Here is a 57,671-nt window from a genome sequence, read left to right on the forward strand (position 1 = left end):
CCGTTTACCACTAAAGATATTAAATATCACAATATCTCGTGTTATGTCGCTAGCATCAATAAAACAGATGAAGTGATTGAGGCAATTTACTCATTACTAGAAAAGCAATACAAACAAAAAGATCGTACATTCTCAGTGATTTATTTTGCTGACCATGGTCTTTCTCATCAAGACACAGAAGAACAAATAAAAATTATGCATGGAAAAACGAAATATGCGTATCGCGTACCTTTAATTCAGCTTTCTTCAGATCAGGTATCGACACAATATATTATCGCGAAAAAGTCAGGCATGATGTTTATTAATGGATTAGCAAGTTGGCTTGGTATTTCTAACCCACATTTAAAGGAAAGCTATCATTTATTTACTCCAGAGAGCGATGAAGAAGATTTTGGCTTAAGTGAAAAACTCGAAGCTAGAATGGATGATGCGATTAATATTCAAGAAAAATAAATAACGTTAACTGTTACTTAGCCTCCATCTATTTAGGTTCAATGGCTAAGTAACCGTTAACGAAAGGTGAATTTTATTTAGCTTAACTCGTGTATTAACCAACCTTCTAGGTCTGAAATTTGTTCAGCCAGTTCAGGCCACATCTGACGCATTTGTACAATCAGTTTACGGACAGTGTCAGTTTGATAAACTTGTTCGCTCAACTGCTGACTAAGCCATTCTAACGGTGATGGTTCAAGACTATCCGTGAAAAATTGGCAACGTTTAATGACCCCTTTCTCGATATCAAAATGAAACTCAATACCTCCCCAAGGGAAACGAGTATCACTGTAGTGAGTAAAAGCGGGGGCTTGCCCAAAATTCCACTCCCAACGACTTTGTTTCGCAAAAGTGTCACTAAAATTGGGTAAATCTGGCAGTTTTTCAGGGGAAATAAATTCAGCGTCAACAGTTTCGCCGTAATAATCGAAGAAACTTTGTATAATGCCTTCACACACCTTTTCATGGCTAATATCCGCGACCAATTCGCACAAATTAGCCACTCGTGAGCGAACCGAGGTGATCCCTTTCGCCTGTAATTTTTTGGGATCGGGATTGAGGTAATCAGCTAAACGGTTTAAATCTGAATTAATTAATAAAGTGCCATGATGAAAGCCTCTATCTTTTGTTTCACGGTACGCTGAGCCGGAGATTTTACGCGGCCCATCAATCGTATTTAAGATTAAATCATTGCGTCCAGAAACTTCAGCGTCGATCCCCACACGCATCAAACCATCAACAATAATTTTTGTCGATATACTTTTATCATATTCAGGTTTGCCCGCCATAAAGGTGAAACAGGTATTGCCTACATCCTGAAAAACAGCCCCTCCTCCACTACTACGGCGAGCTAAGCGGACATTATCTTCTTCCATACGACGCGTGTTACATTCTTTCCATGGGTTCTGCGCACGTCCAATGACGACGGTATCCGCATTGCGCCATAAAAACATGACCCGCTGGTCTGCTGGCATTTGGCGAAAAATAGTCTCTTCTACAGCAAGGTTAAACCAAGGATCGAACGATTCAGATATCAATAAACGTAAGCTAGACATAGTGCTACCTTAAAAGCAAAATTTGCTCTTAAGATAGCATAAATAAAGATAAAAATGAGGCAATGACAGTGAAATCAGATGCGGCGAGCTTGCCAAAACACTTTTCGCCAATAGACGTTATCCATTGAAGAACGGATGACACCTTTACTGGTTGAAGCGTGAATAAAGGTATTATCTGTATCATAAATCCCAACATGTAAGCCATTTTCACCTGAACCGGTTTTGAAAAAAACCAAATCACCTGGCATTAAATCTGATTTATCAATACGGGTACCTAATCGGGTTTGATCTATCGTGGTACGAGGTAATTGAATGGCAAAACGATCATTAAAGGTTCGATAAACAAAACCAGAGCAATCAATACCGCTTTGACTCATCCCACCATAGTTATAAGGCGTGCCATACCACTGTTGTAATTGCTCCTTAAGTTGAGCAATTGTCATAATGGGATCCGATAATTGTGTTTTTAATGGCGGGGGCGGCGTCTTTTTTACCGATGTAGACGAACAGCCGATTAACACCAATGAAAACAATAATGGTAGATACTGCCATTTTATTATCATGCTGCACCCTGTGAATAAATCAGTGACATGTTTAATTTATTATCATAGCCGCTGAAAGATGAAAAATAAATAATCAGAAGTTTAAACTACCTCATTCTATTATTGAGACTTTGCTTTCACAGGTCGACTAATCAACCAGACGCCCAGAATAATAAAAGCAATTCCCCCTGCTTTTAGCCATGTCGCAGGCTCATTATACCAAGGCAAAATAACGGCTAATAGATAAACAAAAACATAGCTTAAGCTAATCAATGGATAGGCTTTATTAAGTGGAATTGATTTTAATGCCAATAGCCAACACAGCATCGATAAGGCATAACAAACTAAACCAACGCATACAATACTCAGATTAACCACATTGGTGATTAACCATTCGAGTTGCAACCAATGCCAGCCTAAAGTAAATGAAGGCAATCCCACAACGCCAGCTTTTAAGCTTAATTGTGCAATCGTGACTAATAGTGCGCTACCTATTACCCAAAAATAGCCTTTATTCATCCACTTATACTCATCAAGAAAATACCAAACATAATTGCCGCTACCCCTAACCAATGATTAAGACCTGTAGGTTCATGGTAAACAAATTGGCCAATTAAGGTAACTAACACAAAATTAATACTGAGCATAGGGTAAGCAATACTGAGTGGCATGCTTTCCAGTAGTTTTAACCAAAACAACATACCTAACCCAAGCATCAATACTGCTAGCAGCAGCCAACGAATGGCCGCTGCTGTTTTATTATGTTTATCACCTTGCCAGCAGACAACGGCTTGTTTTTGTGCAATTTGCCCAAGACACGTTAGTACGCTGACGAAAAGCAATAGGAATAATTGTGCAATCATTGTTTGTGATATACCACTATCGCAATACGCGAATTACTAATGACTTCATCAGGTTTAGGAATGTCAGGTAATCCCTCTTTACGGCCGAGCAAGAAGACGACCGTGACTTGACCTTCTTGACGCGCTTTTGCTAGCCAAGCTGCAAATTGATCCGGTTTCACCAAACGATGTTGACTGTCTGGATACTCTAGGCCGTAAGTCAATTCACCACTGCTATTATACAAGTAAATATTTGAGTTTTTAGTTTCCCAAGCCAGTCCAGCCGCAATACCAACGTTACTTGCCATTAAGTATTTGCTATCCATCAATAAATCATGATGCTTATGAATAAAACTTTGTGGCAATTTTGAATTAATGGTGTTGTTTGGCAGAGCACTACCGATACATAAGCTTACTGCGAGTGAACAAGATGCAGCCCATAACCAATACTTCGCATTTAACACGGTACATAGGTAACCAATGATGCCCCAAATGGAAAAAGCAACGATACCAAGCACCATTTTCGACCACTCATCCGCTTCATACAAAGGACGCTTAATCACCGTTCCCGCCACAATAATTGCGATCACTGCTAGAACACCAATTGCAACATTGATGATCCCATTGGCTTTTAAAGCTTTCATTTTACCGCTACGCACACAATCCACACCATATTTGGCCATAAGTAATGCGAGCGGAGCCATAAATGGCAACATATACGTAGGAAGCTTACCGCGCGAGATACTGAAGAAAATAACTGGCACAATAAACCAACAAAACAAGAAAAACATATCTGGATTGGATTTACGCTCTTTCCAACCTTTAATTAGCGAGCCTGGTAGCAGACCAGCCCAAGGGATACTTCCTAACAGGATAATAGGAATGTAATACCAAAATGGGGCGATATGCTGAGCATCATCAGCGGTAAAACGCTTAATATGTTCTATCCAAAAGAAGTAATTCCAATAATCAGGCTCTTGCTTGGCGATAGATAGTGCCCAAGGTAAGCTAATGATTACTGCGGAAATAATCGCCAATGGCCCATACTTCACCATCTCTAAGAAGCGTTTTTGATAAAGGGTAATCGGTAACATCACAATCACAGGAATCGCTAATGCTAAGAAGCCTTTTGTCATAAAGGCCATCCCACACGCTAAACCAAGGCATATCCAAGCGCCTAGTTTTTCTTTTATCCCTCTCGCCTTCATCGCCCATAGGCAACAGTACATACTTGCCGCAATCCACAATGATAACATCGGGTCGAGTACACTGTATGTTCCTACGGCAAATACGAGAAACATAGACACATAGATGAAGCTGGCAACATAAGCTACATGATTGTTACGCCACATCATTTTTGCCATGCGATAAATCAGTAGCGCACTGAGCAAGATGCAGAATACTGAACCAAAACGAACCGCAAAGTTAGTATCACCAAAGATCATTTGGCTGATATTGTTAATCCAATAGCCCGCAACAGGCTTTTCAAAATAGCGTATATCCAGCATATACGGCACGATCCAATCACCGCGTTGCAGCATTTCACGGCTAATTTCTGCGTATCGTGTTTCGTCTGGTTGCCAAAGTAAACGGCTATTTAACGGTAGCAAATAAGTTAAGATAAAAAAAAGAGCCAGCAGAGAGGCTCCTACTTTGCTCGCTCGGTTATTCAACATGCTTATACTATCCCTCTTCTTGGCAGCCAAGCCAGCCCTCACGCCCTGGGAATGGTGCACGAACCACTTTTCCTTTAGGCAGTGTGTTTATGTCTTCTGGCAGTAAATCACTCAATGTACAGAATTGGATTTCTTCTTGGGCAATTCGTTCCAATAATTGTGAAAATTGTTGTGATTTCGACATCCCTTCAACTTCGGTATGAATGGTGTAAACAGGCACACCTAGATCATCTTTAATGGCCTGTAGGATAAAATCATTAAAATCCTCATCACTCACAACAGTCCCAACAACTTCATCATAAGTGGGTAATGTGACAGGAATTTGTACTGTACCTATTGAACCATCTTGTAAAACAGGTCGAAATGGGTATTTACCACGACAGTCACTGTTATAGTGAAACCCAAATTTTTGTTTAACTTCCAAGACACGCTCATCACCTCGCCACCCTGCAACAGCCGAACAGGTCACTGGTTGCCCAATCGCTTGCTGCAATGCATCGACCCCCAATTTAACTTGCTCAGTCAATTGAGCATCGCTCCATTTGGCGACTTTAGCTTGCCAACCTTGATGATCCCAAGCATGTAATCCAACCTCATGGCCTTCATCTAAGGTTTGTTTCATTAAATAGCCTAAATCTTTAGCTATTTTTTTGCCGGGCCACGCCGTACCCGCAAGTAAAATATCGAGTCCATATAAAGAAGCTGCATTCGACCTTAGCATTTTCCACAGGAATTTAGGACGCAAAAGGCGCCATAAATGGCGCCCCATATTATCGGGTCCTACACTGAAGAAAAAGCTGGCCTGAATATTATGCTGTTTAAGCACTTTGAGTAGCTGTGGTACACCTTCTAATGTGCCTCGATAGGTATCCACATCAATTCTCAAGCCAACTTTTTTCATTAGTTCTTACCTAATTCTTCCACTGCACCTTGCAAGAAGAAATCCAGCGTTTCTTCAATGGTATCTTTCATGTCAATGGTTGGCACCCACTCTAGCAGGCGACGCGCATTTTCAATACTTGGTTTACGATGCTCAACGTCTTGATAACCTTTACCATAGTAGCTGCTACTTTCAATTTCACGGAAGCCCGCAAACGGAGGGAAGTGGCCACGTAATGGGTGATTTTCAAAGCTTTCAAGCAACATTTCCGCTAACTGACGAATGCTCGCTTCGTTCGTTGGGTTACCGATATTGATAATCTGACCGTCACATTTACCATCTTTGTTTTCAATGATACGGAACAGTGCTTCAATACCATCTTTAATATCAGTAAAGCAGCGTTTTTGTTCACCACCATCCACCAACTTGATTGGCGAACCTTCAACTAAGTTCAAAATAAGTTGCGTGATAGCGCGTGAACTACCGATACGAGCCGAATTCAAGCTATCTAAACGTGGTCCCATCCAGTTAAATGGACGGAATAGTGTAAACTTCAAGCCTTCTTTCGCACCGTATGCCCAAATCACTCGGTCTAACAATTGTTTAGACACGGAATAGATCCAACGTTGTTTGTTGATTGGGCCAACAATCAAGCGTGATTCGTCTTCATCAAACTCTTTATCATCACACATACCATAAACTTCAGAGGTCGATGGGAAGATAATACGCTTGTTATATTTCACACAGTAACGCACAACTTTCAGGTTTTCTTCAAAGTCTAATTCAAAGACACGCAGTGGGTTACGCGTGTATTCAATTGGCGTTGCAATGGCAACCAGCGGCAAAATGACATCACATTTTTTGATGTGATATTCGATCCATTCAGTATGAATGCTGACATCGCCTTCAATAAAGTGGAAACGTGGGTTACCAATGAAACGATCAATCGCCGATGAACTGATATCCATACCGTAAATATCATAATTATCATCTTGCAATAGACGCTCAGTTAAATGGTTACCGATAAACCCGTTAACACCAAGAATCAGAACACGCTTACGACGCTTGATTTGAGCGGTTGGCTTTGGTCCTACACGAACATCGGTGACGATGCCCATTTCGTTCGCCAGACGGTTTCCTTGCATATATAAGCCGGAATCGCCTTGTCCGCTAACGACTTCAATCGCACCTTCACCACAAGCGATACGCAGAGGATCGCTTGAGAGTACCGTTCCCGCACGTTTACCTTGATTGTCATCTAATACACGGGCACGCCAAATAACCATTTTACGCTCACCTAAATAGGTGAATGCTCCTGGATATGGTTCAGTCACTGCACGAACTAAGCAATCAATCTCTTTTGCAGAACGATTCCAATCGATCAAACCATCTTGCGCAGTACGACGACCAAAATAGGTTGCTTGGCTCTCATCTTGAGCGATCGCTTTATAGCTGCCCGCTTCAATTAATGGTAATGTTTTGTCTAACAAAACTTCAGCAGCTTCACGAACTTTTGCATGTAAAGTCAATGCGGTATCTGTGTCAGTAATCGCGACTTTTTCTTGCGCAATAATGTCACCAGCATCCGCTTTCGCAACCATTTTATGTAACGTGACGCCAGTTTCTTTCTCACCGTTCAATAGCGCCCAGTTAATAGGTGCACGGCCACGGTATTTAGGTAATAAAGAACCATGTAGGTTAAATGCCCCCTTAGGAGCGAGAGCCAACAGTTCTTCACTCAACATATCACGATAATAGAATGAGAAAATCACATCTGGTTTTAATTCACGAATACGTTCAATCCACAGTGGATGGTTCACGTTTTCTGGCGCGTAAACAGGAAGTTCCATGTCTGCGCTGACACGCGCTACTGAAGAGAAAAAGTGGTTTTCGTTAGGATCATCAGTGTGAGTAAAGACTGCCTGAATGTCGAAACCTGCTTTTTTAAGCGCTTTCAGCCCTACACAGCCAATATCATGATAGGCAAAAACAATAGCTTTCATTAGTTTTCTTCCTGATTTTTGTCAGTCTTATCACTAGCACCGACGACTTTTTGAATAAAATAACGGGGTCTCGCGCGCACATCATTATAAATTCTGCCGATATACTCACCTAGTAAGCCCATCGCGACAAATTGTGCACCGATAAACATAAACAGTATGGCGAACAGTGTGAATACGCCGTCGGCAGCCCAAGTTGCACCGAAGAGTAGACGTAATACAATTAACAACACTGCTAGCAAGAAACCACCGACTGCAATAATACTACCAACGACACTTAACAAACGTAGAGGCGCCGTTGTTAAACAAGTCAGTAGGTCATACATTAAATTAATCAGCTTCATAAAGCTGTATTTTGAATCACCAAACTCACGTTCAGCATGAGCGACATCAATTTCAATGGTTCTACGCGCAAACGTATTTGCTAAAATTGGAATAAATGTGCTTCTTTCATGGCATTGCAACATCGCATCAATAATGTGACGACGATAAGCGCGTAACATACAACCGTAATCGCCCATTGAGCGGCCAGTTGCTTTCGTGATCATCGCATTAATCATTTTAGATGCGGTTTTACGGAACCAAGAATCCTGACGATTTGCTCGGCGCGTACCAACTACATCATAACCTTGAGCCGCAGTTTGGACTAAACGTGGGATCTCTTCTGGAGGGTTTTGCAAATCTGCATCCAGAGTGATAACTAAATCACCATCTGCCTGATTAAAACCAGCCATAATTGCAGAGTGCTGCCCATAATTACGATTCAAAATAATCGCGATAACGTGGTTATCAGGATTTTCTGCCGCCTCAGTTAACATTTTAGCTGAACGGTCGCTACTGCCATCATCAACTAAAATTAACTCATAATCTTGCGTAAGTTGTTTACATGATTTAATTGTACGCTCAAGTAACTGAGGAAGACTTTGCTCTTCATTATAAACAGGGATTACAACAGAGACCTTTTTGATCTCTTCAAATTCATCTACAAATGACACTATTTTGACTCCAAAAGGATTTCATTTATCGCTTTAACAACCCGGTCAACATCTGCATCAGACATATCAGGGAAGAGAGGCAGAGAACAAAGCGTCGCGGTGTTCCATTCTGACTCTACAAGTGAGAGTTGCGGATATTTCTCACGGTAATATTTCTGTGTATGTGCTGCACGGAAATGCAAACCTGTACCGATATCATACGCTTTCAATTTTTCCATAAAGCTATCTCTATCAATACCACAGACATTTTTATCAACACGCACCATAAATAAGTGATTGGCGTGTAAATGCGGGTATTCAGGAACTGAAAGCATTTGCAATGGCGAATTTTTCAGCGCTTCACGGTAACGTGCCACCAATTGTGCGCGTCGTTGATTCATCTCTTCAACACGGGACAACTGAACAACAGCTATCGCAGCATGAATATCAGATAAATTATATTTTAGACCGGGTTCAACCACTTCGGCTTGTGGTTTTCGTCCTTGCATTTGTCTATCAAAAGCGTCAACACCAAGTCCATGGAATTTCAATGTACGAACACGTTGCGCCAGCTCGTCGTCATCAGTAACAACAAGACCACCTTCTGCACAGGTGACATTTTTAATGGCATGGAAAGAAAAAATGGCCGTGCCGTGTTGACCAACCCATTCCTCTTTATAACGGGTGCCGACCGCATGGGCAGCATCTTCAATTAATGGAACCCCCGCTTTTTGCGCAATAGCGCGTAAAGCGTCGAGATCACAAGGAGCACCTGCATAATGCACAGGAATTATCGCTTTCGTTTTCGCAGTGAGCGCTTTTTCTACCGCGTCAGGTTGCACCATTAGCGTATCACGGTCGACATCGATCATAACCGGTGTCGCACCTAGTAACTCAATCATATTGAGGGTGGATACCCACGTTTGTGAAGGCGTGATAACTTCATCGCCGGGACCAATCCCCAATGCCATTAACACAACGTGCATACCCGCAGTGGCTGAAGCTAATGCTATGGCATGCTTGCAACCATAACGCTCACAAAAATCTTGCTCTAACTGGTGGTTCTGAGGACCCGTAGTGATCCACCCCGAACGCAGAACTTTCTCTACTGCCTTAACCTCTTCGTCACCGATTGCCGGTTTTGAAAACGGAAGGAAATTGCTCATATAGTTTGCAGCCTAATTTTTTTATTAAGAAGAGAGTATTCTAGTCAAAGTTACTTTAACCGAACATCAACACCTGAAAACATTTATTATTACATAAAGCATAACCAAACAGACGATTAAAACAATTTTTCTACTCATCGTCAAAACTAATTACTCGCCAACTTTTGGCATCATTATTTGTGATTAAACTTATTTTACTTGCAAATATCTCAGATAAATTAACCTCAGTCATAACTTGCTCAGGTTTACCTGAAAAAATAATTTTACCTTCTTTTAACATCCAAATTCGGTTGGCATGTTGATAAGAGTGGCTAAGGTTATGACCACTCATTATAACCGTTCCTTGGCAATCACAAAAATATTTCGCCCATTTATCGAATCTGGATTGTTGAATAATATCCAAATTGTTCGTTGGCTCATCAAATAGGATAAATTTTCCACTTAAATCTTGACGATCCCAAACTTGCAAAAAAGTTGCAATAATACGTACTCGCTGCCACTCACCACCTGAAAGTTGTGCAATAGGTTTCATGAGCAACGATGTTAACTGAAAATCTCGGCATAGTTCCTCAAACAGTGCAATTTGATAATCCGTTGACGAATGGAAAAGGGTTAAATATTGAAACACCTTTAAAATAGGCTGTGTCGCAACTTGCTGAGGAAAATAGGCTCGCTGTTGACGTAGATCTTGAGTTCGATACTCTTTAAGTGCCCTACCATTGATATTTAACTGACCTGTAAAATTCAAAAAACCGCTCATCCCATTCAACAGTGTACTTTTACCAGCCCCATTTGCGCCGAGTATATGGATTTGCTCCCCCGGAAATACGGATTCATTAATATTGATAAGTCGATGCTCTAATGAAAATTGAATTAGCTCAATGGTGGGTTGTTCATTCATGCTCATATTTATCGCCATTGGTTATTACGCGCTAAAAGCCAAATAAAAATAGGGGCTCCTAAGGTTGCCGTTATCACGCCAATTGGCACTTCGGCATTAGCAATTAATATTCGGGACAAAATATCGGCTAATAATAACCCGCCTGCCCCCGCAATGGCACATCCTGGTAATAATGTGCGATTATCCGTCAAGCCAATTAAACGTAAAACATGTGGGATCACCAAACCGACAAAACTGATAGCCCCTGCAATAGCAACACTCAATCCAATTAAAACCCCTGTGACTATAATTAATACAAGGCGCCAACGATGATGAGAAAAACCAAGTTGATAAGCTTGTAACGAACCGAGGGACAAATAATTAAGTGTATTACCTTGGCAAATAGCCCATAACAAAAAAGGAGCACATGCCACAATTAATCCAAATTGACGCCAATCGATACCGCTAAAACTGCCCATCATCCAATAAAGTAGCTGACGCAAATCCAAGTTACTACTCATGTAAACCATCCATGTCATGATGGCACCGCATATTACGCCAAGGGCAACCCCTACAAGCAACAAGCTACTATTATTAAAATGTTTTACACGTGCGAAAAAAGATAATAGTAAGGTTAATAATAATGCACCAATAATGGCACCAACACTGATTAACCCATACTGAGTGATGCCATGGGATAATAAGACGGTCAATACGACTGCTACCCCCGCCCCATTACTGATACCCAATAGCCCTGGTTCCGCCAATGGGTTTTCAAATAGGGCTTGCATAATAGCCCCCGTCACCGCCAAAGATGCACCAATCGTAATAACAGCCAATAAGCGAGGAAAACGAATTTGCCAAACAAATAATTGCGCTGCCTCTTCACGCCATTGATGAGGCCATAACCACACTTCCCCCGCACAAAGAGAAAATAGTGCGATCACTATCAGCAATAGCCCTAGTACAGCAATACGTCGGCAGTCTGTTTTACGCTGTTTGGCCTGTAAGTATTCAACCGATTGATTCATTTAAAAATTATCTGATTTTTCCAATGGATTAAAGAATTATAGCTTTTTATGAAAGCAAAACCAAAGCAACGATTTTATGCTCCAACTTAGTTTTAGGAACATTATTAAATAAGGTATTATATGGCTATAAAAACTTCAAACACTCCAATAAATAAACTCGTATCATTTATTGAATTAGCCTTCCATCATGAGCAAAAAGGCTTTCTGGCTTCTATTCGCAAGATCATTAATTGTTGTAAAAGTTACTTTGGTATTCCTGCTCAATATCAGCATGAGTCAATAGAACAAAAAAATAAATCTATTGAGCTAATAAGTATCAAAAGATTAGATATACAGGAGCAAGAATCTTTGTTGCCACCTTCGCATTATAAAACATTTGATGAATTACAAGAGATGGAATCAAGAATAACACAGCAACAAACAGCAAAACGGATTGAAAAACAGAATGTATGCGCTATCAATGAGTATATTGGTATCGCTTATGAAGATCGCCTTAAATACCAACAAATTAATGAGATTGGTACGGCTATTTTATCTCATCCAAATTACTTATATGAAACAGGACCCTTTCGAATCTCAGGCAACAAACAGAGAGTTGAAATAATATTGCAGCATCTCGCTAGTAATAAATCTATTGATTCCTTTTTTATTCAACAAAATAATATTGAAGTATCTGATCTAACATCAGCATATAAAAAATTAGTTGGCAACGTGTTAGATGGCTCATCGAGTGAACGAAAAACATTATCGACTCTCTTCACAAAATATCATGATGCCGTCGTAAACAAAGCCGCAGTTAAACGTTTTATTGAAACAAAACCAACATTAGCAACAAGCGAAAATCATATTTTAGCCGTTTCTGATACAAAAATTGCAGCCTCACTGCCACCACTAAAAAAACAGCCATTGATATTACAAATAGCAGTACCTCTGCTGATCGAAATTGGCCGTCATGCAGAAAAACACCAGATGACCCCAGAAAATTTATCGATTGCCTTTGCCCCGACTCTCGATAGAACCGATTATTCTAAAACAACGGGAAATCCGCTTGATCAACTCAAACAAATAGAACTTGCACAATTACCGATTCATTATTTTAGCGCATTGTTGCATAGATAGACGTCTGAATATAAATTTTTACACCTTTAAATCTATAGCTACCGATACCATTGGTAGCTATTTAAAATATCGATAAATACATTCGTGTTATCCATTCTCAATAACCTCTAACGATTTTTTAACTGACCGTCCGAAAGTCCTCTTCTGCCTCAGTATAGATAGATAAAATTTATTGAGATAATGCTTTGCTATTAAAAAAATAAAAGACCGCCTAGGCGGTCTTTTATTAGCACTGCAAGTTTGCAATTACTCTTTCGGTGTTGCTTTTTCCACACGGCTTTTCAATTTTTGGCCAGGGCGGAAAGTAACAACACGGCGTGCAGTAATTGGAATATCTTCCCCAGTTTTTGGGTTACGTCCGGGACGTTGATTTTTATCACGTAAATCAAAGTTACCGAATCCAGATAATTTTACTTGCTCACCATTTTCTAAGGAAAGGCGGACCTCTTCAAAGAAAGTTTCCACAAGGTCTTTAGCATCACGTTTGCTAACACCCAGTTTTTCGAACAAATTTTCTGACATTTCAGCTTTAGTAAGCGCCATAGGTTTAGTCCCTCAAGGAGGCTTGGAATCGCTGTTTTAACGCAGCAACACACATATCAACGGTCGCGGTTATCTCTTCTTCTTCCATGGTACGAGCGGTATCTTGGAAGATGAGACTGATAGCCAGACTCTTGTAACCATCTGCTATCCCTTCACCACAATACACATCAAACAAGTTTATGCCAACTATATGATTTATGCCAACTTTTTTACACTCTGCCAGAACATCTGCGGCGGCAACGTCTTCTGGCACAACAACAGCGATATCACGGCGGTTCGATGGATAGCGTGAAATCGCCTTTGCATCAGGGATTACACGTTCTGTTATCGCATCACAGCGAACCTCAAAAATCACTGTACGACCATTTAAATCAAGTTTACGTTCTAACTCAGGATGAACAACACCAATGATACCAATATGTTCATTTTCCAGATAAATCCCAGCACTTTGTCCAGGATGCAACGCTGGATGTGCCTCAGGTTTAAATGTAATTTGATTCAGTTTGCCAGTCAATTCTAAAACAGCTTCGAGATCACCTTTTAAATCAAAGAAGTCCACAACTTGCTTATCTAATGACCAATGTTCTTCGAATCGATTTCCCGCGATCACGCCCGCCAGCATGGTTTCTTGGCGTATTTGATATTCTGCTTGATTATCAGGGATAAAGCGTAGGCCTGTTTCAAATAATCGAATTCTATTTTGCTGACGATTTTGATTATAGACGACGGTTGTCAAAAGTCCGGTTAACAGCGACAAACGCATCGCTGACATATCCGCTGAAATTGGGTTTGGTAACACTAACGCTTCTTGTTCAGGGTGAAGCAAGGCTTGTACTTTAGGGTCGACAAAACTATAAGTAATCGCCTCTTGGAAGCCACGGTCAACCAACAGCGCTTTGATACGCTTAAGTGGCAATTTAGCCTCTTTGTGTTCGGTCATGACAAGATCGGCACGTAACGGTACATCAGGAATATTGTTATACCCATATACCCGTGCAACTTCTTCGACCAAATCTTCTTCAATCTGCATATCGAAACGCCAGCTAGGTGCAACAACATCCCAACGGCCTTCAGACACCGCAACTTGGCAACCTAATCGCGTCAAAATATCGGTCACGACATCATCGGCAATAACATAACCAATCAATCGATCGAGTTTATTGCGTGTTAACGTAATATTTGCTGCTTTTGGTAAATATTCTGCATGGGTCGCATCGATAATTTCACCGACTTCCCCACCACAGATATCTAAAATTAATTGTGTCGCACGCTCAATTGCTTTGAATTGCAATTCAGGATCAACACCACGCTCAAAACGATGAGACGCATCCGTGTGCAAACCATAATTACGCGCACGACCCGTAATAGATAGTGGATTGAAAAATGCACATTCTAAAAGAATATTTTTCGTTTCACTGTTAACACCAGAATGTTCACCACCAAAAATACCCGCGATACCAAGTGCTTTTTGCTCATCGGCAATGACTAATGTATCCGTTTTCAGTGTCGCTTCACTACCATCTAGCAAGACTAGCTTTTCATCCTGCTTCGCCATACGAACGACGATAGCGCCGTTTAAGCGGTCAAGATCATAAGCATGCTGAGGTTGGCCTAATTCGAGTAGTACATAATTGGTAATATCAACAACCGCATCAATTGAACGGACACCACCACGACGTAATTTTTCTTTCATCCACATCGGAGTTGGTGCGGACACATCAATATTTTTGATGACGCGACCAAGAAAACGAGGACAAGCTTCTGGTGCTTCAACACGGATTGGGAATGTCTCTGAAGTGGTTGCTTTCACTGCGTTAATTTGCGGTTCGATCAGCTCATGCTTATTAATCACCGCAACATCACGAGCAACACCGAGAATACTTAAACAATCCGCTCGGTTCGGTGTAATGCTAATTTCAATAACACGGTCATCAAATTTCAAATAATCACGCAAATCAGTACCAATTGGCGCATCAAGTGGCAATTCAATGATACCACTATGATCATCAGAAATACCGAGCTCAGAGAATGAGCAAAGCATCCCTTCTGAAGGCTCACCACGCAATTTTGCTGCTTTGATTTTGAAATCACCAGGCAACACGGCACCCACCGTTGCAACTGCAACTTTCAAACCTTGACGGCAGTTTGGGGCACCACACACGATATCGAGTAGACGCTCACCACCCACATTGACTTTTGTGACACGTAATTTGTCCGCATTTGGGTGTTGGCCACACTCAACCACTTCACCAACAACCACACCTGTGAATTGCCCTGCCACCGGTTCAACACCATCAACTTCCAAACCGGCCATCGTGATTTGTTCAGATAATGCTTCACTGCTAATGGCTGGGTTTACCCATTCACGTAACCAAAGTTCACTGAATTTCATGAGAAAGTCCCGCCTTATTTAAACTGTTTGAGGAAACGAAGGTCATTTTCGAAGAATGCGCGTAGATCAGAAACACCATAACGCAGCATTGTAAGGCGCTCCATTCCCATTCCGAATGCAAAGCCAGAGTAGACTTCAGGGTCAATCCCCACATTACGCAGAACGTTTGGATGAACCATACCGCAGCCCAACACCTCTAACCATTTGCCATTTTTCCCCATAACATCCACTTCAGCAGAAGGCTCTGTGAATGGGAAATAGGACGGACGGAAACGAACCTGGACTTCTTCTTCAAAGAAGTTATTCAAGAAATCGTGCAATGTGCCTTTAAGGTTAGTAAAGCTGATATCTTTATCCACAATCAGCCCCTCTGTTTGGTGGAACATTGGGGTATGCGTTTGGTCATAGTCGTTTCGATAGACACGGCCTGGGGCAATGATACGAATTGGCGGTTGCTGACCGTTCATAGTACGAATTTGTACACCCGAAGTCTGGGTACGCAATAAGCGTTTAGCATCAAACCAGAAAGTATCATGGTCTGCTCGTGCTGGGTGATGAGCAGGAATATTCAAGGCATCGAAATTGTGGTAATCATCTTCAATTTCTGGCCCCGTTTCCACACTAAAGCCTAACTCACCAAAAAATTCTTCAATTCGCTGAATGGTACGGGTAACTGGATGTAATCCACCATTTTCCATACGACGGCCAGGTAATGAGACATCGATCTTCTCCGATGCCAAGCGTGCATTCAATATATCAGCCTGCATGGCTTCTTTACGCGCATTTAATGCATCTTGTACCTGTACTTTGGCTTCATTAATCACAGCCCCTGCTGCTGGACGTTCATCAGCTGGCAGATCACGCAACGTTTTCATCTGTAGTGTGAAGTGGCCACTTTTGCCTAAATATTCAACACGAACTGACTCTAACGTAGCAACATCTTGGGCCTGTTCAATGGCTGCTTTTGCCTGTGCAACCAACTCAGCGAGATGTGGCATTGTTTCCCCTTTATGACCTTCTGGTCGTTTTGCTAGTTATTCACCGATTTATTAAGTTATCACTTGCCATTCGTTAAATGGATAAGCACTTAACTGATTTTACTGCATTTTTCTTCAATCAAAAACAAAAAAGCCTCCTAGCGGAGGCTTTAGCGTAACTTTTAGTTTCTTTTCTTACGCGCGAAAGCCCCCGACATTCAGGTGCTAAAGTAAAAGAAGAAACGAAAAGCGACGATTAGCATATAATTAACTCGGTAAATAATGTGTACTATTAATGTAGTAACATAAAACAACATAAATGAAAAGAGGAAGTTACCTTCCTCTTTTCAAGCAAACATTAAGCTAAAGCGCCTTTCGCTTTTTCAACTAAAGCAGTAAATGCTGCTTTATCGAATACGGCGATGTCTGCTAGGATCTTACGGTCGATTTCAATAGACGCTTTTTTCAAGCCATTGATGAAACGGCTGTAAGACAGACCGTTCTGACGAGCCGCAGCGTTGATACGCGCGATCCACAGTTGACGGAACTGACGTTTACGTTGACGGCGGTCACGGTAAGCGTATTGACCAGCTTTGATTACCGCTTGAAATGCTACGCGGTAAACACGAGAACGTGCACCATAGTAACCTTTCGCCTGCTTCAGAATTTTTTTGTGACGTGCACGGGCGATTACACCACGTTTTGCGCGAGCCATAGCTATCTCCTATCGTCTTTAATCTTATTAACCAATGTTTACTTATGCGTAAGGCAGGCAGGCAACTACCAGACCCAGATCGCCCTTAGATACCATTCCTTTCGGACGTAAATGGCGTTTACGCTTAGTAGACTTTTTAGTCAGAATGTGACGAAGGTTTGCATGCTTGCGCTTAAAGCCACCGCCTGCAGTTTTTTTAAAGCGCTTTGCTGCGCCACGTACAGTTTTAATCTTTGGCATTTCTTTAATTTCCAACTTCGCATTGTGATAAACTACGAATTAATTAGGCGAATAATCGTGCATTACTGCACAGTTACTACTTGATGGCCTAATTATTTCTTCTTCGGTGCCAGCACCATGATCATCTGACGTCCTTCAATTTTTGAAGGGAATGACTCCACTGACGCCAGCTCATCTAAATCAGCCTTAATACGGTTAAGTACTTCCATGCCGATTTGTTGGTGAGCCATTTCACGACCACGAAAACGTAGTGTAACTTTGGCTTTGTCACCATCTTCGAGAAAGCGAATCAGGTTGCGTAGTTTGACCTGATAATCACCTTCATCTGTACCAGGGCGGAATTTAATTTCCTTCACCTGAACAACTTTTTGCTTCTTCTTCTGTTCTTTTTGAGATTTGCTCTTCTCATAAAGGAATTTGCCGTAATCCATGATACGACAAACTGGCGGTTCGGCATTTGGGCTGATTTCAACAAGGTCTACCCCTGCTTCTTCTGCTTTTTCTAGCGCATCGCGCAAGCTCATAATGCCAAGCTGTTCGCCGTCTAAACCGGTTAAACGGACTTCAGTCACACGAATTTCGTCGTTAATACGATTTGGACGTGCTGTTGGGATTCTTTTTCCGCCTTTAATACTTTATTCCTCCAACTGGATAAAGAGAATTGCTAATCTTCTCTAAAGCATACATTTCAATAATCATTAAAGGTAACATATTCAACATGTTGATTACTAAAATGTCATATTCATTTGCCTATATGGGTTCCAATCTCTACGGACCGATATGGCGATTCGACCGCGGATTTTAATGCTTATTGCCCGATTACTCAAGTAGATAATCAATTTTTTCGCATTAATCGTTGCCTTTTGTTATTACCAACAGGGCCTAACAGAACGAAATATAAACAAATAAACACGTTTTAGGTTATTTGGTCTGCCGTGGTATCGCGTCATTCAATATACCACTAGCGTATAGGCAAAAAGGCTATTAACGCCGGTATACTCAATAACCTTGCTAATGACAATAAGGCAGTATAGCACCCACTTTTACTGTGGGTGCTGGTCATTATGACTTAATTATTTTTTCTTTGGTGCTAATACCATGATCATCTGGCGACCTTCAATTCTTGAAGGGAATGATTCCACTGACGCCAGTTCATCCAGATCAGCTTTAATGCGGTTAAGCACTTCCATACCAATCTGTTGGTGAGCCATTTCACGACCGCGGAAACGCAATGTCACTTTGGCTTTGTCACCATCTTCCAAAAAGCGAATGAGGCTACGCAATTTAACTTGGTAATCACCTTCATCTGTTCCTGGACGGAATTTAATTTCCTTCACTTGAACAACTTTTTGTTTTTTCTTCTGCTCTTTTTGAGATTTACTCTTCTCATAAAGATACTTACCGTAATCCATGATTCGGCAAACAGGTGGCTCAGCATTAGGGCTAATTTCAACTAGGTCAACACCAGCCTCTTCCGCTTTAGCGAGTGCTTCACGAACACTCATTACACCGAGTTGCTCACCGTCTAAACCGGTGACACGGATTTCAGTTGCACGGATTTCTTCGTTAATACGATTTGGACGTGCTGTTGGGAGTTTTTTTCCGCCTTTAATACCTTATTCCTCCATCTGATTGAGCTGACGACTGCGAATTTCTTCCAGCAGTTTGCTTGTAAATTCATTAACATCTAGGCTGCCTAAATCTTTACCACGACGGGTACGAACAGAGACTTTACCTGATTCAACTTCTTTATCACCACAAACTAGCATGTAAGGAACACGACGCAAGGTGTGTTCGCGAATTTTAAAGCCGATTTTCTCATTACGTAAATCCGCTTTCGCACGAATGCCAACACTTTGTAGCTTGCTAACTAATTCTTGAACATAATTTGATTGAGCATCCGTAATATTCATCACAACGACTTGTTGCGGCGCTAACCAAGTTGGGAAGAAACCTGCATATTCTTCTGTCAAAATACCGATAAAACGCTCAAGAGAACCTAATACCGCACGGTGAATCATCACAGGAACGATACGTTCGTTGTTTTCACCGACATAAGATGCATTGAGACGCCCTGGTAAGAAGAAGTCCAACTGGACAGTTCCGCATTGCCAAGCACGGTCTAAGCAGTCATACAGCGTGAATTCAATCTTAGGACCGTAGAATGCCCCTTCCCCTGGTTGGTATTCAAATTCAATACCTTGATCTTTTAATGCCTGAGCCAGATCCGCTTCTGCGGTATCCCACATATCGTCAGTACCGATACGTTTCTCTGGGCGTGTAGACAATTTAACAACTATTTTTTCGAAACCAAAAGTTGCATAAACGTCATAAATCATTTTAATGCAGTTAGTGACTTCACCTAAAATTTGCTCTTCGGTACAGAAAATATGCGCATCGTCTTGTGTGAAACCACGTACGCGCATTAATCCATGCAGTGCACCTGATGGTTCGTTACGATGGCAGCTACCGAATTCCGCCATTCTTAACGGCAAATCACGATAAGATTTCAAACCTTGGTTGAAAATTTGCACATGTCCTGGGCAGTTCATTGGTTTAACACAATATTCACGGTTCTCTGAAGAGGTTGTAAACATCGCGTCTTTATAGTTTTCCCAGTGACCTGTTCTTTCCCAAAGTACACGATCCATCATGAATGGACCTTTCACTTCTTGATAGTTATAAGCTTTTAATTTAGTACGTACAAAGGTTTCCAATTCACGGAAGATAGTCCAACCGTCATTGTGCCAGAATGCCATACCTGGCGCTTCTTCCTGCATATGGTATAAATCTAATTGCTTACCAATTTTACGGTGGTCACGCTTAGCGGCTTCTTCAAGACGAAGCAAATAGGCATTCAATTGTTTTTTATCTGCCCATGCGGTGCCGTAAATGCGTTGCAACATTTTATTATCGCTATTACCACGCCAATATGCGCCTGCCACTTTTTGTAATTTAAAGTGGTGACAAAAACGCATGTTTGGCACGTGTGGACCGCGACACATATCAATATATTCTTGGTGGTGATATAACCCAGGACGATCATCTTGACTAATATTTTGATCAAGAATTTCCACTTTATAATCTTCACCACGCGCAACAAATGTTTCACGAGCTTCAGCCCAAGAAACACGTTTTTTAATTACGTCATAATCTGTTTTGGCAAGCTCCAGCATGCGCTTTTCAAGCTTCTCCAAATCTTCCTGCGTCAGCGCATAGTCCAGATCAATATCATAGTAAAAACCGTTATCAATCACTGGACCGATAGCCATTTTGGTATTTGGCCAAAGTTGCTTAATGGCATGACCTAACAAGTGAGCACAAGAGTGACGAATAATTTCAAGGCCATCGTCATCTTTACTTGTGATGATGGATAGATTGGCATCATTTTCGATGATTTCACAAGCATCAACTAGCTCACCGTTTACACGACCCGCGATACACGCTTTTGCTAGACCTGCGCCAATATCGCGCGCAACATCCATGACAGAAACGGCATGGTCGAACTGACGCTGACTTCCATCAGGAAGAGTAATAACAGGCATTAATAAATCCTTATCAGCAGTGGTGACCCACACGAAAGATCACTTGCTTGATTATTCCAAAGTTTATAAATCAATACGTTACCTTTAATTTCTCGCTGCACAATGCGAGGTATGCACACCAGTCTGTACACAAATGACAAAAATACTATGCACATTAAATGCAACTCAAAGACAATAATAACACAGACATATTTTAAGGCGATAGAGAGATAAGATTATTAATCCATTATATAAAGCCGCTAAAAAAGATATGCCTGTATAAAAAGGACCGAAAATTTAATCAATACTGCACAAAATTATTCAGCAACTCACCCCATTGAAAAGCGTAAATATAAAGTTGCTGATATTCATCATCGCTAGCCTAGCCGTATACTCAGCGACAAGTCAGCAAACAGTAATTATCTAACTGACATTGACTCCAAATAAATTAGGTTGTGCTTAGACAACACATAATCAGATCTGATAATCGTTAATAGTGAATTAACTCAGATAGCGTCGTTGCCAATCTTATTATCTGCACAACTTGACTTATAAGGAGCATAAGTGAGGTGTAATATGAAAAGCTTATGTAACGCTATACTATCGTTCTGTGCTATTGGTGTTATGTTACTCCTGTCGTCATCCCAAGTGAGTGCTCATGGTTACGTGTTAAGCCCTGAAAGCCGTGCTTATCAATGCTATAATGGCTATGGAAATGGCAAAGAACCAACCAACTTTGATTGTGGTATTAGAGGCACATCTGACCCACAAAGTATTGAAGGTTATAAAGGTTTTCCAGAAGCTGGCCCTCCAGATGGTCATATTGCAAGCGGAAATATTTCAACCTATTCTGAGTTGGATGTACAAACCCCAGATCGTTGGACAAAAGTTGATATGAAAACCGGCGAGAATACTTTCGTTTGGTATCTAACAATGAGCCATACATCGGCTTCATGGCGTTTTTTCATCACTAAAGCAGATTGGAATCAATCAGAAGCTTTAACTCGAGCAGCATTTGATTTAGAAAACTCTATTTGTGATCCTGAGCCAATCAGTGTGAGTGGCATTAATCCACCCACAAAAGAAAATATAGAGTTTAAATGTTATATTCCGACGGACCGAGAAGGCTACCATGTTATTCTCGCAATATGGGATGTTGCTGATACGAATAATGCTTTCTACCAAGTTATTGATGTTAATTTAAGCAATTAACGCAATAATGGCTCTCTTTATCCCTTTATTAAGAAGAGAGGCTCTTTAATTTAAGAGCCTCTCTACACTCAAATCATGATGGATTAACCAACAGATTATCTCAGTATCGACTTAGCGTTATTGATATCCTTAAAAACTATCAATAATCAGCAATATACTTTGTCACCGTTAATTTCTTGCCGCCGCGAGATAGATCTCTATCATCGGTTTTTTTATGGGGTGTTTTTATGAAAAAATTATACTGTTACTGACTTTTTTTTGTATCAACAGCCTCTTTAGCTGATTGCCATTTAAAAAAAGCCGCTAGGAATAAAATGTTGGATCAAAAAATTGGAATCTCCGGCCGTTGTGACACACAAAAAGCAATTAAAGATCAAGCAACCAAGCAAATCGATGAACGTTTGGGTATTCATTCTCAAAACATCAAGCAAAATATCAGCGATAAAAAAGAACATATCGAGATTCAAGCCACTCGCGTTAATATCAATAAAGCTACCGACAAAACAACATAGTTTAAATATGAGTACTATTTAACCATCCCATCATGGACAATAGTACTCGTATGATTTGATTATTGAAAAAGAACAGATATTGCACTGGCTGCTAATAATAACCCCATCACTAGGTTAAATTTTTTCAATACCTGTGGATTTTTCAATCGCTCTCTTAATTCACTACCAAACATTGCCCAAATCGTCACACACGGAAAATTAATCAAACTAAAAATAATGGCGACTATCAACATGGAGCTATAAGGATTCATAGATTCTGTATACAAAGCCATCCCTGACACGGCCATCATCCAGGCTTTAGGGTTAACCCATTGAAAGAGTGCGGCTTCTAATAGGGTTAATGGCTTTTCATTACCGTCTTTCGGTGAGCCAACTGAACGGCTAATCGTCGTTTTCCATGCCAGCCACAATAAATAAATAATGCCTATATATTTCAGAATATTGTAAACCACTTCTGAAGATTGAATTAAGGCCCCTACACCTAGGCCAACAGCAACCAACATCACAAAAAAGCCAAGGGATACCCCTAAAGCATGCGGCATAGTCCGTTTCAATCCAAAGTTCATTCCTGACGCAAGCAACATAATATTATTGGGTCCAGGCGTGATGGAGGTTACGAAAGAAAACATCGATAAAGATAAGAAAGTTTCAATATTCATAGTGTGTGCATCTATTGAGCAAATTATTAATAAAAAATAACCACAGAACCTTTACTCAATACAGCAACTTTTACCCCGCTGAATACTGAGTAACTCGCAGTGTAAAGCGGTTTGATTTCAACTTTTTTATCTCTACGTGCGCATGCTTAGCTTAACCCCATTAATTCACAAACAGATATAACTGGTCATTGCTTTTTCTACCTATCTATAAATCAAACTATGTGGTCAATCGCGATATATTTCTCTAGCTGTCATAAAGAGAGATAATATTTAGTCGCTATTTTAGTCACGATTCTATTGTGTATGGTTACAACCAGCGCCGAGTCTGTTGGCGATAACGTTGCCACTCTGCTTTAAAGTGTTCCGCTAAACATTTTTCTTCTTGCGGGATGGTATACAAATCGGTGATTAACCAAAACACTAGGCCAGACACCAAAAAATAGGGGGATTGAGTGAATAGCGCTAAGCTAACGCACATTGAAGTAAAAGCGAGATAGAGAGGGTTGCGAGAAAATCTAAATGGGCCTTCGGTAATTAAAGCTGTCGCAGGGCTGATAGGATTAGGAGACGTTTTGAAACGATAAAAATAATATAAACTGGCGGCTATCCATCCAAAGCTTTCTAAAGCAACTAAGATACCTAGAACCCCCGTCCAACCAGAAAAACTCCACGCCAATATGTTTTTTGCGTAGAGCGCATAGAAGGCAATTGTGTTTAAAATTAACCAATTTAAGAAGGGTAATCTAAATATGCTCATGACAATCTTCCTGAATCAACCTAGCATACGTAGACTAACATAAATCAATTAGCTTGTTTTAAGTCGCCAATCATATTTTTTGATCTTGGGGGGATAAAGCGGCTGTGCGTTTGTACCATCAACGCTGATTATGTCCTAAAAAGAAAACACTTTTTAATCCTTCGAGACGAGCATATTCTTGCTGACAAACTAATTTGCGCACTTGCATTGGCATACTATCAATACGCGAGCGAATTCCATTGAGTTGATCATCTAGCCCATTCATCCCTTTGATACTGACGATATCTTCATTGGTCTTTAAATAGTCTGCGAACGTTTGTAGGTTACTTTCTAAACTATCGCATACATTATTATTGACATCCCGACTTGGTATTAATGAGCTAATGGATTCCGGCAAAAGGTTTGCAACACTAGGATAAATATTTTGTTTCCATTGTTGTGGGAAAACAATAAATAGTGCAGCCATTGAGATACCAATCAGCATCACTAAGGCTGTTAGAGCCGTCATTACATTTTTCATTTACAACCCCAAACTGTCCTGTTTCACTGTCTCTAGGATACTGCATAAGGCGTAAAGCAATTTTTATAATAAAAAATTGTTTGTAAAGAAAACTTTAGCAAGCGTATTTTACTAATAAAAGCAGACAAATTAAGATGATACGTTATTGTCCAATAATTTATAGAAGAGCGTTGTACTTTCAAATTCATGCTGTGCATTTGTCACAAAATGAGGGGTTTCTCCCGCTTTAATATAGCCTTGTTTACAATACAAATGAGACGCGGTATCCCCCGTTCGGGTATCCAGTACCAATAATGTCCGTTTATGATTAAGCGCTAACTGCTCAATATTCATCAACAACTGTTTCGCCATACCATGCCCCCGAAAAGCAGTATGTACCATGAGTTTTTCAACTTCTGCTCGATGACGTCCATTTGCTTTTAAACATAAAGAGAGTTGAATGGCGCCAGCTAACTGTTGATCAATATATTTCACCACTAATAGGCGCTCACCTTTACGTAAATCCTTATCGACCTTTTGCCAATACTGTCGGGCATCCTTCGGCATTAATGGTGCAATAAATCCGATTGACGCTCCACTATTAACACTATCGATTAATAGAGACTCTAACTGCTGTTCTATGCCTTCTATAGATGTCATTTCTTTGATAGACATTGTATTTTTCCTTAATACCTTATTTTGTTATTAGCATCAAAAATAGTTATTCTGCAAAGGCCAGTTAACAAGGACACTAATCGTAAAACACCATATTCTCATAAGGTGCTTTTTGGCAATGTGCTAAACGCTCTATTAATGAACCAACATGAATTTCTAGCTTATGGCCATCCGGATCCAAAAAGTAAAACGAATCCCCTTCGCTACGATTATCTTTCCAAACGGTAACATCTGCACGTTGTAGCTTTTCAACTACCGTAGAAAAGTCTTTTGATGATACGGTGAAAGCATAATGCGTATAGTCTGTCTTCTCTGGTCGTTGGGCCTTTCGGGTGGGATCGACTGAAAGACATACCCATAACTCCCCGCAAGTGAGGTAAGCACCATTTTTCCATCTTGCATGAAGCTTCATTCCTAATATTGAATGATAGAAGAACAGACTGTTCTTAATATCTGTGACCGCCAGAGTCAAATGATTAATCCCCGTAAGCATATAACCTCTATATTAAATTGCCAAAAAAATATGTTTTTTATATATATTCAATTAGTTAAATAATATACGGATGGGTATTTCGATAATAATAAACAATAAATGTTTATTCTTTTAATGAATTTACATAACCAATAGTTAACTAACATAATTAAGCGTATAACTTAAAGCATATCGAAATTTTGACAACCTACTAATAGATGCCCTTTCCCTTTTTATGTCCCCCATAAAAAGGGTTTTTTTTACCCTAAAAATTGAACACTTTTAAAACACAAGCCTATCTAACTGTTATATAAGAAATAAGATAAGTTATTCACAATGGAATGCTAATGTTATCCACAGTTAATGTGAACAACTGCTCTTATTTCATATTATTTGAATACACCTCTTTGTAATTTAGAAATGTCATTATGAGACTCGTCATGGCAATATTTTATCGTTAACTTCACTAGCAAACAGCAGTCGGAGTGCTTTTACGGGGCATACAATAATAATTTTTGTTATAGTGCTCATTCATACTCAAAATTGTTAACATCTATAAGAGCTTAATTTGCCTATTATGAATGATATTTTGGAACTGTTTCAGGCCATCGGTATTGGATTGGTTTTATTACTACCACTTGCCAACCCTCTGACAACAATCGCTGTAATGCTCAGTTTGTCTGGCAATATGACCAAAGAACAACGAAACCATCAATCACTTTTGGCTGCCATCTATGTTTTTGCAATCATGACAATTGCCTTTTATGCTGGACAGTTAGTCATGAATACATTCGGTATATCCATCCCCGGTTTAAGAATTGCAGGTGGGCTCATTGTGGCCTTTATCGGATTTGGAATGCTATTCCCTAGCAGTGAAAATAATGATGACACTAGTGCATTAGCGCCTGATGATTCGACTATTTCTAAAAAACGTCAACGATCTCCAAATATTGCCTTTGTTCCCCTCGCCATGCCAAGTACTGCTGGACCAGGAACTATCGCTATCATCATTAGTTCTACGGCATCTTTGCAAGGTGATGTCGGATTTGCACCTTGGATCTTAAAAGTTGCTCCTGTTTTGACATTTTTTATTGTCAGCCTAATCGTGTGGTTAGCGCTAAGGGGCGCAACTTCAATTATGAAATGGTTAGGTAACGGTGGGATTGATGCTATTTCTCGTATTATGGGATTCTTATTAATTTGTATGGGAGTCCAGTTCGTTATCAACGGTATCGTTGAAATAGTCGCACAACTCCCACATTTAATCGCAACACATCAATAGTTTATGGCTAATGCATTATAGGCATTTTTCACTTTCCACAAATAGCGCGGAGCTTGAGGCGCTGGATGCTTAGATTGAACGTGCTGGTAGAACTCTTCAGGCGTCAAACTATTAATCATCGCAATAGCTCTGCCCTTATCATTATCAAATGTTCGTAATAACGCCCCTGCACCATTAACGTAAGCAACAACAGTCGCATAGTACATGGTTTGTGGATGATTAATCCCCGCTAGGTGCTGCTCTTTAAGTATACGAATATAGGTGGTACCGATATCAATATTGGTTTTTGGGTCTTTTAATTCATGACTTGACGGTTCCCCCGACTTACCCTGATAACGATAAGCATCACGACCCGCTGTCGATGCTTTTATTTGCATTAGGCCAATAGCATTGGATTTACTCACCACTTCAGGTCTAAAGTTGGATTCGACCTCAATTATCGCTCTAATCAACGTTTCATCGACATTATACCGATTTGCTGATTCTCGAATAAATTCATCAAATGGCGTGCGAGGGAATGAAATATTTTGCTGTACGGTTGATAAATTGCTACTTTTATTTAACATCCGTTGTGTTGATACTTGTTTTTCTGGTTCACTGGAGCATCCCGCCAGTAACAGAAATACCAATGCGCCACCGATATTTTTTTTCACCGAGATATCCTCTGCTAACAAAACTGACGGAAGAATAACTAATCGTAAGAAAAATAAAACAATTTTTACTTAACTTTTACTTTAAGACATGTTCTATTCATACCAATATATAATCACAATAATTGATGAATCACACACTTTTTGTCTTGACTTTATCCAATTGATATTGATAATCATTATCAATTGAGTTTTAATCCTGTTATGCTTTTTTGTTAATAACAGTACAATTAAAAAATCCACTAAGCCAATGATGTCAGGGTCTGAACTATGAACAAAAAATTTTCGCTCTTTTCTAAACCACTGCTTTCTGCTCTCTTTGCTTTATCCGCTATTCTACTAGTCAGTCAACCTGCTTTGGCTAAAAAGTTTAAGGTCGTCACAACTTTTACTATTATTCAAGATATCGCACAAAACGTGGCGGGTGATGCCGCAATCGTAGAGTCCATTACTAAACCTGGGGCAGAAATCCATGGTTATCAACCTACCCCGAAAGATATTATGAAAGCTTATGATGCTGACTTAATCTTATGGAATGGTCTAAACCTTGAAGTGTGGTTTCAACGTTTCTTTGAGAATTTCCAAAACGTTCCTGCCGTCGTAGTCACTGAAGGTATAGAACCTATGCCAATTCGAGAAGGTGAATATAAAGGAAACCCAAACCCTCATGCTTGGATGTCTCCTGCCAATGCCAAAATTTACATCGAAAATATTCGCAAAGCCTTGGTAAAGTATGATCCAGAAAATGCAGAAATCTATAACGCAAACGCTAAAAAGTATGCTGAAAAAATCGCACAACTTGATACACCGCTTCGCGAACGTCTTAACCGTATCCCTGAAGATAAGCGTTGGTTAGTATCCAGTGAAGGTGCATTTAGTTATTTAACAAAAGACTACGGTTTAAAAGAAGTGTATCTATGGCCTATCAATGCTGAAGAGCAAGGCTCCCCACAGCAAGTTAAAAAAGTTATCGATACCGTACGCGAATATAATATCCCTGTTGTTTTTAGCGAAAGTACTATTTCAGATAAACCCGCACGCCAAGTTAGCAAAGAAACTGGGGCAAAATATGGTGGGGTACTGTATGTGGACTCATTATCAACTGCTGATGGCCCTGTACCCACCTATATTGATTTGCTAAATACAACAGTAGACACCATAGCGAAAGGATTTGATCAGTAATGATGAGTAGCTCAAACCGCTTTGAACACCCTAAATTGATTGTTGATGATGCCACTGTAACGTATAACAACGGTCATACCGCTATTTATGATGCAAGTTTTAATATTACTGGTGGCTCAATTTGCGCACTCGTTGGCGTCAACGGTAGTGGCAAATCAACCTTGTTTAAAACGATCATGGGGTTAGTCACCCCATCATCTGGTAGCGTCACTTTAAATGGCGAGCCAATTAAAGCTGCGCTAAAAGAAAATATTATCGCCTATGTTCCACAAACAGAGGAAGTTGATTGGAACTTCCCTGTGCTCGTTTCTGATGTAGTGATGATGGGACGTTACGGTAAAATGGGCTTTTTCCGTATCCCCAAAAATGAAGATAAAGAAGCAGTCAAAAAAGCGCTAGAGCGCGTGGACTTAGCAGGGCTTGAGCATCGCCAGATAGGTGAGCTGTCTGGAGGCCAAAAAAAACGGGTCTTTCTCGCTCGTGCTCTTGCTCAACAAGGTAAAGTTCTGTTGCTCGACGAGCCTTTTACTGGGGTTGATGTTAAAACTGAAAATGCCATCATTGATTTACTACGCAGTTTACGCGATGAAGGCCACCTGATTTTAGTATCAACCCATAACTTAGGTAGCGTACCCGAATTTTGTGACCAAGTGATTTTGATTAATCGTACAGTACTGGCCAGTGGCCCAACTGAAACCACCTTTACCCAAAAGAATTTACAAGTTGCTTTTGGTGGCGTACTGCGTCATATCAATCTCTCCGGACAAGAGCTTCATGATGATGATGACCCCCGCTCTATCACGGTCATTACCGATGATGAAAGGGCTGCTGTCTTCTATGGTCACGACCACGATGCACCCGTTAGAACGAACCAACCTAAGGATTCAGAATGATCGAGTTGTTACTTCAGCCTTTCGAGTACAACTATATGGTTAAAGCCATCTGGGTAAGTGCCATTGTAGGTGCCGTCTGTGCATTTCTGTCCGCTTATTTGATGCTCAAAGGCTGGTCATTAATGGGGGATGCCCTTTCCCATTCTGTTGTTCCTGGGGTAGCAGGCGCTTATGCGTTAGGGTTGCCTTACGCCGCTGGTGCTTTTTTTACTGGGATCTTGGCAGCTCTTGCGATGACGTTTATCAAGCATATCACCCGTTTGCGTGAAGATGCCGTAATTGGCTTTATCTTTTCCACCTTCTTTGCTGCGGGCTTATTGATCGTATCGTTAAACCCCACTTCAGTGAATGTGCAGACTATTATATTTGGTAATATTTTAGGTATTGCGGATGCCGATGTGCTGCAAGTTGAAATCATTATTGCCGTCTCTTTCATTGTATTACTCGCGCTTTGGAAAGATCTACTCGCAGTATTTTTTGATGAAAGCCACGCGCGTTCAATTGGGTTAAATCCACTACGTTTAAAAATAATCTTCTTTACCTTGCTGAGCGCCTGTACTGTTGCTGCGTTACAAACAGTTGGGGCAATTTTGGTTATTGCAATGGTCGTGACACCTGGGGCAACCGCCTACTTACTGACTGACCAATTTAAACGATTATTGATCATTGCGGTGGCTATTGGTACAGCAACCAGTGCAATTGGTGCTTATGCGAGTTATTTCCTCAATGGTGCAACTGGTGGATTAATTGTTACTTTACAAACAATTATTTTCTTGTTGGCTTTCTTCTTTGCACCCAAACACGGTATTTTTGCATCACGACGCAAAGCAAAACAAGAAGTGGAGAATTTGCATAAAATAAAGCAACAAGGAGCCTCTAATGAGTGATTTTATTGACTTACTAACGGCACCGTTTCTCTTCCCTTTTATGCAAAAAGCGATCATCACCGCCATCGTGACAGGTGCTGTATGCGCCATTTTATCTTGCTTTTTAGTCCTAAAAGGCTGGTCATTGATGGGGGATGCTATCTCTCATGCCGTATTACCAGGTATCGTCATCGCTTCTGTGGCAGGTATTCCTCTTGCTATAGGCGCCTTTATTTCAGGGCTATTTTGCGCATTCGCGACGGGCTATTTAAAAGAGAACAGTCGAATAAAAGAAGATACCGTGATGGGAATTGTGTTTTCCGGCATGTTTGCCGTCGGTTTAGTGATGTTTGCTAAAATCGATACAGAACAACACCTTACCCATATTTTATTCGGTGATATTTTGGGAATTACTGATGCCGAGTTTAAACAGAACTTATGGTTCGCAGGTATCACGATCGCCATAATCTTACTAAAACGTAAAGATTTTATGTTGTACTGTTTTGACCCTAATCAGGCAAGGGTCATTGGACTCCCCGTTAAACTCATCCATTATGGTTTACTGTCCTTACTTGCTTTAACTATTGTCGCCTCGCTACAAGCCGTCGGGATCATTTTGGTTATTGCCATGTTGATTTCACCGGGGATCATCGCATTCGTGCTATGTCGAAGTTTTGGATGGATGTTGGTGGTTGCCGTCATCGCCTCCGTCACTTCCAGCGTGATTGGTACTATTATTAGCTTCCACATTGATGGGGCAACCGGCCCTTGTATCGTGATTACCCAAGCGGTTTATTTCATTATTGCTCTGCTCTACAGCAAAATGGTATTAACACGCAAAAGAGCTAAAATGCCGCAAGAAAAGTTACAATCAGCCTAAAAATTCTTTTGTTATTAAAAAATAAAGGCCGCTTCCTATAAGAAGCGGCCTTTGACTATGCAGATTAATCATGAGTACTTAAGAAGCTACATCAACTTTTTCCAATACGATTGGAATATTTTTATAAGCAGGAATACCGCTTTGTGGATCAAAATTATCCAATGCGATTAGGTTATTCGCTTCAGGAAAATAGGTCGCAACACAACGGTCTGCCATATCATAAATCACGACTTTCAAGTTATCTAAACGGCGATGAGTGCGTTTTTGATCACTATCAAGTGCGATAATGTTGACCCTATCACCAGCTGCCAAGTTTTGTTTTTTCGCTTGCGCTTCACTGATAAACATCACGTCACGTTGACCAAACACGCCTCGATAACGGTCATTTAATCCATAAATCGTGGTGTTATATTGATCATGGCTGCGAACTGTCGCTAAGATTAACTCGCTGTTCACGGCTGATTTAGGATCTTCAATCACCCCTTCTGTGGTCATGAAATTTGCTTTACCAGACTTCGTTAGCCAGCGTCGTTCTGACGCCGCGTTAGTGAGGTGAAAACCGCCAGGCACACGAATACGTGCGTTATAATCGTCAAAACCAGGTAAAACAGCTTCCATTGCGTCGCGGATTTTATCGTAATCATCAATAAAATCATCCCATTCCACTTTAGTATTTGGCAATGTGGCTTTTGCCATACCAGCAACAATGGCACATTCTGATTTTAAATGTGGGCTAGCTGGTTTTAACTTACCGTGAGAAGCATGTACCATCGACATGGAATCTTCCACTGTAATACTTTGTGGCCCTGTTTTTTGCATGTCACGTTCAGTACGCCCTAATACAGGGAACAAAAAGGTATTTTTTGCCGTTAATAGATGTGAGCGATTCAGTTTTGTGGCTGCATGTACCGCCAAATCTAATTTTTTCATGCCATTAAAACAAGCATCTTGATCAGGCATTGCTACTGCTAGATTTCCTCCCATGCAGATCAGTGCGCGAGCTGTTCCCTCCGCGATTGCCTGCATGCTTGCAACTGCGGCATGACCAAACTGAGCTGGTGGTTTAAATCCAAAGCGCTGCTCAAGTTTATCCAAGAAAGATTGGCTTGGTTTTTCGGTGATCCCGACAGTACGGTCACCCTGAACATTGGAGTGCCCACGTAAAGGACAGATACCCGCCCCTTCACGACCAATATTGCCTTTTAGCAAGAGTAAATTGACCAATTGTTGAATATTTTGCGTACCATGTTGATGCTGAGTGATCCCCATGCCATAGCAAATGATCGTTCTGTCCGCCTCAATATATAACTGTGCTATTTGTTCAATGTCTTCTTTTGAGAGACCACTAACACGTAAAATATCTTCCCAGCCTGTTGTCATGACATCATGCTTAACGGCCTCAAAACCAACAGTATGAGTTTGAATAAATTCATTATCCAAAATAGGTGCTTTTCCTTGTGCAATCGCAGCTTCATGCTGCTCAATCACACAACGCATCACGCCTTTTATCAAAGCGGTATCACCACCAATGCGTACTTTATAATAGTGCTCAGCTAACCGCGTTGATTCAAACGTTAACATTTCAATCGGGTCTTGAGGGTACTCAAAACGCTCCAATCCACGCTCTTTCAACGGATTAATGGCAATGATTTTAGCGCCTCGTTTTGACACCTCACGCAATGAACTTAACATTCTTGGGTGATTCGTTCCCGGATTATGACCAATACAAATGACTAAGTCGGCCTTATCAAAATCCTCCAGCAATACCGTACCTTTACCAACACCTATCGATGCAGCAAGCCCAACACTCGTTGGTTCGTGGCACATATTGGAGCAATCGGGAAAATTATTAGTACCGTATTCTCTCGCAAACAATTGATAGAGAAACGCGGCTTCATTTGACGTACGACCTGAAGTATAAAACTCTACACTGTTTGGATCAGGATAACTTGATAAAAGCTGACCTATTTGTGCAAATGCGTCTTCCCATTCAATCGGCTCATAATGGTCAGTTTGTGCATTATATTTCATTGGATGCGTTAATCGACCTTCGTTTTCTAAATCGTAATCATCCCATTTTAATAATTCGGAAACAGAATATTTAGCGAAAAATTCAGGAGTGGTTCTTTTTGATGTTGCTTCCCATGACATGGCTTTTGCGCCATTTTCACAGATATCAAATGAGGCATAATGTTTTGGATCAGGCCATGCACAACCTGGACAATCAAATCCTTGAGGTTTATTCATTTCAAACATTGCTATCACATCATGACCAATATCCATTTGGCCTCTAATGGCTTCCGCGACGGCTTTTACCGCGCCCCAGCCCGCAGCAGGGCCAGTGTAATTTTCAATTTTTTCTTTCATTTTCATTACTCTTTTAAATTTAAAATATTACAAATAATGAACATCAAATAATTACAATCTAATTTTGATTAAATTTTATTTAATTATATACATAGAAAAATATAGCAAATAATATTAATAACAATAAGCCATTATTTTTATTAATAGGCAAATAGAATTAAAAATATGTCATTATTACGACTCAAATTTAATTCACTCTATTTATTGTCATATTTCAATATTTAATTACGATGATTTATCAACGTCATAATGATTATTTAATTACAACAAATTTTCAAAAAAGCCATATTCCATCAAATGTTATCACTGGGTAATTTCGTGATAGGCTCTTCTTTTTAAATAATTATTGCTGTTAATTCCTAAACTGTCGCTATAGAATTGTGTTAATGAAGACCAAAGCAAAGCGAGGTGTGTCATGTGGCAAGCAATGTATCGTTTATTAAGCGAACACTTGGGTGAAGCAGAACTTCATAACAAAGAGATCCTGTCTGGAGGAGACATTCATCACACGATGAAAATCGATTATGGTGAACATACCATTTTCGTCAAACAGAACCTGCGTGAATTTTTGCCTTTGTTTAAACAAGAAGCTGAGCAGCTTGAGATGCTTGCCAAAAGCAATACTATCACCGTGCCAAAAGTCTACGGCGTCGGGAGTAATAAACACCATAGCTTCCTGCTACTCGAATATTTTCCGTTGAAAAAATTTGATGCAACCAATGCATGGCGCTTTGGTCAACAATTAGCACAACTTCACCAATGGGAAGAGCAGCCTAGTTATGGTTTTGACTTTGACACCATGTTAGGGACCATCACTCAGCCAAACGGATGGGAAAAGCGTTGGAACTCGTTTTTTGCTGAAAAACGCATTGGCCTACAATTACAACTTGCAGCAGAAAAAGGTATGGTATTTGGTGATATTCAACAAATCGTTGATATTGTCAGAAAACGCCTTGCAGGACATCAGCCTCAACCCTCATTGTTACACGGTGATTTATGGCCCGCCAATTGCGCTATTACCTTGGAGCAAAACGGTATTTTATATGATCCCGCTTGTTATTGGGGGGATAGAGAATGTGATATCGCAATGTTACCGCTGTATCAAGAATTACCAATCCAGATTATAGATGGCTATCAAAGTGTTTGGCCATTACCAAGCGGTTTTCTCGATAGGCAGCCCCTTTATCAACTGTACTATTTACTTTGTCAGTCAAACATATTTGGGCTTGAAAAGAGCTACTTGCATGCTCGAACGATTACCGATGAGTTACTTGGTGAAAAGTAACGACGTGTTTTGGCCCAGTTTTGTTTGACTGGGCCTGACTGATTACCAATTCAAAAATTTTAACGCGAAATAAATTGCGACACCTAACACGATCGGCCAAAAATACAGAATAAAGAACTGAGTAAAAATGGTATGACGAGGGATCGTAACCTTGGCTTCCAATTCCTCTTTCGAAACGTCGTTACCTTTCGCCTTTTCTAAAATCACATGGTCTTCAATACTTTCACGAATAAACTTAATTTGTCGATACATTCGTAGGCCCGACGCACTTAGCGCTATACCAACAAAGATAAAAATAAAAATGATTATAAAACCGATATTCGCCCCGACAAACCCTTCAGAGACTCGGGGAATGGGAGAGTTATGCCAAAACAGATTGAGAAATGGTGTACTTTGACGGGTCATTTCAGCCATTAATTTAATAAAATCATTGGCGACCGCGTTAATTCCCTCACCTTCCAGCCCTTTTATTGCTGCAAGTTTGATGAGTGAAGCTAAGGTAGAAAGCAATGCTACAAGAAAAACAATCCAACCGAGAATACGTTTGCCGATTGCGACATAACTTGCAGTCTGGTAATTCATTATTAACCCTCAAAAAATTTTTTTTATAACTAATCATAACTGAATTTTCATAAACCCACCAAATTTACAACACTGAATAATAGTGTTCCGACTATTTTCAGATTTTTTAACTTGTTATTTATTAAGGCTATTAACAAAGATCCCCGTTCTGATATATATAATCAAGTAATGACTTGCTACAATATCTCGTCACACGAAAGGGCTAAGCATTTCAAGTTGTATGCCACTCATTAACCAAGTGACCAGTGAAATCAATCCATCATTTCACTGCATACAACGGATTGAAGCATGGCAAGGTCACACATACATGAATGGAGTTTTGACATGTACCATAATTTAACCATCCAATCTGTTATTTTTGATATGGATGGCTTGCTGATTGATTCTGAGCCTTTTTGGGCACAGGGAGAGCGAGAGGTGTTTTCTCAGTTAGGCATCGACTTGTCTATTGCCGATAAATTACCTGATACTCTCGGTTTACGTATCGACCATGTTGTAGAGCTTTGGTACCACGCTTCTCCATGGCAAGGCCATAGCCTCAAAGAAGTTGAGCAAATGATTATTGACCGTGTCATTGGATTAGTTGAGGAACAACGTCCTCTCCTACCTGGTGTGCATCATGCCCTTGAACTGTGCCGTTCAATGGATCTCAATATCGCGCTCGCTTCAGCATCCCCACTCTATATGCTGGAAAAAGTCTTAAACTTATTTGATATTCGCGATTATTTTTCTGCGGTCGTCTCTGCTGCTGATTTACCTCACAGCAAACCACACCCAGAAGTTTATCTGAATGCCGCAGCGTTGTTAGACACCAAGCCTATTCATTGTGTGTCATTAGAAGATTCCTTTAATGGCATGATTGCCGCTAAAGCAGCACGGATGCGCTCGATCGTCGTACCCGATAAACAACATTTTAATGACCCGCGTTGGGGCCTCGCTGATGTTAAGCTATCTTCACTCAATGAATTAACTGAAAAACATTTGCGTTAATTTTTATTCATTTCTTTTTTTATCTAATCCCTATCATTTTTTGATAGGGATATTACGAAAAAGTATAAAGCTCTGATGTTATTCGCTAATAAATAAGCGTTTTTTTCGCTACTCACCTATCATATTCCTTGTAAACACTTTATACTTCCCGCCTAACTGTATAGATAAACAGATGGTAATTTATCCACCATGACTGCTGAAGGGCACCTGCTATTTTCTGTCGCCTCATTAATAATGGCACATAAGCTAGAAATCACGACTGAGCTTGCTCAAGGTGACTGGCTACATATGGTGCCAGGCGTTCTGCTGGGTGCCTTATTGCCAGATATCGATCACCCTTCTTCTATTCCTGGGCGGCTATTAAGGATCTTATCAATACCGATTTCTAAATTATGCGGACACCGTGGATTCACGCATAGCTTGATTGCTTGGCTACTATTAATGATCGCCTGCTACCAGTGGTTACCATCACAATGGGCTATCCCGAATGATTTACTGCAAGCATTTTTACTCGGTTATATCAGCCACTTAATTGCAGATATACTAACGCCTTCTGGAGTGCCATTCCTATGGCCACTGCCGTTGCGTTTTTGCCTGCCACTACTGCGTAGTAAGTCAAATAAACGGGCTGAGCGCTTTGTTGCTATTGCATTGACGGTTTGTGCTTGCCTTCTACCTGCTGGCTACAACTTTGATCTGCACTCACAATTTGATAGCGTCATAAAATATATTCATAATCAAATAGATACATACTTACCTACCTAATCAATCGTTTTGTAATATACTGTAAGTATCAATCTTTATATGTTATTACTTTTCATTATAAGAATTGTATTTTATCTACTGTTAACATATAACCAGTTGTTAGGATAAGCTAATCCCTTATAACCTTTAAGGTTTACAGTGCTAATAACATAATTCAAAAACTGCGATTGGAGTTCGGAATGAATATTCCTTTAATAATTAATGTGCTCATCTTTGTAGCACTGCTTATACTGCTAGCAAAATTAGGGGCAAAGGGCTGGAGTCTATCTAAAAAAGTTTTATTAGGCTTGGTTTTCGGTGTTGCTTATGGTGTAGCGCTACACTATGTGTATGGTACTGGTCACCAAACGCTGAAGGATTCCATTCTCTGGTTTAATATCGTCGGTAATGGTTATGTGCAATTATTACAAATGGTTATTATGCCATTAGTATTTGCCTCAATACTCAGCGCTGTTGCACGCCTACACAAGGCTTCCTCTTTGGGAAAAATTAGTTTTTTAACGATTGGTACACTACTATTAACGACAGCCATTGCCGCACTGATTGGTATTTTGATGGCTAATCTGTTTGGCTTAACGGCCGAAGGTTTGGTTCAAGGCCAGCAAGAAACCGCACGTCTTGATGCGATTCAAAATAACTATGTCGGTAAAGTATCCGATCTAGCTGTTCCACAGTTAATTTTATCCTTTATTCCAAAAAATCCATTTGCTGATCTGACTGGGGCTAGCCCAACGTCAATTATTAGCGTCGTGATTTTTGCAGCCTTCTTAGGTGTCGCTGCCTTACAATTATTCAAAGATGACCAAGAGCGTGGTGAGAAAGCATTAGCGGCTATCGATGTGTTACAAGCTTGGGCGATGAAACTGGTTCGTTTAGTGATGCGTTTAACACCGTATGGTGTAATGGCACTAATGATAAAAGTTGTCGCAAGCTCTAACTTATCCGATATCATCAACTTAGGTACTTTTGTTATTGCCTCTTATGTCGCAATCGGATTAATGTTTATTATCCACGGTATTTTCATTGCGGTAACTGGCCTAAGCCCGATTAAATTTTTCAAAAAAGCAGGTCCAGTATTAACGTTCGCTTTCACAAGCCGTTCTAGTGCAGCGAGTATTCCATTAAATATTGAGACGCAAACTCGCCGTTTTGGTGTGCCAGAGTCTATCGCTAGCTTTTCCGCTTCCTTTGGTGCCACTATCGGCCAAAACGGTTGTGCAGGTATTTATCCTGCGATGTTGGCGGTAATGGTTGCGCCAACAATGGGAATTAACCCATTTGATCCTCTATGGATTGCCACCTTGGTTGGTATCGTCACAATCAGTTCCGCTGGGGTTGCGGGTGTTGGTGGTGGTGCAACATTTGCGGCATTAATTGTATTGCCAGCGATGGGTCTCCCCGTCACGCTTGTAGCATTATTGATTTCCGTTGAACCATTGATTGATATGGGCCGTACCGCATTAAACGTGAGCGGTTCAATGACTGCGGGTACCGTAACCAGTCAGTTAATGGGTGAAACCAACAAAACAATTTATAACCAAGAAGAGGATGGCGAACTAAAACACGTCTAATCTTCGCTCATGATTAACTGCTCACCGTCCTATCGGGCTCGGTTAGTAAAATAACAATCACACCCTGTGAGTCTTAGGCTGACAGGGTGTTTTTTTATCTCACGCCTTTAATTAAATTTATTTATCGTATGGATAACGATAAATTTCAGTGTTTAATTCTAAAATACCTTGCCAATAGTCAATAGTACGTAAGATAATAGCGGCTGAGTAACGATTCTAGGCTATCTGCCTATGTTACGTCAGCCCGTGTTCTGCGGGTCACCATCATCAATATTTTTTAGTGATTTTATATATGACCAATATTCATATACTAAAAACTGATCCTGAAAATAACCCATGTGTAAGTTGCGGTGCATGTTGCGCTTATTTTCGCGTCTCTTTCTATTGGGCTGAGAGTGAAAGTGGTGGTGGGTTAGTCCCTCAAGAGTTAACTGAGCAAATCACCCCCTTTATGAGTGCAATGAAAGGGACGAACCAAAAACACAATACGCGCTGCACCGCATTGACAGGTACCATTGGCGAATGTGTCTCTTGCTCAATTTACACACAACGACCAACGCCTTGCCGCGAGTTTGAACAATCATGGTTATCAGGAGTTCACAATGAAGCTTGTGACCGAGCTCGAGCAGCCCATGGCCTTCCGCCTTTAGAACCTCACTTGCCACAGATCGCGTGTTAACCGTCTATGACCCAGGTCACTCTGGGTTATCTCTTTGAATCCATTGATGATACATCTTACTTCAATGAAGAAATTGAGCTTATTCATCTCAATAGATTAATCGAATAACAATGAAAAATGGTCATCTCCTTTAGCCACATCCCCTCTTCTTTGATGCCTCTGAATGATATTCAGATCGACTGTTTATCTAACGTTAATCAACATAACCCGAATGGGTTATGTTGAGGATTTAAATGGCTTCCAAGGACTATTTCTTTGTTTTGCGGATGTTAAAGCGTTATCTACGCAAAAAAACGCTAATATGTTTATTCTTCCCTTAACTCTGTCATGGCTTCCATTGCTAATTCAAATGAATATAAGCGAGCCTGATGGTCAAAAATTTGCCCATTAACCATGATTTCATCGGCCTGAGTTTGCCGCAATATAGACGCTATCCCATGACGAACTTTCGCCTTATCTCCTACCAATGACATCCCTAGGGCTTGCTGCACACCCAATTGCTCGGCTGGAGACCAAATTTTATCCATATCTTGAACAGGTGGTGGCAATTGAGCAGGCTGTCCTCTACGCAACATAACAAAAGCTTGCTGCATTGATGTAAATAAAAATTCAGCATCACGCACCGTATCAGCTGCAATTATATTGATACAAACCATTGCATAAGGCTTTTCAAGCCTTGCTGAAGGTTGAAAGTTTTCACGGTATACATGCAGTGCCTGTAGTAACAAATCAGGTGCGAAATGTGATGCAAAGGCGAAAGGTAAGCCCATCTGAGCAGCAAGCTGTGCGCTGTATAAACTTGAACCTAATAACCAAACTGGAATTTTTTCGCCATAACCGGGAACAGGCCTAACAGGTGGGTTAGGATCTATTGCATCAAACCAATTGACTAATTCAGCCACATCTCGCGGAAAATTATCAATATCCTGACTCATGTGCCGACGTAGTGCCCTCATGGTCTGTTGATCGCTTCCCGGAGCACGCCCTAGTCCTAAATCTATTCGATTTGGATATAAGGTATTCAATGTTCCAAATTGCTCAGCAATCACCAGAGGTGAATGGTTAGGTAGCATAACGCCTCCCGAACCTACACGTAACCTTGTGGTATTCGCAGCAAGATAGCCAATCAGCACTGATGTGGCAGCACTTGCTATCCCAGTCATATTATGATGTTCCGCTAACCAATATCGATGATAGCCGAGTTTTTCAGCTAATTGAGCTAAATCGAGAGAATGAGAAAAGGCTTCCTTAGCGGTAGCACCTTGAGGGATAGGCGCAAGATCTAACACGGAAAAAGGCATATTGATATCAGACATAATGACTCACTTTGTTATCATTTTGTTCGTTATACAACATGCTAATCGATTACTCTCTCACCTGCCAGTCACTCTGTTTCCTACAGCACAAGTGATGCTATCTCGCTATACTAATACCCCATAATAAAGCCTTAATTGACTCTGCTATTTGTGTTAGGAAGCTAAATAAGTAGAAAATATGGAAAAAGTGCAGCAATTGTGAAGCTTCAGTCAAAGCAGGTAAAACCGATTGCGGTAAAAAACCAATTCATTGATTATTCAAATCAGTGCAAATAAGAGGATATATCAATGACAAAATTAAATTCTGGTTTACTTGCTATCATATTGATGTCAATTGGATTTTCGGCTGCTGCTAATGGCCCTAATAATAAAGTGCCACGCAGCCATATAGGGAATCACCCTAATATGCTATTCAGTGTGACTCAACAGACAACAACCCCAAATGAAACATTGAAAAAACTTGCTAATGATGCACCCAAAGTGGCAGAAGGTAAACGTTACATGGTTAAAATGAGCATTGTAGAAATGCCTGAGTATGCCCCCATGAGACGAGGTGCAGCACCGCAACCGGACAATGCAGCTACAACGACTCCAGCACAATAGTTTTTTAAGATAAAATACCTCATAGGTATTACCTTTTAGACTAATACGCAGAATCAAATAGCATCTCTTGCAAATGTTCGTTATCTTAAGCGAATAACAAGTAGATCTATTAATCCTACGAATTGCCTCTATTTATAGAGGCTTTTTTTTATCCTAATTAAATTTAGTCTAAAACTAGTAAATTTCCTTATTTATTTCTAATCTTAATAAGCAACAAACAGTATTGTGTAGACTTGAGTATCTATTTTTATACAACCGTTGGAGCAAATCATGGGTTATTTCGAACTGAAAAAATCGACAAAAGATACGGCTCAGCCATACTATTTTGTTCTTAAAGCTGCAAATCATGAAATCATCGCAAGTAGCGAGATGTATTCGACGAAGCAAGCTGCATTAAAAGGAATTGCATCTGTTCAAAAAAATGCCGTAACAGAGGAAATCAAAGATCTCACCGCTTCATAGCGTCAAAAAAGGTTTTTCGACTTAACGGCTGAAACGCCTTGTGAACCTACGAGGCGTTTTATGCGCAACTCGCCTAATAAAGCACACTCATTCAGTCACAACAAAGACTCATCGTACAGGGGTAATAAAAGGATTCTGATATCACCAACCGAAATTGCCATGACTTTGTTATGTCAGAAAAGTGTTCACCTTCAAAAGCCATTGATGTCATTGCTTCTGGAAATAACGTCATAATAGCCATAGCTGAAATCGCGCTTTCCTATTATCAGATCCCTCCAATGCATCTATCCAGTCAGTTTCCAGCAGCGATAATAAAATACCACTTCACTGACAGAGATAATCTCCATGTAACGTTATAAATAGTCACACACGATCACTTGCCACAGCGATAAGAATTAAAGCCCTAATGATGATAAGGGCTTTGTGATAAACTTCACTGAACCTACACTTTATAATGCAAGAAACGTTTACGACTGCCAAAAATAATCGTTTTTTTCTTGCCAGCCTTTACGTTTCATACAACGAACATATTCTTGACGACGACTCTCTTTATTAACATCTAAAACATAGCTCTCTGTCTTCGGTACTTTCTCTTCATAAGTTTTTTCTTTACCGCATTCATCGTCTTTCTTGCACTTTTTTGAAATGGTTTCATACACAGTGTGCTGGGCGACTTCGTTACGAACGGGAAATCGTTTAAAGGCATCAAATTCACATTGTGAATCCGCCTCCTGATATGTCCATTCAGATAAACCTACGGGTTCCCATTTTGACGTGCAGGCAAATAACAACAAACACATCAACATAACGGTTAATTTCAATATCTTATTCCTATGCTTGTCTTAATATAAAAATACGCTAATCACTACTTATAATAAATAAGGAGACCGACATTCCATATGTTATAATCTTTTCATCACAACGATTGGAGGATGCTATGCAACACTATAAAAATATCGTTAAACACGTCGATTCGCTATTAGAAGAGAATTCGATCCCTAATATGAATGCGTTACTTATGCAACTTTCCCACGATGAATTGTTAACACAAGAGCAACGCTTCGAACAACAGCAACGCTTAAGAAACGCAATTTTTAAACATCATGAATCGTAAAGCCAATGTGATGAGTATAAAATAAAACATTTATTACCCATCACATGCTTAATCGAATTTTGTCTAATTAAATTGGTCATGTCAATATATAGCATCAATTACGCTAAATATATAATCGATTGTTTAAATTAAATCAGTTTATTAATATCAGTGTATATTAAAAACAATAATAATTATTTTATTTATTCGTCATTTCAGCGCGGCTTTGTCTCTATAAATAATCATAAATAACTGTTCCCTTAAACTCTCACTCTTTATTTTACTTGCTTATCAACCTCTAACTTGATTAGCTTACCTATTTAAATTCAACAAGTTATAGTGATGATAGGTTTTATTTTAAACAACCCTGAACACCCCCAATAATAACACCCTATATAGTAAGGCAATTCTCTAAAAATTAAACACATAAAAACCATTAGCACCTTTAAATTCAAAAAAAACATCTAGCATTAGCTATTTTTGAAATTTAATTATCAACAATTAAATAATCAATAGATTGTATATGAGAATTTTTATGTTCATTTTTAAAAGTAACCGTACTATTTTTATTCATTTACGCCTAACTCACCTCAATAGCATTTTACTTGATGACAAGAACCCTTCTTTTCATATGCAGGATAAAGTGTGATGATTGTCATAGCGCGATCATGAGTTTGAAAATAGGCAGTGGAGAGACGTTTTTGAGAAGGGAATCGGCTTATATTGTCAAAAATATAAACCTTGTCGCTATCGTCACGACAAGGTTAACGCGGTTAATTAAAATTCATCTTGTTGCAAATAAGACCAAGCGTATTGAGCATAAAGTTCAGCACCTGTCACCATTGCATCTTCATCAATATTAAAACGCCCATGATGATGTGCCCATTGTGTATCTTTATCTGGATTACCTGATCCCAATAAAGCGAAACAGCCAGGAATGTTTTCAATATAAAAACTGAAATCTTCACCACCCGTTGTTGGTTTCTCAAACATCAACGTGTCTTCACCAAATGCTTGCGTAATAACAGATTGCGCCAACAATGCACTACGTTCCTCATTAATCACAGGAAGTGTGCCATAAGTATAAATAACTTCCGCTGTCGCGCCATACATTGCGGCGGTATGTTCTGCATAACGTCTGATTGCCGCTTCAATACGACTGCGAGTTTCAAGATTAAAACAGCGAACAGTTCCGTCTAATACCGCATTTTCAGCAATCACATTAAAGCGAGTACCAACCTCCATCTTCCCAATACTGACCACTGCTGATTCCAATGGCGATGTCTCACGAGAAATAACTGATTGTAGATTCATCACAAAAGAAGATGCCACGACAGCGGCATCAATTGTGGCTTCAGGCATTGAACCGTGACCACCACGCCCTTTAAACTTCACGACTAACAAATCAGCGGAGGCAAATGTCCCCCCTACGTTACAAGAGACTTTTCCGGAAGGCGTCGTTGACCAGATATGCATGCCAAATACATTATCCACATTTTCCACGGCACCTTGTTTCACCATTTCTTTAGCGCCTTGGGCTATCTCTTCAGCCGGCTGAAAAATCAACCTCACATTGCCTTTCAAATCCGCGCGAACATCGTATAGCGCTTTTGCGGCTGTCAATAACATCGAGGTATGTGCATCATGTCCGCATGCATGCATTTTTCCTTGATTCTGTGATTTATATTCCAAAGAATCATTCAATTCCAGCACGGGTAACGCATCAATATCTGCACGTAACGCTACCGTTTTGCCTGGTTTTCCGCCCTTAATTTCAGCAATAATCCCTGTTGGCTCTGTTAGTCGATATTCGATACCAATCTTAGTTAACTCTTCTGCAATCCGTTTTGTTGTCCGTATTTCTTCCCACGGTAATTCAGGATGCGCATGCAGGTCTCGACGAAAGGCAATCATCGCTGTTGTGTATTTTTTGATTGCTTCAGTAATTGTTGTATTTACCATTGTTCTACCTTTACCTCAGAGCAGAGATCTCTTCATCTGCTTAATCACGATAAGACTGATTATGAGTTCAACATTCGGTTAATGACCGCACAGACTCAAACATAACGTCAACACCACGAGCGATTTGCTCATAATCCGTCCATTCATCTGGATGATGACTTAATCCATTACGACTCGGTACAAAAATTAGCCCAGTGGCTGTGATACCGGCAAAAATCATCGTGTCATGCCCTGCACCACTTACCATCGTTCGATAACGTAATCCCTGTTTTTGTGCATGATTTACCATCAATTGATGAATTTCAGGGGCTAATTTTGTGGGTGAAACATAAAGAGGCTGAATAACATCACTTTGAATATTCCTCTTAGTACTTTCCTGCTCAACCAGCGCGATGATTTGTGCAATGGCTTGACGTAACGCCGTTTCATTTCTCGAACGAATATCAACACTGAATGTGACTTCACTCGGGATCACATTTGCCCCATTAGGTAACACATTCAATCTTCCGACTGTTGCAACCGTACTTTCACCTACTGTTATCGCTATGTTCGCAATTTGGCTGATAATGTGACTCGCGCACACCAATGCATCAGCACGCATATGCATTGGTGTCGTTCCTGCATGCCCCGCTTTACCCGTTAATTTGACTTCAAGCTGAGCAATGCCAACAATGATATCAACAATGCCAACGTCTTCATTTGCTTGCTCTAAGACGGGGCCTTGCTCAATATGCAGTTCTAAGAAAGCTTTCACTGTCGACGGTACAAGTACGGCTTCTGCTGCTTTATCGGCATTAAATCCCGCATCAGCCATACGTTGTGCCGCAGAAATACCTTGTCTGTCAGTTAATTGGTGCAACTCTTGGCGACCAATCAGACCTGTTATCACACTCGAAGCCATCAAACCACGCCCAAAGCTGGTTCCTTCTTCTTCAACCAATGCAATGACTTCAAGGGGATAACGTGGTTGAAGTTGTTGCTCACGAATACGCGCCACAACATCCAACCCTGCCACAATCCCTGCTGGCCCATCGAAAGCGCCACCATTGGGTACAGAATCAAAATGTGAACCAATCATAACGGCAGGCAACCCACTTTCCGTGCCTTCTAATCGTCCATAGAGATTACCGATGGCATCCTCACGTACCTGTAAGCCAAGCAGATGCATTTGCTCTTTTAAATATGCTCTAGCTTGCTTATCTTGCTCACTATAGCTCATACGAGTCGTTCCTTGACCCGGTGTCGATGTAAATTCGGCCAACTGCTCTAAATGCCGTTGAATTCTGAATGTGCTTGTTTCCATCATCATTTACCCTGCAAGTGGTGTAATAAAACCAACCATAATTCCAGCAAGTACCACAGAGACCATGGTCACTGAAATAAATCCACCGACTAACATGGGTCCTAACATATGGCCGGTCAGAATTTGCCTTTCTTTCTCATCTTTCGTCAGCGCATTAATCGCTTCATTCGTAATGATATAATCGGCTGGAAAACCATAGAGTGCGGTTAACGATACGGCGAATGCCATTTCTTTAGAGACACCCAGTATCTTTCCGACTATCCAAGAAGCGAGATACATCCCAATTACTGCGGCAGCAATTAAAACAATCATTGGATAAACCAGTCGTAATAACATATCTGGAGTCGCATGGTTTAAGGTATCGAAAATAAACAGCATCAACGCCATAATGGCAAAGCCAAACCCATTGGCTTTTTGTAAAGGTTGCCTTTCTAAAAAGCCGAGTGAAGAAGCAATAACCCCAAATAACAGACATAATACAAATGGGCTAATGCTCACAATAGGGGCAGCCCATGTTGAAACTAAATAGGCAAGATACCCAACCGCTGCTAAGCGTAAAAACTTAAAATAACTGGTATTGTAATGTGAAGGTATTTTCTTGAATAAACGCGGCATCTCTTCTTCAGAAACCACCGTTTTTACTGCAACATCTTTTGCCCCTTCAACAGATAATGACGCGTTCCATTGACCATTACGGTATTGTTCAAGAACTCTGCGCCCTTCTCTTTTTAACATGACCGCTGTTAATGGGTATCCGGCAAAACCTTGCATAACATAAATTAAAATAGCAAACACGGATAAATCAATCAGGCCAGCATCCGCTGCCCCTTTAGACATAATAAGTGAAGAAACAATTCCCCCCACTAAGGGTGGAATAGCAACCAAGATTGTATTGAGATCAAATAACACCATTCCCACAGCGAATATAAATATAATAATGCCTAAAATTCCAGATAAGGAAATTAAAATGGTTTTCCACTGCCGTAAAAGTTCCTTTAGCGATAACAGTGTTCCCATATTGGTTATTAACAGATACATCAACATCACTGCAACCACTTGCGGTATTCCAGCAATACTTACAATATCCTTTGGAAAGAATGTCCAATAACCGAATAGGAATAAAACGGCACACACGAATACAGAAGGGATCCAAGCTTTGGTTCTCACCGCAATTGCATCGCCGATATACAATATCAAAACTATGATAAACAGAGCTAACATCTGTGACATAACTTTTCCCCGTCAATATCTTTTTCTAATTCAATTTTTTTAAGGCTATACGTTTTATTATTTTTTATAACGCGCGATATAACTTCATAATTAGTTTGATATATAGCCAAATATGAGATTATTTCGCTATCGATAATGGAAAATAGCAACAAAAATCATAATATCATCGAAAATCAATATGTATAGATAACGCTCTGGAAGACTAGGCAAATTGCCAAATAGAAAACTCATTATTAAAATAGTGATAAATAATAAAAAATCTATTGCAACATCAGGAATACGCTGACAATGGCGTGATTTTTTAGCGATATATTTCACAAAATACAGAGTTAATAATAAATAATTTCTTGATTTATTTTTTGTTCAACGAGATTATATTCTGTTGTCGACCGCCATAATTCCAAAAAATACACTTATGATTTAGGAAAAAAGGTTGTTTTTCTCATAATAGAATCAAATTACTCCAAACAATCTACTTTATTAGCATTTTGTTAAAATTAGTGTATAAAAAGTGTTTTTTTGCTAAAAGCCATTCTGAAATAATGCGTTCTTCATTTTAAAGATACGATGTGAGGATAATTGATCATATTTTTAACTAGACAAAATTTCACTCATTGAGAAACGTAAATACAATATAAAGAGATTCAATATCGTCTCCTTTAAAATAACTGATCGTAATTAGGGATTAATAAGGAATATTCATTTATAAAAATTATCTTAATATTTATAAATACCCACCTTACCCGTTGTCATTAACAAATAAGCGCCTAGTTTTTGCAACCAGAGTAAGGCGGTGATATCAATACTTTTCTTCTAAGCAGCCCTTGTGAGCTTACTCCTATTTTTCGCCTATTATGCATCCAGCCGAAAATATTCAATTTATCGTTAATCATCATCCACAATGGAAGAGCCGTTTTCAGGCATTACTGTTGCAATAGCCAATGATGACAAAGCATGCCTAAGAAGGTAAAAAATAACGCTCCTACAACATGAATTGCGATAGTACTCAGCGCAATCATCAATTTTCCTTCTTGAATCCGCATCAAAACTTCCCATGAAAACGTTGAGAACGTCGTAAAGGCACCACAAAAACCAGTCACAATAAACAATTTATAAGCTGGATTTAAATTTGAGCTAGCAAAATAAGCAATAGCAAAACCAATAACAAAGCCCCCGACTAAATTCACAAACACTGTGCCCATTGGAATGTTTGGATAAAGATGATTAAGCCTTAAACTGACAAACCATCTTAGCCAACCGCCCAAGACGGAACCTAACGCAATAGAAAAAAGTGATGCATACATAGACAATCCCTTATAGCTGTAAACAGGGGATAAATGAGAAGGAAACGTTGAAAGCATTTATGCCCCAAAATATTCAGGGCGCATAATCGCTACGCCCCCTATCAATTGAAAAGGTTAACGTAGGCATCATTAGCCCTTTTTCTTTGGGCGGTTTTTGATAGGAGGAATGCCATCTCCTATCAATAGGATATCCATAATGAATATTAAGGTAAAGCGCCGAGTCTTGCAGTCATATTAACTCAACAATAAAACGTAAATTTTATTAATATCTTTTTCCGATTGGCATTCTATTTCGTCTTAATATGTAAATTTTAACGTAAATGGCGCATAATGTTTTGCACTGCAAAGCATATAACGGCTTATATCGTTTCATGTCACTATTGAGATCGATAATCAATGATAAAATTTCCACATGAAGTCAGATTAATTTTCATAGGATAAATCTAAAATGGATAAAAAACGCACACTATTGACCGCGGAGAATATTGGATACGTCATTGATAATAAAGTCATACTAGACAAAGTAGATTTTCGTTTATATGAAGGTGAATTCAAATTAATAACAGGGCCTTCTGGTTGCGGAAAAAGCACACTACTAAAAATAATCGCTTCGTTACTCTCGCCAACTTCTGGACGTCTGCTTTTTAATGGTCATGATTATACGACTCTCTCACCGGAAGAATATCGCCAACAAGTTTCTTACTGTACACAAACTCCCTCTTTATTTGGTTCTACTGTTTACGACAACCTATTTTTTCCTTATCAAATACGTAAGCAAACTTTTAATAAAAACAAAGTGCTTCAAGATCTAAGCTATTTTTCTTTACCCGAATCTATCTTAGAAAAAAGCATCAATGAGCTATCTGGAGGAGAAAAACAACGCATCTCATTGATTCGTAACCTTCAATTTTTGCCTAAAGTTTTATTATTAGATGAAATAACCAGCGCTTTGGATGAGGCGAATAAAGTGAAAGTCAATGAATTAATCCATCAATTAGCAACACAACAAAATATTGCCATCTTATGGGTTACACATGACCAAGATGAAATTTCACATGCAGATAACATGATTACCCTTCCCGCTCATCATACCGAAAAATAGGAATAAGCCATGCACCAACCTAATATTACCAATGAATCCTTGGCTTTCTCTATCATGCTTGTTCTGGTTGCCATTTTTATTAGTCACAAAGAAAAACTCACTCTAGAAAAAGACATCATTTGGAGTACATGCCGTGCGATCGTCCAGCTATTAATTGTTGGTTATATTCTAAAGTATATTTTTCATGTTGATCATGAAATTCTCACTATCGCTATGGTTATGTTTATCTGCTTTAATGCTGCCTGGAATGCGAGAAAGAGAAGTAAATATATAGAAAAAGTTTTCGTAACCGCTTTTATCGCCATTACCTCCAGCACACTTTTAACCTTATTGATCTTGATTATCACCAAAGCCATTGTCTTTACACCTATGCAGGTGATTCCAATTACAGGCATGATTGCCGGCAATGCGATGATTGCTGTCGGTTTATGTTTTAATAATTTAGGGCAGCGTTTTAGTAATCAACAACAGCAAATACAAGAGATGCTAAGCCTAGGTGCAACCCCAAAAACGGCCTCTATTTCTATCATTCGTGATAGTATCCGAGCATCACTCATCCCAACAATTGACTCAGCAAAAACAGTCGGTATCGTCAGTTTACCCGGAATGATGTCTGGATTAATTTTTGCTGGTGTTGATCCATTGGAAGCTGTTAAATATCAGATCATGGTAACATTTATGTTATTAGCTACGGCCAGTTTATCGACCATTTTAACAGGATATATGACCTACCTTAAATTTTATAATAATCGTCATCAGCTACTTATAAACACGCTAAATAAGTAATCACAGAGGAAACACTGGGTAACAGCGCAATTATCCAGTGTTTTCTTATAAAGCGAATTTTCGCAATTTCCGATTTGGCTATTAGATCATAAAAATAAGTTATTTGAGTGGTTATATACTATTCTCTATTACAGCTAAATTCACTAAGCATTAATTTAGCTGCAATATCGCTTCCATAACGATTCCATCACTGACAACGGTAACAGATCATAATCCCCTTCAACTAATGGAATTGACAATACTGTTCTGCCGTCTTGATTTTTGTAAACCTTTACCGTGAACCGTTTATATCCTTCTATTTTTGCATTTTTTACCCTTAATACTTCCCCACAAACATAACCGACTTCCCCTTTGTCAGTTGTTGCACGAATAAAATTATATTTTATATTTCTAAATGCCGCTGACTCAGGATAAGACAAATAATCCACTACACTATATTTAACCGATTTGATCAGGTCCGGTTGAGGCTTATAATTAAAAATAACCCCTAATAGAAATGCACCACCGACAATCAGCACGATCGTGAGCAATTTGACTATATTCATACTTTACGCTCTTAAAAAACCAACACATTGATAATTAAACAAAAAGATATTTAACAAGCGTGTTAATTAAAGCATCTCTAAATAGTATAAGGTAGAGTACAGCTTTAGGTAACGATACGTCTCACATTAATAACTTAAATTTTTCTTACTATTATCTATTAAAAATAATTATGATAAGGCGAGAAACAGCGATGAAAATATAACAGTTAAAAATAACTCAGTTTAATAAAATTAAATTATTTTAACTCGTCTCACACAATCAAAGAGTAATCCTATCAGTAATAACGATTGAAAATAAGAGTTATTGCCCCACCAAACTGTTACAGTTTGTTTCTTTTAGCGAAAAAGAATATTTTCAGCATAATCACCATAAAACATTTAACTTAAGAACAAATAATATGGCATTTTAAAACATGAATAAATAAAAATATTTCCTTCAATAAGCAAATATTTGTATCTAAATATTTACACTCCCGCAAAAGGAGTAAATGAAGGATAAAAAATAGAAATCATAACGATAATTCATAATACAATCTAAATTTGTTATCTGTCGTTCGGCTATATCACCAGTACCGGCGGTCTTTAATTTATACAGATGAATCAATAAACCACTTTTTTCTATTTTGTGCTATTTTACCTTTCTCGTCGACTAGACTAATCGCGCTTCACTCATCTGGGAAAATATGACTCTAATCTCACATCACCATAGCGCGTCAAAACACGACATAGTGAGAAACTCAGTACATCAATAGAATAAGAGGTTAGCATTCAACACGCTTTTAAGGTGCAATTTGCGCCAGATACCCCTTAAAAATATACTTAAAAGCCCAATAGAAATAGTGAATACACCATGCCTTATTGATTGCGGATACAAAATAGCAGGCGTACCAATACAGAATATTCCTATAAATCTATCTTGAATGAGAAAACTAAAATTTTACGGCCAATTTTGACAATGGATTTCATTTTAGTCAGGTAGCATTTATACGTCTCTGTGATAGGGTGTATTATGACAAATACTCAATTGCTCTTACTTGCAATCAACAATATAAATGCAAATATCGATCTTTCAGATACACAAGCATCATATGTATATCAGTTTTACCATACACAAATTGCTCATAAGAATCTAAGTATTGATGATTTTTTAAAACAATTTATCGAACAAGTGGAACCCACTTTGGCGAGCAATAGCAATTTATGCCATAAATCTGAGCAGATCTATCAACTCATTCTGAGTTATTTGCAACAAGCGGAAGCGCGTTTTATTCATAATAAAACGTTGATTAATAAAAAATAAGAAATCAAACGCCTCTTTAACTTACCCTAAAGAGGCGTTCACCGGAGATATAGCGCATTTCATTCAAAGGACAGCAACTCAGAAATCATCAATCCTTACGACCATATCGATAACTGTCACACTCACTTATCACTTAAGCGGTGAGTTATTTACCTTCCCCTTGAACCTCATAGAATTGTGTTTCAATCACTAAAGACTGCTTTTGAGTTTGCATTTTTCCATCAACATCATAGGTCGTTAAAACTTGGCAAGTTGTTGGTGCTCCCGACGGATTATATTGACATTTTCTGTCAACGCTATACCCCAAATCACCAAGCATTTTCTGTTCTATCCGAATATCCGCATAACGCTCACTATCGGCTATTGGCGTGTAGATCGTCTGCATATACAATTGATTGTTATCATAGTAATTCATTTCCTGAAGCTCACCTAAATGACTATAAACTAATGTATCAATGGTATCGCTACTGCTATTGGTAATACTCTTGATATAACCCCGTTCATTGTATTCAAAATACGCAGTACCATAATGATCTTTTTGAGAGATAAAACGACATTGGTCGTCTAAATTAATAATAATCTCCCCTTGAGCGCTACGACCTTTTAATTGGTTATCTTCTCTTGCTAATTGTATATGCTGGTTAGCGGCAGAAGAAATGGACTCAAAACTCTCAATACAACTGTTTTCGTCCAATTTTAAGTTAATCTCATGAGCGACTATATTATTTTCAGTATAAAACGTCGCATTTATTTCTTTTACAGGCCCCTTTATTAATACCCCACTGTACAATGCGTATATATTTTGTATTGCTGGCAGATATCCCTTTTCTGCTGATGCCGTCGACATTAATAAACTCGCTAATGTGAAAGCGAAAGTTATAAACTTCATCATTATGCACTTTGCCTTGCTTCAAATTTATAAGGAAAGATGATCTCTTCGTGTTGATTCGAGTAATCACTATCAGGATCTGCTAACCATTTTTGTAGTTTCTTCGCCGTCTCTTTTGCCATTTTGCTATAATCAATACGCACAGAGGTTAATGACGGATGAATATAATCACAATTAGATGATCCTTCAACACAAGCAACCGCTAACATAGATGGTACTTTTACGAGTCTTCTTTGACATTCAAATAGCACACCTAACGCAATCATTTCATGGCTACATATGACAGCATCAAGCTCAGGCTGCCGTGTTAGCATTTCGCTAATCGCTTGGCGCCCAAAATCCATCGTCGCAACATAGGGCGTCGTAATACTTTGTTCAGCGCTATGATAGTGACTGAGCATGGCTTTTGTCCAACCACTCAATTGCTGACTTTGTACTTTGCTATCCATCTGGGCGCCTATATAACCAATTCTTTGATACCCTTTTTGCAGCATATAGTGGGTTAAAAAAAACACGGCTTCACCAATATTACTTCTGATGTTTAATGACAGCGGATAATTCGATTCACCTGCAACACCGATGACGGGAATATCAATATTTTTAAGGTAATTAAAAACGCTCTCGGAATTAATTGCCCCAAAAATCACTACAGCAGCAGGATTACTTTGTAATAACGTAAATAGAACCTCTGCTTCTTTTTTTTGCTGATAATCATGACTACCAATGACAACCTGATAACTATTTTTATTCAGCACGTCTTGTAATGGTTGCAGGAATGCCGAACTCGCGTAGTCCCTTAATGACGGTACTAACACTGCTATGGTTCTGCTTTGGCCTGATGCTAATATTCCAGCCGCAGAGTTTGGTATGTATCCCAACTCGGCAACGGCTTCATTAATTTTTTCTCGCAGTTTATCTGATACCAAATCAGGAGTACGCAACGCTCTCGATACAGTCATTGATCCCACACCTGCATATTTGGCCACATCCTGAAGCGTTACCCGTCCTGTATTTTTTCTTTTGCGTATTTTTTCCATAAAAGGTTTTTTTGCTCTATTTCATTCTCTATCTGGCTATAAGTTACCACAGGTTAGTTTTGTTAATGAGCGGACTTTTATGCTCTTTGCTTTTTATTCGCTTTATTTTTGCGAAATGATAGCGCTATCACGAAAATGAATAATTCAACTAGATAGCGCTACCATTGATCACTACTATGCTCTTAGTTAGAAGAAAAGCTAAAAAAAGAGTTTTACATTACCAGGAGCAAATTTAATGCTAACGACATTACTGACCCCCAATGTTATTCAGGTTGTCGAAAACGCCACTGATTGGCGAGAGGCGATTAATATCGCTTGCGAACCCTTGATTAAAAACAATTCCATTCAACCTTCTTATATTGCTGCCATCATTCATTCACATGAAAAAATTGGCCCTTATTATGTGCTAGGTCCAGGCATTGCAATGCCCCATGCTCGCCCGGAAGACGGTGTTAACCAATTATCACTGGGTTTAACCGTTATCAAGAATGGTGTGGAGTTTGGATCTGAAGGCAACGACCCAATCAAGCTGTTAATTGTTCTTGCTGCAACTGACAGTGATAGCCATATTGGCGCCATCGCTAAACTTGCAGAACTTTTTGATAATCAAGAAGATATTGACAGCATTATGCAATCAGAAAACATCGATGACATTCTCAATATCATCGCTCGTTACTAATTATTAAAAGGAAATCACATGAAAATCACAGTCGTATGCGGAAATGGTTTAGGTACTAGCCTAATGATGGAAATGAGCATCAAAACAATTTTGAAAGACTTGCAAGTCAATGCAGATGTTGATCATGTTGATCTTGGTTCAGCAAAAGGGACTGCAAGTGATATTTATGTCGGAACTAAAGATATCGCGGAGCAATTAGTCGCACAACACGTTAATGGTGAAATTGTTGCGCTAGAAAATATGATCGACAAAGTTGCAATGAAAGAACATTTGAGTGTCGCTCTGCGTAATCTCGGCGCGCTATAAACGGAGGCGGTATGTCATTTTTTCGTTTTCTGATGGAAGATGTGCTATCAGAACCCGCTATATTAGTGGGTCTGATCGCACTTATCGGTCTGATTGCTCAAAAAAAACCGGTGACCGAATGCATTAAAGGCACTATCAAAACCATCATGGGTTTTGTCATTTTAGGTGCAGGTGCTGGTTTAGTCGTTAGTTCACTCGGTGATTTTTCAGCGATTTTCCAACATGCCTTTGGCATTAACGGTGTCGTTCCAAACAATGAAGCGATCGTCTCTATCGCTCAGAAGAGCTTTGGCCGTGAAATGGCGATGATTATGTTCTTTGCCATGTTAATCAACATACTCATTGCACGCCTGACACCATGGAAATTTATTTTCCTCACCGGCCATCACACATTATTCATGTCAATGATGGTTGCCGTTATTCTAGCAACTGCTGGAATGCAAGGAACAATGTTAGTCGTCGTTGGTTCACTGATTGTCGGCTTTTGTATGGTGTTTTTCCCAGCCATCGCGCACCCATACATGAAAAAAGTCACGGGTTCTGATGATGTCGCCATTGGTCACTTTTCCACTATTTCATATGTCCTCGCCGGTTTTATTGGCAGTAAATTTGGTAATAAAGAACATTCAACTGAAGATATGAATGTGCCAAAGAGCTTGCTTTTCTTACGTGATACCCCAGTGGCTATTTCATTCACTATGTTCATTATTTTCATTATTACCTGCCTATTCGCGGGTGGTGATTATGTACGTGAAGTGAGTGGCGGTAAAAATTGGTTCATGTTCTCATTAATGCAATCTATTACATTTGCTGCGGGTGTTTATATTATCCTGCAAGGTGTTCGTATGGTGATTGCTGAGATCGTACCTGCTTTTAAAGGTATTTCGGATAAATTAGTACCAAATGCAAAACCAGCTCTAGACTGCCCTGTCGTCTTCCCTTATGCGCCAAATGCTGTATTAGTCGGTTTCTTAAGTAGCTTTGCTGCCGGAATAATCGGTATGTTTATTCTCTATGCGCTCAATATGACCGTCATTATTCCAGGCGTTGTGCCACACTTCTTCGTTGGTGCAGCAGCTGGCGTATTCGGTAATGCAACAGGCGGACGTCGAGGTGCCATTTTAGGTGCCTTTGCGCAAGGTTTATTGATTACCTTCTTACCTGTATTCCTATTACCTGTTCTTGGTGATATCGGTATCGCAAATACAACATTTAGTGATGCTGACTTTGGAGCTATCGGTATTCTGTTAGGTATTATTGTACGCTAGAAATAAAATCCCCATAGCCACCTTGGCTACGGGGATTTTTCACTTCATTAAGCAATCAATTTCCAAATGCTATTAGCCCAACTTACCCACTAACGCCCCTTCTTTAAATAAGAACTCCTGCAAAGAAATCAAATCATCCGGAGTCACATGAATAACCCCTTCTCCCGGAATATCAATCTCTGCAATCATAAATAACGCTAATGTTGTTAAGGAAGGCAATATTAAAATTAACCAGTTCTTTCCTTTCGTGCCTCGGATGTTGTATCCGATCAAGATATTAGAACAAATCGCAAAGAAAATGAGTAAAAACCAAGCTGCGTTTGGTATTTGATGACGCCAACTTGCCATGGTTTTTTGCTGTGAAAGATAGAGGTCACTAAACGCAGTGAGTACAGAAGCAATGACTGGGTTGGGAGATTGGTTCGCTTCCTTAACGGCGATATCCCAGAGTGCGGCTTGCTTTTCTAAAGATACCCTTCGCCATTGATTATTTTCATCACTGATACCCGATTTAAAAAATTCAATTCTTGCTTCTAAATACTGCTGTAATAGATGGATTGCATCATTTTTATCGCTATTGTTGAGTATTTGTATCCGTTGATAAGCATTGCCAATCGCAATCGCTTCATTTTCCTCAGTTTGTTGACGGCTATTATAGCC

61 protein-coding genes, 1 riboswitch and 1 other annotated feature (2 of these 63 only partly in view) are annotated in these 57,671 nt (G+C 39.7%); of the genes, 24 read left to right on the forward strand and 37 right to left on the reverse strand.

The genetic code is table 11. The annotated features are described in order from the left end of the window. Positions 1 to 453, forward strand: partial view of a phosphoethanolamine transferase gene (locus P2E05_RS11610; RefSeq protein WP_272657385.1) — the 3' portion only. Its footprint begins 1,125 nt before the window's first position; the window shows 453 of its 1,578 coding nt (coding positions 1,126-1,578); its start codon lies off the left edge, out of view; its stop codon occupies positions 451 to 453. Positions 454 to 530: 77 nt separating this feature from the next. Here the strand turns inward: P2E05_RS11610 and P2E05_RS11615 are convergent, their stop codons facing one another. The 11 genes from P2E05_RS11615 to btuC form a co-directional block, all read right to left on the reverse strand. Further along, the gene (locus tag P2E05_RS11615) at positions 531 to 1,547 is read right to left on the reverse strand and encodes a lipoate--protein ligase (protein WP_276122753.1); all 1,017 of its coding nucleotides are present in this window, start codon (positions 1,545 to 1,547) and stop codon (positions 531 to 533) included. A 74-nt stretch (positions 1,548 to 1,621) separates the two neighbouring features. Then, positions 1,622 to 2,110: a C40 family peptidase gene (locus tag P2E05_RS11620; RefSeq protein WP_154623366.1), complete on the reverse strand. Its 489-nt coding sequence runs from the start codon at positions 2,108 to 2,110 to the stop codon at positions 1,622 to 1,624. 99 nt (positions 2,111 to 2,209) lie between these two features. Beyond that, positions 2,210 to 2,608: a 4-amino-4-deoxy-L-arabinose-phosphoundecaprenol flippase subunit ArnF gene (gene arnF, locus P2E05_RS11625; RefSeq protein WP_154623365.1), complete on the reverse strand. Its 399-nt coding sequence runs from the start codon at positions 2,606 to 2,608 to the stop codon at positions 2,210 to 2,212. Beyond that, on the reverse strand, positions 2,605 to 2,952 hold the full coding sequence (arnE, locus tag P2E05_RS11630; RefSeq protein ID WP_154623364.1) for a 4-amino-4-deoxy-L-arabinose-phosphoundecaprenol flippase subunit ArnE: 348 nt from the start codon (positions 2,950 to 2,952) through the stop codon (positions 2,605 to 2,607). Before arnE ends, arnF begins: the two co-directional genes overlap by 4 nt. Continuing rightward, positions 2,949 to 4,607 (reverse strand): lipid IV(A) 4-amino-4-deoxy-L-arabinosyltransferase, encoded by a 1,659-nt coding sequence (gene arnT, locus P2E05_RS11635; protein ID WP_163862041.1) that lies wholly within the window; start codon positions 4,605 to 4,607, stop codon positions 2,949 to 2,951. Before arnT ends, arnE begins: the two co-directional genes overlap by 4 nt. A gap of 7 nt (positions 4,608 to 4,614) precedes the next feature. Next, on the reverse strand, positions 4,615 to 5,508 hold the full coding sequence (gene arnD / locus P2E05_RS11640) for a 4-deoxy-4-formamido-L-arabinose-phosphoundecaprenol deformylase (RefSeq protein ID WP_247047057.1): 894 nt from the start codon (positions 5,506 to 5,508) through the stop codon (positions 4,615 to 4,617). Next, positions 5,508 to 7,490: a bifunctional UDP-4-amino-4-deoxy-L-arabinose formyltransferase/UDP-glucuronic acid oxidase ArnA gene (gene arnA, locus P2E05_RS11645; protein WP_154623361.1), complete on the reverse strand. Its 1,983-nt coding sequence runs from the start codon at positions 7,488 to 7,490 to the stop codon at positions 5,508 to 5,510. The genes arnD and arnA overlap by 1 nt, the downstream gene beginning before the upstream one ends. Then, positions 7,490 to 8,482 carry an undecaprenyl-phosphate 4-deoxy-4-formamido-L-arabinose transferase gene (gene arnC, locus P2E05_RS11650; RefSeq protein ID WP_163862047.1) on the reverse strand — a complete coding sequence of 331 codons (993 nt, stop codon included), beginning with the start codon at positions 8,480 to 8,482 and terminating at the stop codon, positions 7,490 to 7,492. The genes arnA and arnC overlap by 1 nt, the downstream gene beginning before the upstream one ends. Beyond that, positions 8,482 to 9,627: a UDP-4-amino-4-deoxy-L-arabinose aminotransferase gene (gene arnB, locus P2E05_RS11655; protein WP_154623360.1), complete on the reverse strand. Its 1,146-nt coding sequence runs from the start codon at positions 9,625 to 9,627 to the stop codon at positions 8,482 to 8,484. Before arnB ends, arnC begins: the two co-directional genes overlap by 1 nt. A gap of 130 nt (positions 9,628 to 9,757) precedes the next feature. After that, the gene (locus P2E05_RS11660; protein ID WP_247047059.1) at positions 9,758 to 10,534 is read right to left on the reverse strand and encodes an ATP-binding cassette domain-containing protein; all 777 of its coding nucleotides are present in this window, start codon (positions 10,532 to 10,534) and stop codon (positions 9,758 to 9,760) included. Between the two features lie 2 nt (positions 10,535 to 10,536). Further along, the gene (gene btuC, locus P2E05_RS11665; RefSeq protein ID WP_196713014.1) at positions 10,537 to 11,538 is read right to left on the reverse strand and encodes a vitamin B12 ABC transporter permease BtuC; all 1,002 of its coding nucleotides are present in this window, start codon (positions 11,536 to 11,538) and stop codon (positions 10,537 to 10,539) included. 120 nt (positions 11,539 to 11,658) lie between these two features. On the opposite strand from btuC, the gene P2E05_RS11670 reads away from it, so the two are divergent. After that, positions 11,659 to 12,657 carry a RhoGAP domain-containing protein gene (locus tag P2E05_RS11670; RefSeq protein WP_272689979.1) on the forward strand — a complete coding sequence of 333 codons (999 nt, stop codon included), beginning with the start codon at positions 11,659 to 11,661 and terminating at the stop codon, positions 12,655 to 12,657. A gap of 246 nt (positions 12,658 to 12,903) precedes the next feature. Here P2E05_RS11670 and ihfA read toward each other — a convergent pair whose 3' ends face one another. From ihfA to thrS, 8 genes are all read right to left on the reverse strand, one after another. Next, a complete protein-coding gene (ihfA, locus tag P2E05_RS11675; protein ID WP_004263721.1) occupies positions 12,904 to 13,200 on the reverse strand; it encodes an integration host factor subunit alpha in 297 nt (98 codons plus the stop codon). 4 nt (positions 13,201 to 13,204) lie between these two features. Further along, positions 13,205 to 15,592: a phenylalanine--tRNA ligase subunit beta gene (gene pheT, locus P2E05_RS11680; protein WP_154623357.1), complete on the reverse strand. Its 2,388-nt coding sequence runs from the start codon at positions 15,590 to 15,592 to the stop codon at positions 13,205 to 13,207. 14 nt (positions 15,593 to 15,606) lie between these two features. After that, positions 15,607 to 16,590 (reverse strand): phenylalanine--tRNA ligase subunit alpha, encoded by a 984-nt coding sequence (gene pheS / locus P2E05_RS11685; protein ID WP_154623356.1) that lies wholly within the window; start codon positions 16,588 to 16,590, stop codon positions 15,607 to 15,609. A 123-nt stretch (positions 16,591 to 16,713) separates the two neighbouring features. After that, positions 16,714 to 16,838 (reverse strand) — a sequence feature (Phe leader region). An 89-nt stretch (positions 16,839 to 16,927) separates the two neighbouring features. Continuing rightward, complete coding sequence (gene rplT / locus P2E05_RS11690) at positions 16,928 to 17,284, reverse strand: 50S ribosomal protein L20 (RefSeq protein WP_004263714.1); 357 nt, start codon at positions 17,282 to 17,284, stop codon at positions 16,928 to 16,930. A 42-nt stretch (positions 17,285 to 17,326) separates the two neighbouring features. Then, positions 17,327 to 17,524, reverse strand: coding sequence for a 50S ribosomal protein L35 (rpmI, locus tag P2E05_RS11695; protein WP_004263702.1), 198 nt, complete (start codon positions 17,522 to 17,524; stop codon positions 17,327 to 17,329). Between the two features lie 92 nt (positions 17,525 to 17,616). Beyond that, positions 17,617 to 18,156, reverse strand: a complete 540-nt coding sequence (gene infC / locus P2E05_RS11700) for a translation initiation factor IF-3 (protein WP_163863602.1) — start codon at positions 18,154 to 18,156, stop codon at positions 17,617 to 17,619. A 441-nt stretch (positions 18,157 to 18,597) separates the two neighbouring features. Further along, a complete protein-coding gene (gene infC, locus P2E05_RS11705; protein WP_163863604.1) occupies positions 18,598 to 19,137 on the reverse strand; it encodes a translation initiation factor IF-3 in 540 nt (179 codons plus the stop codon). 3 nt (positions 19,138 to 19,140) lie between these two features. Beyond that, positions 19,141 to 21,069, reverse strand: coding sequence for a threonine--tRNA ligase (gene thrS / locus P2E05_RS11710; protein ID WP_163862056.1), 1,929 nt, complete (start codon positions 21,067 to 21,069; stop codon positions 19,141 to 19,143). Between the two features lie 555 nt (positions 21,070 to 21,624). On the opposite strand from thrS, the gene P2E05_RS11715 reads away from it, so the two are divergent. Together P2E05_RS11715 and P2E05_RS11720 are read left to right on the forward strand one after the other, a co-directional pair. Further along, positions 21,625 to 22,260: a lytic polysaccharide monooxygenase gene (locus tag P2E05_RS11715; protein ID WP_154623354.1), complete on the forward strand. Its 636-nt coding sequence runs from the start codon at positions 21,625 to 21,627 to the stop codon at positions 22,258 to 22,260. 314 nt (positions 22,261 to 22,574) lie between these two features. Beyond that, positions 22,575 to 22,772: a hypothetical protein gene (locus P2E05_RS11720; RefSeq protein ID WP_163862059.1), complete on the forward strand. Its 198-nt coding sequence runs from the start codon at positions 22,575 to 22,577 to the stop codon at positions 22,770 to 22,772. 59 nt (positions 22,773 to 22,831) lie between these two features. Here P2E05_RS11720 and P2E05_RS11725 read toward each other — a convergent pair whose 3' ends face one another. The 5 genes from P2E05_RS11725 to fos form a co-directional block, all read right to left on the reverse strand. Continuing rightward, positions 22,832 to 23,431, reverse strand: coding sequence for a LysE family translocator (locus tag P2E05_RS11725; protein WP_154623091.1), 600 nt, complete (start codon positions 23,429 to 23,431; stop codon positions 22,832 to 22,834). Positions 23,432 to 23,738: 307 nt separating this feature from the next. After that, a complete protein-coding gene (locus P2E05_RS11730) occupies positions 23,739 to 24,188 on the reverse strand; it encodes a methyltransferase family protein (RefSeq protein ID WP_154623092.1) in 450 nt (149 codons plus the stop codon). 118 nt (positions 24,189 to 24,306) lie between these two features. Further along, positions 24,307 to 24,708, reverse strand: coding sequence for a hypothetical protein (locus P2E05_RS11735; protein ID WP_154623094.1), 402 nt, complete (start codon positions 24,706 to 24,708; stop codon positions 24,307 to 24,309). A gap of 129 nt (positions 24,709 to 24,837) precedes the next feature. Further along, positions 24,838 to 25,362, reverse strand: coding sequence for a GNAT family N-acetyltransferase (locus tag P2E05_RS11740; protein WP_276122754.1), 525 nt, complete (start codon positions 25,360 to 25,362; stop codon positions 24,838 to 24,840). 76 nt (positions 25,363 to 25,438) lie between these two features. Beyond that, a complete protein-coding gene (gene fos, locus P2E05_RS11745; RefSeq protein ID WP_154635598.1) occupies positions 25,439 to 25,855 on the reverse strand; it encodes a fosfomycin resistance glutathione transferase in 417 nt (138 codons plus the stop codon). A gap of 556 nt (positions 25,856 to 26,411) precedes the next feature. On the opposite strand from fos, the gene P2E05_RS11750 reads away from it, so the two are divergent. Continuing rightward, positions 26,412 to 27,116, forward strand: a complete 705-nt coding sequence (locus P2E05_RS11750) for a MarC family NAAT transporter (RefSeq protein WP_154622290.1) — start codon at positions 26,412 to 26,414, stop codon at positions 27,114 to 27,116. Here P2E05_RS11750 and P2E05_RS11755 read toward each other — a convergent pair. Then, positions 27,110 to 27,769: a transglycosylase SLT domain-containing protein gene (locus P2E05_RS11755; RefSeq protein WP_163862070.1), complete on the reverse strand. Its 660-nt coding sequence runs from the start codon at positions 27,767 to 27,769 to the stop codon at positions 27,110 to 27,112. The genes P2E05_RS11750 and P2E05_RS11755 overlap by 7 nt on opposite strands. 267 nt (positions 27,770 to 28,036) lie before the next feature. Here P2E05_RS11755 and P2E05_RS11760 point away from each other — a divergent pair, with 267 nt between their 5' ends. From P2E05_RS11760 to P2E05_RS11775, 4 genes are read left to right on the forward strand one after another with little or no spacing between them, the layout of a single operon-like run. After that, positions 28,037 to 28,948 carry a metal ABC transporter substrate-binding protein gene (locus P2E05_RS11760; RefSeq protein ID WP_154622292.1) on the forward strand — a complete coding sequence of 304 codons (912 nt, stop codon included), beginning with the start codon at positions 28,037 to 28,039 and terminating at the stop codon, positions 28,946 to 28,948. Positions 28,949 to 28,950: 2 nt separating this feature from the next. Next, positions 28,951 to 29,841, forward strand: coding sequence for a manganese/iron ABC transporter ATP-binding protein (locus P2E05_RS11765; RefSeq protein WP_154622295.1), 891 nt, complete (start codon positions 28,951 to 28,953; stop codon positions 29,839 to 29,841). After that, positions 29,838 to 30,728, forward strand: coding sequence for a metal ABC transporter permease (locus P2E05_RS11770; protein ID WP_154622293.1), 891 nt, complete (start codon positions 29,838 to 29,840; stop codon positions 30,726 to 30,728). The genes P2E05_RS11765 and P2E05_RS11770 overlap by 4 nt, the downstream gene beginning before the upstream one ends. Continuing rightward, positions 30,721 to 31,587 (forward strand): metal ABC transporter permease, encoded by an 867-nt coding sequence (locus P2E05_RS11775; protein ID WP_154622294.1) that lies wholly within the window; start codon positions 30,721 to 30,723, stop codon positions 31,585 to 31,587. Before P2E05_RS11770 ends, P2E05_RS11775 begins: the two co-directional genes overlap by 8 nt. A 78-nt stretch (positions 31,588 to 31,665) precedes the next feature. Here P2E05_RS11775 and P2E05_RS11780 read toward each other — a convergent pair whose 3' ends face one another. Further along, positions 31,666 to 33,954 (reverse strand): FdhF/YdeP family oxidoreductase, encoded by a 2,289-nt coding sequence (locus P2E05_RS11780; protein WP_163862073.1) that lies wholly within the window; start codon positions 33,952 to 33,954, stop codon positions 31,666 to 31,668. A 415-nt stretch (positions 33,955 to 34,369) separates the two neighbouring features. On the opposite strand from P2E05_RS11780, the gene P2E05_RS11785 reads away from it, so the two are divergent. Continuing rightward, entirely contained in the window at positions 34,370 to 35,239 is an 870-nt protein-coding gene (locus P2E05_RS11785) for a fructosamine kinase family protein (protein ID WP_272657397.1), read from the forward strand. A 42-nt stretch (positions 35,240 to 35,281) separates the two neighbouring features. Here P2E05_RS11785 and P2E05_RS11790 read toward each other — a convergent pair whose 3' ends face one another. Beyond that, positions 35,282 to 35,821, reverse strand: coding sequence for a YniB family protein (locus tag P2E05_RS11790; protein WP_154621831.1), 540 nt, complete (start codon positions 35,819 to 35,821; stop codon positions 35,282 to 35,284). 324 nt (positions 35,822 to 36,145) lie between these two features. Here P2E05_RS11790 and hxpB point away from each other — a divergent pair, with 324 nt between their 5' ends. The 4 genes from hxpB (at position 36,146) to P2E05_RS11810 (ending at position 39,826) form a co-directional block, all read left to right on the forward strand. Further along, entirely contained in the window at positions 36,146 to 36,811 is a 666-nt protein-coding gene (gene hxpB, locus P2E05_RS11795) for a hexitol phosphatase HxpB (protein WP_154621830.1), read from the forward strand. 189 nt (positions 36,812 to 37,000) lie between these two features. Next, entirely contained in the window at positions 37,001 to 37,576 is a 576-nt protein-coding gene (locus P2E05_RS11800) for a metal-dependent hydrolase (RefSeq protein ID WP_154621829.1), read from the forward strand. Between the two features lie 179 nt (positions 37,577 to 37,755). Then, positions 37,756 to 39,147: an L-cystine transporter gene (locus tag P2E05_RS11805; RefSeq protein ID WP_154621828.1), complete on the forward strand. Its 1,392-nt coding sequence runs from the start codon at positions 37,756 to 37,758 to the stop codon at positions 39,145 to 39,147. A 292-nt stretch (positions 39,148 to 39,439) separates the two neighbouring features. Next, the gene (locus tag P2E05_RS11810) at positions 39,440 to 39,826 is read left to right on the forward strand and encodes a YkgJ family cysteine cluster protein (protein ID WP_154621827.1); all 387 of its coding nucleotides are present in this window, start codon (positions 39,440 to 39,442) and stop codon (positions 39,824 to 39,826) included. 305 nt (positions 39,827 to 40,131) lie between these two features. On the opposite strand, the gene P2E05_RS11815 is transcribed toward P2E05_RS11810, so the two are convergent. Then, positions 40,132 to 41,142, reverse strand: a complete 1,011-nt coding sequence (locus P2E05_RS11815; RefSeq protein WP_163862079.1) for a luciferase-like monooxygenase — start codon at positions 41,140 to 41,142, stop codon at positions 40,132 to 40,134. Between the two features lie 288 nt (positions 41,143 to 41,430). Between P2E05_RS11815 and P2E05_RS11820 the strand changes: the two genes are divergently transcribed. The 3 genes from P2E05_RS11820 to P2E05_RS11830 all read left to right on the forward strand — a co-directional run bounded on the left by P2E05_RS11820 (position 41,431) and on the right by P2E05_RS11830 (position 42,566). After that, entirely contained in the window at positions 41,431 to 41,745 is a 315-nt protein-coding gene (locus tag P2E05_RS11820; protein WP_196713007.1) for a hypothetical protein, read from the forward strand. A gap of 270 nt (positions 41,746 to 42,015) precedes the next feature. Continuing rightward, the gene (locus P2E05_RS11825) at positions 42,016 to 42,207 is read left to right on the forward strand and encodes a YegP family protein (protein WP_269723193.1); all 192 of its coding nucleotides are present in this window, start codon (positions 42,016 to 42,018) and stop codon (positions 42,205 to 42,207) included. A 170-nt stretch (positions 42,208 to 42,377) separates the two neighbouring features. Further along, positions 42,378 to 42,566 carry a hypothetical protein gene (locus P2E05_RS11830; RefSeq protein WP_269723194.1) on the forward strand — a complete coding sequence of 63 codons (189 nt, stop codon included), beginning with the start codon at positions 42,378 to 42,380 and terminating at the stop codon, positions 42,564 to 42,566. A 108-nt stretch (positions 42,567 to 42,674) separates the two neighbouring features. On the opposite strand, the gene P2E05_RS11835 is transcribed toward P2E05_RS11830, so the two are convergent. Then, positions 42,675 to 43,028 carry a hypothetical protein gene (locus tag P2E05_RS11835; RefSeq protein ID WP_230085767.1) on the reverse strand — a complete coding sequence of 118 codons (354 nt, stop codon included), beginning with the start codon at positions 43,026 to 43,028 and terminating at the stop codon, positions 42,675 to 42,677. A 116-nt stretch (positions 43,029 to 43,144) separates the two neighbouring features. Between P2E05_RS11835 and P2E05_RS11840 the strand changes: the two genes are divergently transcribed. Next, positions 43,145 to 43,321, forward strand: coding sequence for a DUF2526 family protein (locus tag P2E05_RS11840; protein WP_154621823.1), 177 nt, complete (start codon positions 43,145 to 43,147; stop codon positions 43,319 to 43,321). Between the two features lie 756 nt (positions 43,322 to 44,077). Here the strand turns inward: P2E05_RS11840 and P2E05_RS11845 are convergent. The 4 genes from P2E05_RS11845 to crcB form a co-directional block, all read right to left on the reverse strand. Further along, entirely contained in the window at positions 44,078 to 45,262 is a 1,185-nt protein-coding gene (locus tag P2E05_RS11845) for a M20 family metallopeptidase (protein ID WP_154623351.1), read from the reverse strand. A 67-nt stretch (positions 45,263 to 45,329) separates the two neighbouring features. Beyond that, positions 45,330 to 46,565, reverse strand: a complete 1,236-nt coding sequence (locus tag P2E05_RS11850) for a Zn-dependent hydrolase (protein ID WP_154623352.1) — start codon at positions 46,563 to 46,565, stop codon at positions 45,330 to 45,332. 6 nt (positions 46,566 to 46,571) lie between these two features. Continuing rightward, the gene (locus tag P2E05_RS11855; RefSeq protein ID WP_251464359.1) at positions 46,572 to 47,795 is read right to left on the reverse strand and encodes a hypothetical protein; all 1,224 of its coding nucleotides are present in this window, start codon (positions 47,793 to 47,795) and stop codon (positions 46,572 to 46,574) included. Positions 47,796 to 48,718: 923 nt separating this feature from the next. Further along, a complete protein-coding gene (gene crcB, locus P2E05_RS11860) occupies positions 48,719 to 49,099 on the reverse strand; it encodes a fluoride efflux transporter CrcB (RefSeq protein WP_163862087.1) in 381 nt (126 codons plus the stop codon). 113 nt (positions 49,100 to 49,212) lie between these two features. Further along, positions 49,213 to 49,285, reverse strand: a riboswitch (Fluoride riboswitch). 262 nt (positions 49,286 to 49,547) lie between these two features. Between crcB and fetA the strand changes: the two genes are divergently transcribed. Beyond that, positions 49,548 to 50,201 carry an iron efflux ABC transporter ATP-binding subunit FetA gene (gene fetA, locus P2E05_RS11865; RefSeq protein WP_163862089.1) on the forward strand — a complete coding sequence of 218 codons (654 nt, stop codon included), beginning with the start codon at positions 49,548 to 49,550 and terminating at the stop codon, positions 50,199 to 50,201. 9 nt (positions 50,202 to 50,210) lie between these two features. After that, positions 50,211 to 50,987: an iron efflux ABC transporter permease subunit FetB gene (gene fetB / locus P2E05_RS11870; protein WP_154621971.1), complete on the forward strand. Its 777-nt coding sequence runs from the start codon at positions 50,211 to 50,213 to the stop codon at positions 50,985 to 50,987. Between the two features lie 155 nt (positions 50,988 to 51,142). On the opposite strand, the gene P2E05_RS11875 is transcribed toward fetB, so the two are convergent. Continuing rightward, on the reverse strand, positions 51,143 to 51,532 hold the full coding sequence (locus P2E05_RS11875; RefSeq protein WP_154635772.1) for a hypothetical protein: 390 nt from the start codon (positions 51,530 to 51,532) through the stop codon (positions 51,143 to 51,145). A 1,009-nt stretch (positions 51,533 to 52,541) separates the two neighbouring features. Between P2E05_RS11875 and P2E05_RS11880 the strand changes: the two genes are divergently transcribed. Beyond that, positions 52,542 to 52,832, forward strand: a complete 291-nt coding sequence (locus tag P2E05_RS11880; protein WP_276122755.1) for a hypothetical protein — start codon at positions 52,542 to 52,544, stop codon at positions 52,830 to 52,832. Positions 52,833 to 52,977: 145 nt separating this feature from the next. Here the strand turns inward: P2E05_RS11880 and P2E05_RS11885 are convergent, their stop codons facing one another. Together P2E05_RS11885 and P2E05_RS11890 are read right to left on the reverse strand one after the other, a co-directional pair. Beyond that, positions 52,978 to 53,724, reverse strand: coding sequence for a YnfC family lipoprotein (locus P2E05_RS11885; RefSeq protein WP_163862093.1), 747 nt, complete (start codon positions 53,722 to 53,724; stop codon positions 52,978 to 52,980). Then, entirely contained in the window at positions 53,724 to 54,758 is a 1,035-nt protein-coding gene (locus tag P2E05_RS11890) for a LacI family DNA-binding transcriptional regulator (RefSeq protein WP_154624731.1), read from the reverse strand. The genes P2E05_RS11885 and P2E05_RS11890 overlap by 1 nt, the downstream gene beginning before the upstream one ends. A gap of 235 nt (positions 54,759 to 54,993) precedes the next feature. Here P2E05_RS11890 and P2E05_RS11895 point away from each other — a divergent pair, with 235 nt between their 5' ends. From P2E05_RS11895 to P2E05_RS11905, 3 genes are read left to right on the forward strand one after another with little or no spacing between them, the layout of a single operon-like run. Beyond that, complete coding sequence (locus P2E05_RS11895; protein ID WP_276122756.1) at positions 54,994 to 55,437, forward strand: PTS sugar transporter subunit IIA; 444 nt, start codon at positions 54,994 to 54,996, stop codon at positions 55,435 to 55,437. Between the two features lie 18 nt (positions 55,438 to 55,455). Beyond that, a complete protein-coding gene (locus P2E05_RS11900) occupies positions 55,456 to 55,743 on the forward strand; it encodes a PTS sugar transporter subunit IIB (RefSeq protein WP_154624733.1) in 288 nt (95 codons plus the stop codon). Between the two features lie 11 nt (positions 55,744 to 55,754). After that, on the forward strand, positions 55,755 to 57,011 hold the full coding sequence (locus P2E05_RS11905) for a PTS ascorbate transporter subunit IIC (protein ID WP_154624734.1): 1,257 nt from the start codon (positions 55,755 to 55,757) through the stop codon (positions 57,009 to 57,011). Between the two features lie 72 nt (positions 57,012 to 57,083). On the opposite strand, the gene P2E05_RS11910 is transcribed toward P2E05_RS11905, so the two are convergent. Then, positions 57,084 to 57,671 carry the 3' portion of a hypothetical protein gene (locus P2E05_RS11910; protein WP_163862099.1) on the reverse strand. Its footprint extends 225 nt past the window's final position, so the window shows 588 of its 813 coding nt (coding positions 226-813); its start codon lies off the right edge, out of view — the gene reads right to left on this strand; its stop codon occupies positions 57,084 to 57,086.

This window comes from Providencia stuartii, from assembly GCF_029277985.1.
Classification (GTDB): domain Bacteria; phylum Pseudomonadota; class Gammaproteobacteria; order Enterobacterales; family Enterobacteriaceae; genus Providencia; species Providencia zhejiangensis.

Excerpts from the sequence above, each read along its gene's own strand:
- P2E05_RS11735 (WP_154623094.1), bottom strand. The coding sequence starts at position 24,708 with ATGAAAAATGTAATGACGGCTCTAACAGCCTTAGTGATGCTGATTGGT.
- P2E05_RS11715 (WP_154623354.1), top strand. The coding sequence starts at position 21,625 with ATGAAAAGCTTATGTAACGCTATACTATCGTTCTGTGCTATTGGTGTT.
- P2E05_RS11660 (WP_247047059.1), bottom strand. The coding sequence starts at position 10,534 with ATGAGCATGAATGAACAACCCACCATTGAGCTAATTCAATTTTCATTA.
- P2E05_RS11885 (WP_163862093.1), bottom strand. The coding sequence starts at position 53,724 with ATGATGAAGTTTATAACTTTCGCTTTCACATTAGCGAGTTTATTAATG.
- P2E05_RS11790 (WP_154621831.1), bottom strand. The coding sequence starts at position 35,821 with ATGAATTACCAGACTGCAAGTTATGTCGCAATCGGCAAACGTATTCTC.
- P2E05_RS11900 (WP_154624733.1), top strand. The coding sequence starts at position 55,456 with ATGAAAATCACAGTCGTATGCGGAAATGGTTTAGGTACTAGCCTAATG.
- thrS (WP_163862056.1), bottom strand. The coding sequence starts at position 21,069 with ATGCCTGTTATTACTCTTCCTGATGGAAGTCAGCGTCAGTTCGACCAT.
- P2E05_RS11815 (WP_163862079.1), bottom strand. The coding sequence starts at position 41,142 with ATGTCTGATATCAATATGCCTTTTTCCGTGTTAGATCTTGCGCCTATC.
- P2E05_RS11840 (WP_154621823.1), top strand. The coding sequence starts at position 43,145 with ATGCAACACTATAAAAATATCGTTAAACACGTCGATTCGCTATTAGAA.
- fetB (WP_154621971.1), top strand. The coding sequence starts at position 50,211 with ATGCACCAACCTAATATTACCAATGAATCCTTGGCTTTCTCTATCATG.
- fetA (WP_163862089.1), top strand. The coding sequence starts at position 49,548 with ATGGATAAAAAACGCACACTATTGACCGCGGAGAATATTGGATACGTC.
- crcB (WP_163862087.1), bottom strand. The coding sequence starts at position 49,099 with ATGTATGCATCACTTTTTTCTATTGCGTTAGGTTCCGTCTTGGGCGGT.
- P2E05_RS11780 (WP_163862073.1), bottom strand. The coding sequence starts at position 33,954 with ATGAAAGAAAAAATTGAAAATTACACTGGCCCTGCTGCGGGCTGGGGC.
- P2E05_RS11620 (WP_154623366.1), bottom strand. The coding sequence starts at position 2,110 with ATGATAATAAAATGGCAGTATCTACCATTATTGTTTTCATTGGTGTTA.
- fos (WP_154635598.1), bottom strand. The coding sequence starts at position 25,855 with ATGCTTACGGGGATTAATCATTTGACTCTGGCGGTCACAGATATTAAG.
- P2E05_RS11785 (WP_272657397.1), top strand. The coding sequence starts at position 34,370 with ATGTGGCAAGCAATGTATCGTTTATTAAGCGAACACTTGGGTGAAGCA.
- arnE (WP_154623364.1), bottom strand. The coding sequence starts at position 2,952 with ATGATTGCACAATTATTCCTATTGCTTTTCGTCAGCGTACTAACGTGT.
- arnB (WP_154623360.1), bottom strand. The coding sequence starts at position 9,627 with ATGAGCAATTTCCTTCCGTTTTCAAAACCGGCAATCGGTGACGAAGAG.
- P2E05_RS11750 (WP_154622290.1), top strand. The coding sequence starts at position 26,412 with ATGAATGATATTTTGGAACTGTTTCAGGCCATCGGTATTGGATTGGTT.
- P2E05_RS11615 (WP_276122753.1), bottom strand. The coding sequence starts at position 1,547 with ATGTCTAGCTTACGTTTATTGATATCTGAATCGTTCGATCCTTGGTTT.
- rplT (WP_004263714.1), bottom strand. The coding sequence starts at position 17,284 with ATGGCTCGCGCAAAACGTGGTGTAATCGCCCGTGCACGTCACAAAAAA.
- P2E05_RS11760 (WP_154622292.1), top strand. The coding sequence starts at position 28,037 with ATGAACAAAAAATTTTCGCTCTTTTCTAAACCACTGCTTTCTGCTCTC.
- P2E05_RS11875 (WP_154635772.1), bottom strand. The coding sequence starts at position 51,532 with ATGAATATAGTCAAATTGCTCACGATCGTGCTGATTGTCGGTGGTGCA.
- P2E05_RS11810 (WP_154621827.1), top strand. The coding sequence starts at position 39,440 with ATGACCAATATTCATATACTAAAAACTGATCCTGAAAATAACCCATGT.
- P2E05_RS11825 (WP_269723193.1), top strand. The coding sequence starts at position 42,016 with ATGGGTTATTTCGAACTGAAAAAATCGACAAAAGATACGGCTCAGCCA.
- ihfA (WP_004263721.1), bottom strand. The coding sequence starts at position 13,200 with ATGGCGCTTACTAAAGCTGAAATGTCAGAAAATTTGTTCGAAAAACTG.
- P2E05_RS11670 (WP_272689979.1), top strand. The coding sequence starts at position 11,659 with ATGGCTATAAAAACTTCAAACACTCCAATAAATAAACTCGTATCATTT.
- btuC (WP_196713014.1), bottom strand. The coding sequence starts at position 11,538 with ATGAATCAATCGGTTGAATACTTACAGGCCAAACAGCGTAAAACAGAC.
- P2E05_RS11905 (WP_154624734.1), top strand. The coding sequence starts at position 55,755 with ATGTCATTTTTTCGTTTTCTGATGGAAGATGTGCTATCAGAACCCGCT.
- pheS (WP_154623356.1), bottom strand. The coding sequence starts at position 16,590 with ATGCCACATCTCGCTGAGTTGGTTGCACAGGCAAAAGCAGCCATTGAA.
- P2E05_RS11855 (WP_251464359.1), bottom strand. The coding sequence starts at position 47,795 with ATGTCACAGATGTTAGCTCTGTTTATCATAGTTTTGATATTGTATATC.
- arnA (WP_154623361.1), bottom strand. The coding sequence starts at position 7,490 with ATGAAAGCTATTGTTTTTGCCTATCATGATATTGGCTGTGTAGGGCTG.
- P2E05_RS11720 (WP_163862059.1), top strand. The coding sequence starts at position 22,575 with ATGTTGGATCAAAAAATTGGAATCTCCGGCCGTTGTGACACACAAAAA.
- P2E05_RS11775 (WP_154622294.1), top strand. The coding sequence starts at position 30,721 with ATGAGTGATTTTATTGACTTACTAACGGCACCGTTTCTCTTCCCTTTT.
- P2E05_RS11845 (WP_154623351.1), bottom strand. The coding sequence starts at position 45,262 with ATGGTAAATACAACAATTACTGAAGCAATCAAAAAATACACAACAGCG.
- pheT (WP_154623357.1), bottom strand. The coding sequence starts at position 15,592 with ATGAAATTCAGTGAACTTTGGTTACGTGAATGGGTAAACCCAGCCATT.
- P2E05_RS11850 (WP_154623352.1), bottom strand. The coding sequence starts at position 46,565 with ATGGAAACAAGCACATTCAGAATTCAACGGCATTTAGAGCAGTTGGCC.
- P2E05_RS11895 (WP_276122756.1), top strand. The coding sequence starts at position 54,994 with ATGCTAACGACATTACTGACCCCCAATGTTATTCAGGTTGTCGAAAAC.
- P2E05_RS11730 (WP_154623092.1), bottom strand. The coding sequence starts at position 24,188 with ATGAGCATATTTAGATTACCCTTCTTAAATTGGTTAATTTTAAACACA.
- P2E05_RS11890 (WP_154624731.1), bottom strand. The coding sequence starts at position 54,758 with ATGGAAAAAATACGCAAAAGAAAAAATACAGGACGGGTAACGCTTCAG.
- arnT (WP_163862041.1), bottom strand. The coding sequence starts at position 4,607 with ATGTTGAATAACCGAGCGAGCAAAGTAGGAGCCTCTCTGCTGGCTCTT.
- hxpB (WP_154621830.1), top strand. The coding sequence starts at position 36,146 with ATGTACCATAATTTAACCATCCAATCTGTTATTTTTGATATGGATGGC.
- P2E05_RS11740 (WP_276122754.1), bottom strand. The coding sequence starts at position 25,362 with ATGTCTATCAAAGAAATGACATCTATAGAAGGCATAGAACAGCAGTTA.
- P2E05_RS11805 (WP_154621828.1), top strand. The coding sequence starts at position 37,756 with ATGAATATTCCTTTAATAATTAATGTGCTCATCTTTGTAGCACTGCTT.
- P2E05_RS11800 (WP_154621829.1), top strand. The coding sequence starts at position 37,001 with ATGACTGCTGAAGGGCACCTGCTATTTTCTGTCGCCTCATTAATAATG.
- rpmI (WP_004263702.1), bottom strand. The coding sequence starts at position 17,524 with ATGCCAAAGATTAAAACTGTACGTGGCGCAGCAAAGCGCTTTAAAAAA.
- arnD (WP_247047057.1), bottom strand. The coding sequence starts at position 5,508 with ATGAAAAAAGTTGGCTTGAGAATTGATGTGGATACCTATCGAGGCACA.
- P2E05_RS11765 (WP_154622295.1), top strand. The coding sequence starts at position 28,951 with ATGAGTAGCTCAAACCGCTTTGAACACCCTAAATTGATTGTTGATGAT.
- arnF (WP_154623365.1), bottom strand. The coding sequence starts at position 2,608 with ATGAATAAAGGCTATTTTTGGGTAATAGGTAGCGCACTATTAGTCACG.
- P2E05_RS11820 (WP_196713007.1), top strand. The coding sequence starts at position 41,431 with ATGACAAAATTAAATTCTGGTTTACTTGCTATCATATTGATGTCAATT.
- P2E05_RS11830 (WP_269723194.1), top strand. The coding sequence starts at position 42,378 with ATGTCAGAAAAGTGTTCACCTTCAAAAGCCATTGATGTCATTGCTTCT.
- P2E05_RS11725 (WP_154623091.1), bottom strand. The coding sequence starts at position 23,431 with ATGAATATTGAAACTTTCTTATCTTTATCGATGTTTTCTTTCGTAACC.
- P2E05_RS11880 (WP_276122755.1), top strand. The coding sequence starts at position 52,542 with ATGACAAATACTCAATTGCTCTTACTTGCAATCAACAATATAAATGCA.
- P2E05_RS11770 (WP_154622293.1), top strand. The coding sequence starts at position 29,838 with ATGATCGAGTTGTTACTTCAGCCTTTCGAGTACAACTATATGGTTAAA.